Source organism: Qipengyuania citrea (genome assembly GCF_024171405.1).
In the GTDB taxonomy this organism is placed as follows: Bacteria; Pseudomonadota; Alphaproteobacteria; order Sphingomonadales; family Sphingomonadaceae; genus Qipengyuania; species Qipengyuania profunda.
Window position 1 is genome coordinate 2,423,145 of sequence record NZ_JALJZT010000002.1, and the last position, 55,023, is coordinate 2,478,167.

Below are 55,023 nucleotides of genomic sequence, written 5' to 3' on the forward strand. Positions count from 1 at the left end.
GTTCCTCCGCCGATCTACACCACCTCGGAAGAGATGGCGGCTAACCTCGGTATCGAAGTTCTGCGCTATGCCTCTACGGTCCACATGGGCGGGGCGAGCCCTACCACGGCACTCCAGAACGCCGCGATGGCAATTGCCAGCGGCTTATGCGACCATGTGCTGGTGACGCTCGGGTGGAACGGTTATTCCGCCTTGCGGCCCAAGCCTGGCGCACCGCCGACGCGGCCGATGAACATGAACACCCTGACGAATACGATCCAAGGCTATTACATTCCGTATGGCGTGTTCCTGCCGGTGCAGATGTATGCCTGGCTCGCCACCCGGCACTCCCGAATTTACGATATCGGCCCGGAAGCGATGGCGGCCGTTGCACTGGCGTGCCGTCGCCATGCGCAGATGAATCCGCAGGCCTTCACTTATGGCCGGGAACTGGATGCCGAAACCTACCATTCCACGCGCTGGATATCCGAACCCTTTCGCCTCTACGATTGCTGTCTGGAGACTGACGGGGCATGCGCAGTCGTGGTTTCGCGAATAGACCGCGCCAGGGACATGCCGCATGTTCCCGTGAGCATCGCCGGTGCGGCTGAAGGGCATCCTTACCCCGCCGACGATATCCCTTCGCGTCCCGACCCCTTCAAGATCGGCCTGAGCTACGCCGCGCCGCGCGCGTTCGAAATGGCGGGGGTCGATCGCGAAGACATGGATTTTCTGCAGATCTACGACTGCTTCACCTACGTGGTTCTCCTTCAGCTGGAGGCCCTGGGCTATTGCGAACCAGGTGGACAGGCAGAGTTCGTCGCGAATGGCCAGATCGAGCTGGGCGGGCGCTATCCCGTCAACACCCATGGCGGCCTGCTGAGCGAGGCCCATGTTTGGGGACTGAACCATGTCGTCGAGGCGGTGCGTCAGTTGCGCCACGATTGTGGGGAGCGGCAGGTCGAAGGCGCCCAGACCGGCCTGGTGACCGGCTGGGGCGATCTGGGTGACGGCAGTATAGCGATTTTGAGGAGGTTTGCGTGAGCGACGAGAAAGATCTGCCGCCCAAGATGCGCCCCTCGGCGCAGGCCGCACCAGCCAAGCCAAAGCCGCGCCCGCAGGATCCGGTGGAGCAGGAATTCTGGAACCGGTGTCAGGACGGCAACCTTTACTTCCAGCAGTGCGAAGGATGCGGCAGTTTTCGGCATTTGCCGCGCTATATGTGCGCCCGATGCGGTTCTCCTGAATGGTCGTGGGAGCGTAGCACCGGCAATGGCACGCTGTTTTCCTGGACGGTGACCCATCAGGCACTGCATCCCGCCTTCGCCGGCGAGATTCCCTTCATCGCTGCGGTGGTGGAACTGGAGGAGGGAGTGCGCATGGCAACCCGGCTGGTCGATTGCGCGCTCGACGAGCTTGAGCTCGATCTGCCGGTCACGCTGGATTTCGAGCCGATCTCCGAAGATTTTCGCCTGCCAGTATTCCGACCCGTCGCGATCGCGCGCGCAGAAGGATAGACCAAGATGGATCTCGACTACGGACCCCAGTATGACGCGTTTCGCGAGGAAGTGCGCCAGTTCCTGCAAACCCACGGTCACCGCGCACCCGATGGCCAAGGCCGTGCCGCGCGCCCTTCCCCCGAAGCCGTCGAATGGCAAAAGCTGTTGATCCTGCATGGTTACACGGCGCGTACGATTCCCAAGGAATACGGCGGATACGGAGCCGAGCCGGACATCCTGAAATCGCGGATCATTGCCGAGGAATTTTCGCGCGCTGGCATCCCCGCAGGCCTTGCGAACCAGGGCATTTCCATGCTCGTTCCCACGCTGCTGGAACTCGGAACCGAAGCCCAGAAACGGCAATGGATCGAGCCGACCCTAAATGGCGAGATAGTCTGGTGTCAGGGATATTCGGAACCTGGAGCGGGATCGGACCTCGCCGCGCTCAAGACCAGCGCCCGCGTCGAAAATGGCGACTTTGTCATCAACGGACAGAAGATCTGGACCAGCACGGCCAAGCAGGCGGACATGATCTTTTGCCTTGTTCGGACCGAACCGGACGCGCCCAAGCACGGCGGCATCTCCTACTTGATCTTCTCGATGGACACACCAGGGATCGAGGTCCGACCACTCAAGACCATGACCGGTCATGCCGAGTTCAATGAAACGTTCTTTACCGACGTGCGGGTTCCCCTGGATCAGATCGTCGGGCAGCGCGGGCAGGGGTGGTACGTGGCCAATGCCACACTGGGCCATGAACGTGGCATGCTGGGCGACCCCGATGCACTGGAAAACCGGCTCCAGGCGCTGGTCAGGCTGATGCAAAAAGAACGCATCGGCCAGGGTTGCGCAATGGACAACGCCGTTCTGCGTGACCGGCTGGTTGCATTGCAAGCCGAAGTCGCGGCGATGAAATTCAACGGCATGCGCATCCTGTCGAACAGCCTTAGGGGGGATGCCGGCGGCATGGCGAAACTTGTCGTGAAGCTGCAGAGCTGTGAGCTCGCCCATCAGATTTCCGCGCTCGCGATCGACGCAATGGGCGAGATGGGCATACTCTATCACGGAAGCGAGCGCGAGCGCGAAGACGGTGCCTGGCAGTGGAACTACATGTTCCAGCTTGGTCTGATCATCGGTGGAGGCACCGCCCAGATCCAGAAGAACATCATCGCCGAACGCGGGCTGGAAATGCCGCGCGAACCCAAGTTCGCAACGCCTCCCGCCGTCGAACAGGCGACGGCCGTTGCAAGCGGGCAGAATAAGGGAGCCGCCTGATGGATTTCGGACTTTCGCAAGACCAAGAGATGCTCTGCGACGCGATCAGCCGCACTCTTGCTGATACTTGTCCGCTCGATCATGTGCGCGAATGCGCGGAGGGCTCGGTTCCCTTCAGCGACAACGTGCGTTCGGCGCTGGGCGAAATCGGCATTTGGGGAATGATGGTTCCCGAGCAACATGACGGGCTCGGGATGACAATGCTCGATGCCGCCGCTGTGGCCGAGCAGCTCGGCTATGCCGTCGCGCCGGTGCCTTTTATCGGTGCCCATGTACTGGCACCCCTTGCGCTGGCACAGGGCGGTAGCGAGGAGTTGAAGGCGCACTGGCTGCCGAGGATAGCGAAGGGCGAGGCGCAAATCGCCGTCGCGATCGCGGAAACGGTGGAGATCCGGGACCGGGCAGGCGTGGACTTCGACGGCGCAAAGCTCGACGGAACGGCTTTGTTCGCGCTCGACTTCCTGGAAGCCGACGCGTTTCTGGTAGCCGATACCGCCGGTCGTATGCACTTCGTAGCTGGCGATGCTGCGGGTCTGGAGAAGGTTGCTCTCAAAACGATCGACCGCACCCGGAGCGTAGGGGAGCTGCGGTTTTCTGGCGTAGCGGGCGAGGCTCTCGCGGACGATGGTGGGGCCACAGTCAGGCGCCTGCGGGACGCCGGCCGGGTGCTCCTGGCCGCCGATAGCCTCGGTGCGGGCCAGGCTATGATCGAAAAAGCGGTCGACTATGCCGGGCAGCGCGAACAGTTCGGACGAGTGATCGGCAGCTTCCAGGCGGTCAAGCATATGTGCGCGGAAATGGCTGCCCGCCATGAACCATGCCGTTCGCTGGTCTGGTATGCCGCCCATGCGTTCGATGCGACGCCCGACGAGGCTTCGCTGGTGGCATGCCATGCCAAATCACATACGGGCGAAGTCCACCGTTTTGTCGCCCGAACCTCAACCGAGGTGCATGGGGGGATGGGTTTTACCGATCTCCTAGGTCTGCATTTCTGGTTCAAGCGAATCGGTTTCGACCGCCAGGTTCTGGGAAGTCCCGAAGCGGTCCGGGCCGAAGCAGCGGCCTTGCAGGGGTGGACGCAGGTCGCATGAGACGATGAATTAGGCGCACGCTACCGACAAAATCGTGGCCACCAAGGAGAGAGGAATTAATACGTGATCGACTGGAACCTTGGCGACATCCTTGATGCAATCGAACCTGCGGTCCCGGAAGATGCTCCGGCGCTGATTCACGGCGACCGGATCATTAGCTGGCCCGAAATGTCGAAGCGTTCGAACAATTTGGCGCGCAATCTGCGCGCGCAAGGTGCAGGCGACGGGGCGAAGATAGCCTTCTACATGCGCAACCGTTCCGAATACGGGGAATTGATGGCCGCGTGCTTCAAGGGCCGCCTCACGCACGTGAACATCAATTATCGTTACCGTCCCGAGGAGGTTTTCTACATCTTCGACGATTCCGATAGCGAGGTAATTGTTTACAGTTCCGAGTTCCGCGACTGCATTCTTGAACTGAAGGAACGGTTGACCAAGGTTCATACATTTGTAGAAATCGGCGATGCTTCGCAGATCGCTTCCTTCGCGCTTCCTTACGAAAAACTTGTAGAAGGTAACGGCGCGCCTCTCGATATCGAGCGTTCTCCCGATGACCTGCTGTTCATATATACAGGCGGTACCACCGGCATGCCCAAGGGCGTGATGTGGCGACACGATGATATGCGCAAGGCTCAGCTCGACGCGCAAAAGCTGCTGGGTCCGGTTCCCCAGACCATGGAGGAAATGGTGGCCCTGGTGAAGCAGGGCGAGCTTGCGCGCATCACTTTGCCGGCGTGCCCGCTGATGCATGGAACCGGGTTCATTACTGCTATTGGCACGCTCATGTCGGGCGGGGCCATCGTCACGCTGTCCGATCCATCCTTCGACGCGGAAGAATTGTGGGATGCGGTGGACCAGCACAAGGTGCAGAGCATCGCCATTGTCGGTGACGCTTTTGCCAAACCCATGCTGCAGGCGCTGGACGCCCACCCGAAGCGCTGGGACACGAGCAGCCTGATTTCGATCATCTCGTCCGGCGTCATGTGGAGTAAACAGGTAAAGGCGGGCCTGTGCAAACATATCCCCCAGGTCATCCTCATGGACAGTTTTGGCGCTTCGGAAGGGCTGGGCTACGGCTTGTCGGTGACGACCGCACAGGGCGGCACCAACACCGCGAAATTCGGGATCGGGGAATTTTGCGACGTATTCGACGAGAACGACCGGAAGGTCGAGGCGGGGAGCGGCGTGCCCGGCTTTATTGCCCGCAAGGGCGCAATCCCCACAGGATACTACAAGGACCCGGAAAAGTCGGCCAAGACTTTCAGGACGATCGATGGCGTGCGTTACTCCATCCCGGGCGACTGGTGCCGGGTGGAATCCGATGGAAGCCTGACCTTGCTGGGCCGCGGCAGCGTCTGCATCAACACCGCAGGTGAAAAGGTTTACCCCGAGGAGGTGGAGGAAGTGCTCAAAACCCATCCCGCCATTGCCGACGCGCTTGTCGTCGGGGTGCCTGACGAAAAATGGGGCGAAGCGGTGACCGCTGTGGTGCATTTGACCCAGGATGCGGACTTCGACGCGCAAGCGATCAAGGATCACGTGCGCCAGCAACTGGCAGGTTACAAAACGCCCAAGGCGATTTGCCCAACGCAAACCGCCTTGCGCGCGTCAAACGGCAAGGCGGATTATACTACGGCTAAAGACATCGCGAAAGCGGGTGCCGGGGCCTCGTGAGCCATTCGCCCCCTCCTGACTATGATGTCGTAATCGTCGGGGCCGGGTTCAGCGGAATATACCTGCTTTACAAGCTGCGTCAGGCGGGGTTCGATGTTCTGCTGGTAGACGCAGCGGAGCAGCCGGGCGGAATCTGGTACTGGAACCGCTATCCGGGAGCACGGGTCGATTCCCAGGTTCCACTTTACGAATTTTCCATTGCGGAAGTATGGAAAAGCTGGACGTGGAGCGAACGATTTCCAGGCTGGGAAGAACTGCGCGCCTATTTCCTCCACGTCTGCGATACGCTCGACCTCTGGCCGGCAATGCGAATGAAAACACGGGTCGAAAGCGCGCCGTTCGATGAAGACACCGCCTGCTGGCGATTGAAGCTCGACGATGGCGGAAAAGTAAGCGCGCGTTTCCTCTTGCCGGCCCTGGGGTTCGCCTCGAAACCCTACATTCCCGATATCCTGGGCCTTAGCGATTTCGAAGGCGAATGGTGCCATACCGCCCGCTGGCCGCAGGAAGGCATCGACCTTTCCGGCCGCCGGATCGCCCTGATCGGCACGGGTGCCAGCGGCGTACAGGTGGCGCAGGAGGCGGCAAGCTGCGCGGAGCAGCTGACGCTTTTTCAGCGAACCCCGATTCTCGCCCTTCCCATGCGGCAGGAAAAACTGGACGCTGATCGTCAGCTTCGCGAAAAATCCGAATATCCCGCTGTCTTCCACAAAAGGCTTACGACAAGTGGCGGTTTCGAATGCCAATCGCTGGACATCTCGGCCCTGGCTGTGACCGAGGAAGAGCGGACTACGCATTTCGAGGATTTGTGGCAGCGAGGAGGGTTGCGCTTCTGGTATCATAATTTCGCTGACATACTGACGAACGAGGACGCCAATCGCCACGCCTACGAGTTCTGGTGTGACAAGGTGCGCGAGCGGATCTGCGACCCGACCATTGCCGAGAAGCTCGCTCCCGATGAGCCGCCACATCCCTTCGGGACCAAGCGACCATCGCTCGAACAGAATTATTACGAGATCTTCGCACAAGACAATGTTACGCTGGTCGATCTGAACGACACCGCGATCACTCGCGTCACCGAGGCCGGGATAGAAACAGCCACTGGCATGATCCCGTGCGATCTCATTGTCTTCGCGACCGGCTTCGATGCCGGTCGTGGCGGGCTCATCGACATGAACATCACCGGCCGCGGTCGGCTGGCGCTGGCAGAAGCATGGAAGAGTGAGATCAAAGCCTATCTGGGCATGGCCGTCGCCCAATTTCCGAACATGCTGTTCGCCTACGGCCCGCTCAGCCCTTCAGGCTTTTCCAACGGTCCGACAAGCGCCGAAATCCAGGGTGACTGGATCTGCGATTTCCGGATCTGGCTGCGCGATAACAGGATCGGCCTTTTCGAAGCCGATGCGCTGGCCGAGCGAAGCTGGACCGATATGGTCGCCCAAGTAGGGTCGATGACGCTCTTCCCCAAGGCTGAATCGTGGTACATGGGCGCCAATATTCCCGGCAAACCCCGACAACTGATCAATTTCCCCAGCGTATCTGGTTACGCCGATCTATGCCACGATGTCGCACGGCACGATTATCGTGGTTTTATCAGGAATACACTATCCGGTATGGAGACTGCGCCGAAATGAATGAAATGAAACCAATCCACGACGGGTCAACAGATATTGATCCCGTATGGGCCGGCGACGGGGCGGATATACCCGAATGGTTCGCCTGGGCGCTGAGCGTGCCCCGTGAGGAAGGCTTCGTAGAGGTTGGTGGCGCGCGGGTGCATTATCTTCGCTGGGGCAGGCGTGACCGGCCCAAATTGCTCATGACTCACGGTTTTCTCGCCCATGCCCGCTGCTTTGCCTTCATCGCACCGTACCTTGCCGAAGACTACGACGTGGTGGCGTTCGATCTGGCCGGTATGGGCGATAGCGAGATGCGCGGCGTGGCCGATATAGCTGCGCGGGGAAAGGAATTTGTCGAGATCAGCGAAGCGCTCGATTTGTTTGCGGATGGAAGCAGACCGACGATCATCGCCCATAGTTTCGGCTCGGGTGCAGCGCTGACCGCCGTTTCCCAATCGCCGGATGCCTTCGCCGGCGTTATTGTCTGCGATCTCATGGTGATGCGGCCCGAAAAGCTGGAGAAATACTGGACCATGGGCAGATCGAGCCCCGGGTCGGGTAATCCTGACAAACCGGTGCGACGCTACCCGACCTACGAAGCGGCGCGCGAGAGGTATATCCTGTCGCCGCCGCAGGCAGTTGGTGAGCCGTTCCTGATGGATTACATGGCCTATCACTCTCTCCGCCGCGATGGCGAGGAGTGGACATGGAAGTTTTCTCCCGAAGTGTTCCGGCGCAGCAACAAGCCCGACGAATGGCTGACAGTAGGCCAGAGGCTGGTCGATGCGCCCGGGCGCAAAGCGATTGTGTACGGCGAGAAAAGTCAGCTCTTTGATCGCGATTCCGCCCGTTATATCCGGGAACTGGGAGGGGGAAAGATACCAATTGTTGCAGTGCCCGATGCACGCCATCATCTCATGCTGGATCAGCCGCTCGCGTTCGTCGCTGCGCTTCGGGCGGTACTGGCCTTTTGGAGCCTCTGAGATCCCCCATACTAAGAGGCTGGTTCCTGGTCAGAGGCCAGCGAGATGGGGGCAAAGGGCGTCCATATTCATCTTGTACTATATCCGAACTATTGTCGCCGTCGGCACGGCGAACGCTTCGTTGGTCTCGATGCCAGCTGGGGCAAAAGCTTTATCGGGAGCAACTCGCTTAGCGCGCCAACCATTGCTGATCTTTAGCAAACGTTCACTCCGCGTGCGATCTGGATCGTGGCCCATGGGGTCAAAAGATAAGGCGCTTTACTAATATCACGCGGATGTATATGCCCATGGACGGGGATTGGGCTAATTCTCTCCCTCTCCTCTCCACAGACTAAGGGGCGACCCTCGAGGTCGCCCCATTTTGCAGTAAGCGGCGGAGCCAATTATCGTCGCACTGAAGAGATGGGAAGGGATGCTATATGACACTGAGAGCGATGGTGCTCGCCACTTCGGCCATCTTGGCTTGGCCGCAGATGGCTTTAGCGCAGGATCCCACAACTGATGAGGCGGAACCCCAAGGATCCGTAATCATCGTTACGGCCCAACGCCAATCTCAAAGTCTGCAAGAGGTGCCGATCGCGGTCAGTGCCTTCGATGCTACGGCTCTCGAAAGCCAGCAGATCGAAAACGCTGCTGACCTTCAATTGACGCTCCCGAACGTCTCATTTTCGAAGGGCAACTTCACCGGGTCGTCCTTCACCATCCGTGGTATCGGCGATCTTTGTGTTGGTGTGACGTGTGACGCAGCGACGGCTATCCATATCAATGGTTCCCCTCTTTTTGGTACCCGGCTGTTCGAAACAGAATATTTTGACCTTGAGCGAATTGAGGTCCTACGGGGGCCGCAGGGCACCCTCTTCGGCCGCAACGCTACCTCGGGTGTTGTCAACCTTGTGACAGCCAAGCCTGACCTCGGTTCTTTCGGCGCGGCCGGAGAGTTCGAGTATGGGAATTACAACAGCATCAAGGCCGAAGGGATGGTCAATGTCCCGATCGGCGATTCTATCGGCGTTCGGGTAGCCGGATTCTTTCTGAATCGCGACGGTTACACCACAAACCTTTTCGACAATTCGGATGTCGACGACCGAGACATGTACGCTGTTCGTGGTTCTCTTCGTTTTGAACCCGGTGCCGATACCACTCTCGACTTCATGGCATATTATTTCAGGGAAGATGACACCCGTTTACGTAATCAAAAGCAGGCCTGCCAGCGTGACCCGCTCGGCGTGCTGGGTTGTCTGAACAATCGCCGCGACTTTGACATCACCAATGCCAATTCCACAGTCGGCGCAACGCTCAGTTCGCAAGAGTTCTTCGCTATTCAGGGAATTCCCTCAGTACTGGGATTGGGAAGCCTGTACGGCCCCGACGCATTTGCAGGATTCGATAAGCCCGACGATGTGCGCACGGTAAACACGGCGTATACTCCATTCTATTTTGCCGATGAAGTGCAGCTACAGGCCCGTCTCGAGCAGCGCATCGGAGCTATGACACTGACTGCAACCGGTCTTTATCAGGACACCGAAGTCGATTCCCGGCAGGACTACTTTCTGGGCATTCAGGATCGTACCGGCTTTGCTACGGCCTTGAACGTGTTGTCCGGCTTCGCGGCCAACGGTTTGCCTACCGGCCTCCCCGCACCTGCACCGGCGTTCGTGCCAGGTTCGTCGGCGTATTTTACCCCGATTGTGGAGGCTCTCATCCCCAATGGCCCAGGGGGCGTATTGTGCACCTCCGATAACGATGATGGGAACAGGGGCGCGTTCGAAGGTAATGTATTGTGCGGCGAAACGCCGCTATCCTTCGACAGGTCTTCAGAGCAACGCGAATCCTGGAGCGGCGAAATCCTCCTTTCCAGTGATTTCGACGGAGCATTCAATTTCCTGCTCGGAGGGATCTATGCAAAGTCCAAGACTACCGACAACAGTTACTATGTAAACTCATTCGCGCTTGACTACGCCAGTGCCATTCTGGGATCGTTTGGTACTTTGGCAGGCGGTGCACCGCCATCCTACTTCGCAACATCCATGTACCGCAACAATTCTCTCGAGGCTAATCTTGAGAGCTTCGGTGTGTTCGGGGAGATCTACGTCGACCTGACCGAGCGTCTGACCTTCACCGGAGGTTTGCGGTATAACGACGACAAGAAAGACGTGACTGCGCGCACGACCTTGATTAGCTTCCTCAATCCTTACGCGAATGACGGGGAGCCGTTCGACAGCCCGATCACTCCCTTAACCGGTCCCTCTGGTCTTTTTGATGCCGATCCTGGTACGCCAGGTGAGCAGCTAACGCAATTTAGAGAAGTAGGTTTCGATGAAATAACCGGGCGTGCGGTGCTCGACTACGAAGTTACGCCTGACAATTCGATTTACGCATCTTATGCCAGGGGCTATAAATCCGGGGGTATCAACCCGCCCCTTTCGCCCGTTTTCGATGTGGCTGAAAGCTTCGGATCAGAAACCATCGACGCATTTGAAATCGGATCGAAAAATACCTTTGCGAATGGCGCACTGCAATTAAACGCTACTGCATTCTACTATAAGTATAGCGGGTTGCAGCTTAGCCGCATCGTCGCCCGTACCTCAGTTAATGATACTATCGATGCCGATATCTGGGGTGTGGAACTAGAGTCCGTTATCCGGCCCGATCCCGATTGGCTTGTCAACTTGACGTTCAGTTATCTCAACGCGGAAGTTGCCGGCGACCAGTTCTTCTCCAATCCGCGCGACCCGGGTGGCGGCGATCCTGATGCCGTCATCATCAAGGATATTAGCAACGGTGCTAATTGTGCCGTAACCGGGCCAGCCCCCGGCGCGGCCGACGCATTCGTGGCCGGAGTGAACGCAGCTCTGGGTCTTCGTGGTCCCGAAGAATTTCCTAATGACGGCAATCTTGCGTCAAGCGGCGCATTCAGCATTTGCGATGTCTTGGCCGGAGCCGTTCCGGCGGGCAGCGGCCTTGCGGTATTAAGCCCTGGCGTAGAGGTCAACATAAAAGGGAACAAGTTGCCGCAGGCCCCCGAAATGAAGGTTTCGATGGGTGTGCAGTACACCGCCACTTTCGACAATGGCATGACTCTGGTTCCTCGCGTGGACGTAGCGCTGACTGGTGAGCAATACGGCAATATCTTTAACGGCAGGGTCAACCGGATCGAGCCATTCGTGCAAGCCAACGCGATCGTGCAGTTGAACAGTGCGGATGAGCGTTGGTTCGTGCGCGGATTTGTTCAGAACATTTTCGACAGCAGCTCGGTGACAGGATTGTACTTGACCGACGCATCCTCGGGGAATTTTACCAATATCTACACTTTGGATCCTCGTAGATATGGTGTTGCTTTGGGGTTCAGTTTCTAACAGGTCCAGATCGTGTTGGCGGGGAGATCGGTGGTCCTCCCAACGACCCGAACGGACAGTGCCAGCTAGTTCGTATTTCGACCCATGACTTTATAGCTTTTCCAGAGCGGCGTAATGCTCGATGACCGCCTCGTAAGCCTACCGACGAGGCGGTCATCGAACCGGCCAAATGCGAGCTGCACTCGAAATGCCTGTACGATCGCTCGTTGATGTCGCTACGAGATGCTCGCGGAAAGCTTAAGGCCTTACATAGAAACGACAATGAAGAGTCACCGAATAGTGCAATCGGGATATCCGATGGTGATACTGGCAAACGCACTCTGCGAAAGGCGGAAACATGCTGACCCCTATGATCCAAGATTGGGTCGTAGTGCACGAGGTGCTGACGCGTTAGGAAAAGTTGGAAGGGGCTGCGGGGCAGACTTCTGAGAAAACTTATCCTAACTCTGTTCAGGTTTCATAACTGATTTTCGATCGACCGGAGCTGGCTCAACCGACGTGCGATTGTCGCGAGACAATTCGACCCATCCCAACCCAAGCGACTTCTGGATCGCGATCCAGCCATTTGTCATGGCGGCGATCGCCCGATCGAGATTTGCTCTGGCCTGTTCGCGCTTGCGGATCGAAGTGTTGAGTTCGCCTTGCGAGATTACCCCCGCGGCGCGGCGTTGCTCGTTAAGCTCCGCAGCCGTGTCGGCCTGCCGACTGATCTGCGCCAGCGCGGCTACGTTGGCTCTTTGTTGCCCGAACCGAGCAAGCGATTGTTCGGCGTCGCGTAGTGCGCCCAGGACCACTTCAAGATAGCGCGCTTCGGCCTCGTCGCGCGCACTCTCGGCCTGATCGATCGATGCTGCCGTGCGGCCGAAATCAAGCAGGTTCCACTGCAGCCGCGGCAAAGCGATTGCCGATAAGTTGCCCGGGTCCAGGATGTCGTCGGGCTCCGATCCGCCCAAACCGAGAATCCCCATGAAGGAAATCTTGGGGAAGCGAGCAGCCTCTGCCACGCCAATGCGCGCATTCGCCGCGGCCAGCATGCGTTCGGCGGCTCGAACATCCGGCCGCCGCGCTATTAGCGCTGCGGGATCGCCCACCGCGACCCGTTCGGGGGGAAGCGGAATTTCGGCCTGAGCCGCCAGGAGCCCGTCGAGTGCGCCGGGCGCTTCGCCCGTCAGCACCGCGAGCGTGTCTTTGAATACATCGATGTCCGCTTGAGCTTCCGCGATCTGCGACTTGAGCAGTTCGAGCTCGGCGTTCGCGTTACCGACCGGGAACAGCGCGAGAGCGCCCTGTGTATAGCGCTGATAGGTCAGTTCGAGAATTTGCTGCTGCAAGTCGCGCTCTCGCTGGACAAGCTCGAGCCGCCCTTGCGCTTCTCGCAGGCTCACATACGCCCGCGCGATTTCGGCGGCGAGCTGGACTTTCGCATCCTCGGCGTTCGCCACCGAGGCCGCAGCCTGAGCGTTAATGGCCTCGACACGCCGTGCCTGCCCCCCAGCGAAATCGATCTCCCAGTTTGCATTGAGCCCGACGTTGTAGACGCTGAGGCTGTCCTGCTCTTCGGTGTCTGCAGGAGCGCCGGGCGATCCCGGGGGCGGGCCACTGCCGATATCTAGCCCTGGGATATTCGCCTGGACCGCAGTCGCCTGCGCAGCCACGGCGGGTAGCCGGTTGGCGCGCTCCTGGCGGACAGAAGCCCTTGCCTGTTCGATGCGAGCGCGCGCCGCGGCCACGCCCGGATTGCCGACCAGCGCGCGCGCCTCCAGTTCATTGAGAACCGGATCGCCGAGCAGCGTCCACCAGTCGCCGGCAATCGGCGCAAACGGATCGATTTCGGGGCCGGCGCGTACGAACGCATTGCCTGCGGCGGTCGCAAGTTGCGGGGGACCGGCATAGTCGGGACCGGACATGCAACCCGCGAGGAGCGCCATGGGAGCGAGGAGGGTTAGGGTCTTGCGCATAGAGTTCTCAGTGCATCGAAAGGGATAAGTTCTTCGGGAGAGGCTTGAGGAACAGTACCAGCGGCACCGTGACCAGGGTAATCGCGCCCATGGCGAAAAAGACATCGTTGTAGGTCATCACGAACGCATCGCGCTGAATGATGCCGGAAAGCATCTCCAGCGCGGCCTGTGGGCTGCCCAGCGACGCCGTCATGCCGTCCAGGTATTCCTGTAGCCGGGGGCTGTTAGCGTTGAGGGTTTCTTCCATGCGTCGACTATGATGCCACTGGCGCTGATCCTGGAACGAGGCAAGCCCCGCGAGCGCGAACGAGCCCCCGAGGTTTCGCGCCGCGTTGAAGATGCCCGAAGCATCGCCGGCATCCTCCTTGGCAACCGAAGCTACCGTCGCCTGGTTGAGGAACATCATCGTGAGGATCATGCCGATGCCACGCAGGAACTGGCTTTCGGTGAACACTCCACCTCCCGATTCCGCTGTCAGATTTATGCTGACGAAACAGCTTAGCGCCATGATGAACATGCCCGCGCCGACCGCAATGCGGATGTGAATCCTGCGGATCATGAACGGGAGAACGGGCATCAACAGGAAAGCCGGAACGCCCATCCAGAAGATCACAAGTCCGGTCTGCAAGGCATTATAATCGGAAATTATCGCGAGAAATTGCGGGATCACGTAGGTCGAGCCATACATGACCATGCCAAGCGCCAGTGCCATCACCACGACGCTGGCAAACTGCCTGCTGAGCATCAGGCGCAATTTGAGCACGGGTTTGCGCGCGTAAAGCTGTCCGTAGGTCAGAAGTGCAAAACCCACGACCGTCATCAGTGTGAGCTGGACGATCAGCGTGGAATCGAACCACTCCTCGCGGTGGCCTTCTTCCAGAACGATGGTCAGCCCACCCAACCCAAGGATCATACCAGCTATTCCCGCCCAATCAGCCTCGCGCAGGTAAACCCAGTCGGGCTTTTCATGGGGTAGCCCGATGAATAGTAAAGCAAGGAGCAACGCGCAGACGGGCACGTTGACGAAGAAGGCGTAGTGCCAGCTCAGGTTCTCGGTAAGCCAGCCCCCCACCAACGGGCCCATTACCGGCCCAAGAACCACGGTCATTCCGAAGAGCGCCATGCCGATCGGCTGTTGCGATGGAGGCAGTCGCTTTGCGACGATGGTCATAGCGGTTGGAATAAGCGCGCCGCCCATGAACCCTTGACCGGTGCGACCGATGATCATCGTCGTCAGATCGGTGGCAATGCCGCACAACACCGAAAAGGCCGTGAAGGCAGAAACCGCGACGATGAGCAGCGTGCGAAGGCCGAGCAGTCTTTCCAGCCACGCGCTCAGAGGGATGATGATGATCTCGGCAACAAGGAAGGCTGTCGCGATCCAGGTGCCTTCGGTTCCGGTCGCGCCGATTTCCCCCTGGATCGTCGGCAGCGCCGAATTGACGATCGAGATGTCAAGCGTTGCCAGCATCGCCCCCAGCGCACCGGCGGCTACGGCGATCCAGGCCGTAGCATCGGCCTTTTCGACCGGCGGCGAAACCGCTGCAGCGGCGCCTGCCATCGGTCAGTCTCCGGCCGCGTTGCGGATCGAATCGAGTTGGTCTCTAGCGGCGCGCGTATCGACACTCGCGACAACAGACATGCCCGGCACCAGCAGACGCAGGATCTCGGGCGAAGCCTGAATGGATATGCGCACCGGGACGCGCTGAACGATCTTGGTGAAATTACCCGTCGCGTTTTGCGGAGGTAGGATCGAGAATTCTGCCCCGGTCCCGGGGGCGATGCTTTCCACTCTTCCTAATAGCTCGAGGTCCGGCAGCGCGTCGATTTCCAAGGTGACGGGTTGCCCCGGGCGGACAAGTCCGAGCTGCGTTTCCTTGAAATTTGCTGTCACGTAGAGGCGGTCGGTCGGTACGAGGCTCATAAGGCGTTGGCCAGGCTGGACAAATTGTCCAGGTCGGACCGTGAGGTCACCCACCCGCCCGGAAATACTGGCCTGGAGCGTGGTCGATGACAGGTTCAGACGGGCGGCCTCGAGTTGCGCACGAGCGGCGTTGGCTTGCGAATTGGCCTGGTCTATCTGCTCGCTAAGCGTGTTCTGTCGGCGCTGTGCCGCCGTGAGCGCGGCGCGCGCTGCCGCGACTTGAGCCTGCGCTTCTCTGGCCTGGGCCTCCAGCTGATCGAGCCTCTCGCGCGGCTCCGCTCCCGAAGCGGCAAGGGGGCGGTACCGGACAACCTGCTCAGCAGCGAGACCAGCCTGTGCAGATGCTGCTGCGAGCTGTGCACGGGCCTGGGCAATTGCCGCGTCCTGCTCTTGTTGCTGGGCGCGTACCGTATCTGCTCCGGCGAGCGACGCGGCGATCTGGGCTTCGACCTGGTTCGTTTGGGCACGATAATCTCGCACGTCCAGCTGGACAAGTGCATCGCCCGACGCGACCGTTTGATTCTCCGTCACTAATACGCGCTCGACGTAGCCCGCAATTTTGGGGGAGATGATGACGCTGTCGGCGGCAATATAAGCGTTGTCGGTGGACTGCTGGAATCTGCCGTACGTCTGATGATTGTAATACCAGTAGCTCCCGGCGAGCAGGACCAGAATGCCGGCGATCAGCAGACCCAGCCGGACCCGCGGACTGGACAACCCCGTCGGACGTGCGCCTTCATCGCTAGCCCCTGCTGTCTCGTCCGCCATGATTATTTCGCTCCTCGCCATCGTTTGAGCCGCTGCGCGAGCGATATAGCGGCCAAAACAAAATGCGAAAGTCCTTTACTATTTTTCTCCGATCGATAGGAATGTCTCATGCCAGAAGATGAGGGCACTCTCGCACTCGACAATGTCATTACCCACGATGATCGAGCGATCTTCATGATGGACCAGATCAGCCGCGCCGCGCGCAAGGCATTCGATGACCGAGCACAGCCGCTGAGCCTCAATCGTACGCAGTGGCGTGTGTTGGCGCAGCTCATCAGAGCTCCTGCCCTGAACCAGACGGACATCGCCAGGAGACTTGAAATCACATCCTCCAGCAGCGGCCTGGAAGACATGACGCCTTCGCGCTTGAGTGACCGGACGCGGCTTGCGCAAGTCATAGCAATATTCGGTCGCCACGGGCGGGGCGGCATCACGCCCGTGTTGGGACTAGGCCGATCTCAAACCAAAACACATTCGACGCGCCCGGATGCCCCGCTCGTGGCGATTGCGCCAGGGGACGAACCTCGGTCATGTTCTATAGCGGACAACCGAATGGAGCATGCGGGACGCGAACTTTCATTGCACCGGCCCTCTGCCGGACGAACAAACCGCTGGCGGCGTGCTAGATGGAAACTAACGCAAACTTCTCCCTAGTGGCGTGGATCGTTGGCATTCTGATGCTTACGACCATCGCTTTCGCGATGTGGCTAATCGATCCCAGACCAAATCAGGAAACATATCAGATCAAGTTTGATCGCTCCGTGGAAGGCCTTCAGTCGGGATCGACTGTAACACTATCGGGAGTCCCTGTGGGACAGGTAACATCGGTCCGTCTGGCGGAAAATGAACCGGAAAACGTGGTCGTTGTTCTGACTCTCGATCCTTCTGCGGCGAAAGTCCACGGCCTTGAAGCGACAATCAGCACGGATCTGATAACTGGAGAGGCTGCGCTCGTGCTCGAGGGCCGACGGGGTCGTCAGGGCATTTACACCGACAAGTCAGGAAAAAAGATCATTCCCGCCGCGGACGAAACCGGACTATTGGGGAGGGATGCGACCGCCACTGTAGAGACCGTGGCAAATAGCATTCGCGCTCTGAACGAAGGACTGGAGCCAGAAAAGCAACGGGTGATCACCTCCGATCTTGTCCGGCTTCGAGTCACGACGGCCGCACTCGCATCGGACGCCGAAGGTTGGGACGAACGATTGGCCTCAACAAAAGGAAGATTGTTAGACTTAGGGCAAAGGGTTGGTGGATGGGGAAATAATCTTCGAGATGCAGATCGGCGGATCTCAGGGCGGAGCGCTTCTGCTATCGCGCAACGACGCCTTCGCCAATTCAGGGAGGGGGTGCAGAACGCTGAAAACAAACTTTCCCAGATAAGGAGTGGCATTCCGGCGGTCGAAGATTCTTTGGTTGAAGGTGAAACGGACCTTCGCGAGCTTAGTCGCGAACTTGCTCCTCTCAGTGAAAAAATCGAAGATATTCAGGTTGAGGGAATTACATCAAATCCTCCCCTCCCAGACTATCGGCCAAAAAGAAGAGAAGCTGGAACGAATATCGATGATTTAAAGTAAACCGAACGGATGACTGCTTCCGGGCAGAGCGCGCAGCCCGTAGAATAGCGGAGATTGGAGCGCAAAGCGGATAACGACCTACTCCGCGGTCAAGTTTGAAATTGAAATTCCGAGTCCTAAAAAAGGCATCGAACCAATACATTAGAGGGATTTTGCGGGCCTTTTGCGGGCTTTTCAGCTTGACCGAAATATCTAAACATCAGAAATTAAACGGAAAAGAAGTTCGAATGTGATGCCTCTTCTGGGTCTCGAACCTACAGACACTGAAAACAAACACGAAAATGACGAACCGATCGAGGACTCGAACCAGCAGCCACTGCTCGGTCCTCTTCTGGGCACCACTGCTTTTCTCCCGACATAGATGCACCGCGCAATCGCGCCACACAGGTCGGCCCAGTCGCGCCCTCTCGCACACTCCAATACCGCACCCTTGTCGTTCTCATCCTTGCGCGACATGATGGATGGGTTGCGAATCGAGACTGGCGCGGCGGGGAGAGGGACATGGCTACGGCCCATAAGGACGGCACGATCGATAAGGAGGCGCTGCGGCGCCGGTATGCGGCGGAGCGCGACAAGCGGCTGCGGACCGACGGGGCCGCGCAATACAAGCGGCTCGAGAGCGAGTTCACCGACCTTGCCACTGATCCCTATACCCCGCGCGAGGAACGCGATCCGGTCAGCGATCATGTCACCTTTGCCTTTATCGGCGGCGGGTTTGCCGGGCTGGTCGTCGGCGCGCGGCTGAAGGAAGCGGGGATTGCCGATTATCGCATCGTCGAGAAGGGCGGCGACTTCGGCGGGACCTGGTACTGGAACCGCTATCCCGGCGCGCAATGCGACACCGCGAGCATGATCTACATGCCGCTGCTCGAGGAAACCGGGCACATGCCGAGCGAGAAATACGCGCATGCCCCCGAGATCCGCGACCACTGCAGCGCCATCGGCCGGCAATACGGCCTCTACGACAACGCGCTGTTCCACACGCAGGTCACCGATCTCGAATGGGACGAGACACGCCAATTGTGGATCGTGCGCACCGATCGCGGCGACGAATTCACCGCCAAATATGTCGGCATGGGCACCGGTCCGCTGCATGTCGCCAAGCTGCCCGGCCTGCCCGGGATCGAGCTGTTCGAAGGCAAGAGCTTCCACACCAGCCGCTGGGACTATGGCTATACCGGCGGCACGCCCGAGGGCGAGCCGATGACCGGGCTGTCTGACAGACGCGTGGCGGTGATCGGCACCGGCGCGACCGCGGTCCAGGTGGTGCCCAATGTCGCGCGCGATGCCAAGGAACTGCTGGTGTTCCAGCGCACGCCGTCGAGCGTGGACGAGCGCAACAACCGCCCGCTCACCCGCGACTGGTTCGACGAGGTTGCCGAGCCCGGCTGGCAGAAGAAATGGCAGGAGAACTTCGTCGCCAATCTCGGCATCGGCTTCCCCGCCGAGGATCTGGTCGACGATGGCTGGACCGATCTCGGCAAGCGCATCCGGGCACAGGTGATCGACATGCCGCCCGAGCAGCGCACGCCCGAAGGCATCATGGCCGCTTTCGAGGATGCCGATAACCAGAAGATGAGCGAGATCCGTGCGCGCGCCGAGAACATCGTCGGCGGCGAGGCGGGCGAGAAGCTGCAGGCGTGGTATCGCCAGCTGTGCAAGCGTCCGTGCTTCCACGACGAATATCTCCAGGCCTTCACGCGTGAGAACACCCAGCTGGTCGATACCGACGGCAAGGGCGTCGAGCGGATCACCGCCAAGGGCGTGGTCGCCAATGGGCAGGAGTACGAAGTCGATTGCATCGTCTATGCCTCGGGGTTCGAGGTCGGCACGGATTTCACCGAACGTGCGGGATATGACGTGACCGGGCGCGGCGGGCGGCTGCTGTCGGACTATTGGGCGGGCGGCATGCGCAGCTTTCACGGGCTGCACGTCAACGGCTTCCCCAACCTGTTCTTCGTCCAGCAGAACCAGGCCGCGGCCTTCATTGCCAACTACCCGCACAACCTCGTCGATCATGCCGAAACGGTGGCGGCGGTGGTCGCCCATGCCGAGGCGCAGGGGCATGCCGCCGTCGAACCCAGCGCCGAGGCCGAACAGCAATGGCTCGACTTCCTGCTGACGGGCCCCGCCGCGCGGCTGGGCAGCACCGAATGCACGCCCGGCTATTACAACAATGAAGGGCAGGGTTACGGCGAGCAGGAACGTTTCGCGCTGGGCCATCCGGCGGGCGCGCTGGGATTCTTCAACCATATCGACCAATGGCGGCGTTCGGGTGCGTTCGAAGGGCTCGAGTTTGCCTGAACACCGTTCGCGGGGTGTGGGAAAACGCTTTGTCGAAGGGGCTTTGCGGCAATTGCCCGCACGGCTAGCGTCGCGCTACGATCTCAGGGGAGACTGCACATCATGACTACCACTTTCGCGCGCCTCGCATCGGCGCTGGCCATTGCCTGCGCCACCGTGTCCGCACCCGCCGTGCTGGCGCATTCGCATCAGGCCGAAGCGCATGCGGCGGAGGCCGCCAAGCTCGCCGCCCTGTTCGAACGCAGCGAAGCGGACATGCTCGACCGCAATCCGATCGCGGCGTTCTTCCGCGGCGATTTTTCCGATGCCGACCAGCTGGGCGATTATTCGCCCGCCAGCTATGCCGCGGACCGCGCGGCGGCGCAGGCCCATCTGGCCGAACTGGCGACGATCGACCGCACCGCTCTGGGGGAGACCGACCGCATCGCCTACGACGTGTTCGAATATACGCAGCAGCGCACGCTGGCGCAGACCGCGCCCGATGTGCTGCCCACCGTGCTCGCTTTGCCGATCGACCATTTCCGCGGGCTGCATGTCTTCTACCCGCGCTTTTCCGCGCCCGGCGCGCTGATGCCCTATGACACGGTGCAGGATTACGAGAACAATTTCAGCCGCCACCGCGCGATGGCGGAGATCATCGACCAGGCAATCGCGCGCTTCCGCATCGGCGCGGCGCAGGGCATCACGCTGCCGCGCATGTCGGTCGAACTGATGATCGAACAGCTCGATCTGCAGATCGGCGCGCCGATCGAGCAGAGCCCCTATTGGGCGCCGGTCGCCAATTTCCCCGACAGCTTCTCCGCCTCCGAGCGCGAGCGCCTGATCGGCGAGCATCGCGCGGCGCTGACCGGCACGCTGATGCCCGCGCTCGCCAAGCTGCGCGAGTTCCTCGCGGAGGAATATCTCGAGCAGGCACGGCCTAGCATCGCCGCGACCGACAATCCCGGCGGCGAGGCCTATTATGCTTACCGGATCGAGGAGAACACCACGCTGCCGCTGACCGCGCAGCAGGTCCACGAGACCGGGCTGGCCGAAGTCGCGCGGATCAACGCCGCGATCGATGCCGCCGAAGCGGAAGCCGGTGGCCGCACCGGCGCCACCTACACCAGCAAGGCCGACCTGCAGGCCGCGTGGTACGAAGTCGCCGAGCAGGTCGATCCGCTGATGGACGAAGTGTTCCTGCGCCAGCCCGAAACCGAACTGCGGATCGAGCCCTACGAACCCTATCGCGAGAAATTCAGCCTCGCCGCCAGCTACATGGCGGGCAAGGCCGACGGGTCGCGTCCGGGCACCTTCTACTTCAGCGGCTACAATGTCGCCGAACGCGAGCTGGGCACCTCGATCTCGCTCTACATGCACGAAGGCAATCCGGGGCATCACTTCCAGTCGATGTTCGCGATCGAGAACGAGGACCTGCCCGAATTCATGCGCTACGGCGGGTTCACCGCCTTCAGCGAAGGCTGGGGTCTGTATGCCGAGAGCCTCGGCTACGAACTCGGTCTCTATGACGATCCGGTCGAACGGCTGAAAGCGCTCGAGGGCGGTGAAATGCTGCGCGCGGTGCGGCTGGTGGTCGACACCGGCATGCATGCGCTGGGCTGGTCCAGAGAGCAGGCGATCGAATATATGGTCGCCAATGGCGCAGCGCGCGATTTCGCCGAAAGCGAGAGCGCGCGGTATATCGTGATGCCCGCGCAGGCGCTGGCCTACAAGACCGGCGAATTGAAGATCAAGCAGCTGCGCGCGCGCGCCGAGGCCGCGCTGGGCGAGGATTTCGACGTCCGCGCCTTCCACGAACAGGTGCTCAACACGGGCGATATCCCGCTGCCGGTGCTGGAAGCCAAGATCGATGCCTGGATCGCGGGCGGGGGGCAGTAAGGGTATGGCCATGAAACACAGGGTCCTGCAGGTCGCCTCGGCGCTGGCGATGGCCGGCGCCGCGCTGGCGGCCCCCGCAGCGCAGGCCTGCGACCGGGTCGCGGCCGCGCAGAGCGACAGCCAGCGTCTGCGCGCGCTGATGGCCGAAAGCGACGCCGCCTTCCTCGACCGCAACCCGCGCGCGGCGTTCTATCGCGGCGACTTTTCCGATGCGGGCAGCCTCGGCGACTTCTCGCCCGCGGCCTATGAGACCGAACGCGCGGCGGCGATGTGCGACATCGCCGCGCTCGCGACGATCGACCGCGCGGCGCTCACCGCGAGCGAGCGGATCGCCTACGATACCTTCCGCTATTCGCAGGAACGCACGCTGGCCGCGACCGAGCCCGAGGTGCTCAAGACCATCCTCGCGCTGCCGATCGACCACTTCCAGGGTATCCAGGGCTCCTATCCGGGCCTGTCGGCACCCGATGGCGTGATGCCGTTCGCGGCGGTTGAAGACTATGCCGACAATGTCGCACGGCACGGTGCCTATGCGCAGATGGTCGACGATGTCATCGCGCGCTTCGACACGGGGCTGGAGCAGGGCATCACGCTCCCGCGGCTGACGGTGGAGCTGATGATCGAGCAACTCGACACGCAGCTGGGCGCGCCGGAGGGCAGCAATCCCTATTACGCACCGCTGCGCCAGCTGCCCGAAAGCTTCACCGAAGCGCAGAAGGGGCAGGCACGCGCCGCGCTGATATCGGCGGTCGAAGGCACGCTCTATCCCGCGATGCGCAAGCTGCGCGCCTATCTGGCCGACAGCTACCTGCCGCAGGCACGCACCAGCATCGGCGCCACCGCAACACCCGGCGGCGATGCCTATTACGCCTACCGGATCGCCGAGATGACCACGCTGCCGCTGACCGCGGAAGAGGTGCACCGGCTGGGCCTGTCCGAAGTCGCGCGGATCAACGAGGCGCGCCAGCAGGCGATCGCCGAGCGCGGCGACCGCCGCCCGCCGGTCTACAAGACCAAGGAATCACTGCAGGAAGCATGGTACGAAGTCGGCGGGAAGGTCGATGCGAAGATCGGCCCGCTGTTCCTGCGCCAGCCCGAAACCGAGCTGCGGATCGAGCCGTACGAGCCCTATCGCGAGCAGTTCTTCCTCGCCGCGTCCTACCAGCCGGGCAAGGCCGACGGCTCGCACCCCGGCACCTTCTATTTCAGCGGGTGGAACGCGGCCGAGCGCGAACTGAGCCCGTCTGTCCGGCTCTACATGCACGAAGGCAATCCCGGCCATCACTTTCAGGTGATGTTCGCGGTCGAGGACGAGAGCCTGCCCGACCTGCTGCGGCACGGCTGGTTCACTGCCTATGGCGAGGGCTGGGCGCTTTATGCCGAAAGCCTCGGCTACGAACTCGGCCTGTATGACGACCCGGTCGACCGGCTGCAGGCGCTCGAGGATGGCGAATTGAAGCGCGCGGTGCGGCTGGTGGTCGATACCGGCATCCATGCGCTCGGCTGGACCCGCGAACAGGCGGTCGAATACATGGTCGAGAACGGCAATCCGCGCGATTATTCGGAAAACGAGGTCGCGCGCTATATCGCCATGCCGGGGCAGGCGCTGGGCTACAAGATCGGCGAATTGAAGATCAAGGAACTGCGCGCGCGCGCCGAAACCGCGCTGGGCGAGGATTTCGACATCCGCCACTTCCACGAACAGGTGCTCGACAGCGGCAATATCCCGCTCACCGTGCTCGAAGCCAAGATCGACGACTGGATCGCCCCCGGCGGCAAATAGCCCAGCGCAAAAAAAACAGGGGCCGCGCGGTGGCATGCCGCGCGGCCCCTTTTTCATGCCCGTTCGGGGCGATCAGTCGTCGCTGGAAACCCCGGTGGTGCCTGCCGGAAGCACGGGGCGCTCGGCCGGCAGCGGCGCATCGCGGTCACCCGTCTTCAGATAGGTGTCGAACCAGCGCATCATGCGCAAATTGTAATCGTAGCGCGCGGCGGCCTTCTGGTTGCCGTGACCTTCGCCGGGATAGAACACCAGCCGCACGGGCACGTCGGGCTTGCGGATTTTCATCGCCCGGTACAGCTCGAGGCTCTGGCCCGGATCGACGCGCGTGTCTTCCTCGCCATGCATGATCAGCAGCGGCGTGCTGGCCTTGTCGACATGGAAGATCGGCGAGACTTCGAGCATCGCCATCCAGTCGTCCCACGGCCACTTGCCGCTGTGCACATTGTACATCTCGTAAGGGATGTCGCCCGTGCCGAACTTGCTGACCTGGTTCGAAATGCCGACGAACATCACGCCCGCGGCGAATTCCTCGCTCCAGCGGGTGGAGGACCATGCCGTGGCATAGCCGCCATAGGAACCGCCGGTCACGCCGGTGCGGTCGGCATCGGCGATCCCGGCTGCGACCAGCGCGCGCTTGGCATCGACCAGATCGGTAAACTCGGGATCGGTGTAATTGCCCGTGTGCTGCTTGGAAAACGCGGTGCCATAGCCGGTCGAACCGCGATAGTTGGGCAGGAACACGGCATAGCCCTGGCCTGCGGCCACCTGGCCGGGCTTGGAATAGGCGGTCTGCCAGCCATTGCTGTCATGCGCTTCGGGGCCGCCGTGGACGTTGAGGATCAGCGGAGCGCCGCCGCGCGGTGCGCCGCCGACAGGTTCGATCAGCACGCCTTCGACTTCCTGCCCGTCGCGCGCGGTGTAGGTGAAGGCGCGCTGCTCGCCGAAGTCGATTTCGGACAGCCAGGCATTGTGCTGCGTCCAGCGCTGGAAGGCGCCGTCGTTCCAGACGAACAGCTCGCCCGGGTGGCGCGGGCTGTTGGCCTCGACCGCCAGCGTGCCGCCCCCCGCCTCGACGCTGGTGAGGATCAGCGCGCCGCCGTCATGCTCTTCGGCCACCGAGCCATCACCATTGTAGATCCGCAGCGCGCTCTGCGCGCCCTTGTGGATCACCGCGGCGAGGCGTCCGTCGGCAAGCCATTCGGCATCGACCGCTGCCTCGGGCGCACCTGCATTGAGCGCGCGATAGGCACCGGTCGCGACATCGACCAGATGCAGCGTCGTCGCCGCCGGGTCGTTCATATCGACCCCTGCGATCATCGACAGCTGCGCACCATCGGGCGAGACCTCGATATCGCCCAGCTTGCCCGGCGTTTCGACAATGCGCACCACCTTGCCATTGGTCAGGTCGAGCACATGCGCGCGCTTGGCGGTATAGGCATCGTCGATCTGCGGGGTGGGCGCGCTGTCGACCACCGCGTGGCGGCCATCGGGCGCGACCTTGAAGGCGCTGACATAGCCGGGAATCGCGACCGGCTTGGGCTCGGCGTCGATCTCGGCACCGACCCGCGCGGAGAACAGCCGCGTCAGCTTTGCCTCTTCCTCGTAGACCACCGAATTGAACCCGGCCTTGGCCTGCTTCGTGCGCGCCTTGTCTTCCTCGGCCCCGGCCAGCATCCAGATCGTGCTGCCGTCGGGCGACCAGGCGTAGGAGCGCACCGCCGCGCCCTCGACCGCGGCCAGCTTGCGCTGCGCCCCGCCATCGACGGGGATGCCCCAGACCGCGGTCTTCTCGTCCTCGTCGGCCCAGGTGAAGCTAACCATGCGGCCATCGGGCGAGAAGGTGACGCCGGAGACACTGATGTCGTCGGGCAGGAAGTCGCGGGCGTTGCTCGGACCATAGGCCAGCTTGAGCTGCTGCTGCGTGGTGCCGTTTTCCTCGCCCTCGGTTACATCGGGTAGGCTGGCGGTGGTGTAGGCGATCCGGCTGCCATCGGGCGAAACGGCGATGGTGCCCACGCTTTCGAGCTGGGCAACGTCTTCCGGCGTCATCGGACGGGCCTGCGCCTGCGCGGCGAGCGAGGCGGTGGCGAGCAGGGCGGCGGCGGTAAGCGGCGCGCGTAGGGTCATGGTTGGCAATCCTCTCCTGGGAAATGGTGAGGGCCGCTATACCGATGCTGCGCTAGGGGGCAAATCCGCGTGTGGGGGCGAGCGCCCCGCGCTGCCCCGCTTGGCGCGAACGCAGGATCGCCCCGCCCACTATGGCGAGCGTTACCAGCCAGAATATCGCGGCGAAGGGCGCCCCATTGCCCAGGGTCAGCCGGGCCAGCAGCGTGGCGAGGATCGCAACCGGCACACCGATCGTCACGCCCCACCAGCCCGCGCGGATCACGGGACGCGGGCGGCCCTTGCGCGCCTGCTTGTTGAGCCAGATGAAGGTCCCCGTCGTCACCACCACGCTGAGCGCGATGCCGAAGACGATATAGGCGATCTTCACCGGCAGGCCGCCGTAATTGCCGAAATGCAGCTTGTAGATCGACGCGGCGAATTGCTGGCCGGTCGCGCCATCGGCAAGCCCGGCGGTGCCCTTGAAGCTGCCATCCGCCGCGAAGGCGTAATATTCGCCGAAGATCAGCCGCCGCTCATGCTCGCCGACCACCTGGACATGCTGGCCGCGCGTCCCGGGATCGTGGAGGATCAGATAGGACACGCGCACCCCGGGATATTCGCGGTCCATATAGTCCAGCACGGGTGCGACACGGGGGAGCGGGGCGGGGGCAGGGTTGCCCTCGGGTTCGGAGCCGAACACCGGCGCCAGCGCTGCATCGCCGTCGCCGTCATAAGCGGTTTCGGCAAGGCTGGCACCCGAGACGTAGAACAGGCCGATCATCGCCCCGGTCAGCGCGATCACCAGCGCGAAGGGCAGCGTCCACACCGCCAGCCGGTTGTGCCAATCGAGCGTGGCGACATCGTCCTTGCGGCGGGCGCGCAAGCGGAAGGCGTCGCGGAAGATGCGCGGATGCGCGACAATGCCCGACACGGCGAGCGCGACGATCATCGCGCCGAACATGCCGACCAAAGTCATCCCCAGCACCGGGGGCAGGTTGAGCGTGTAATGCAGCCCGAGCAGGAATTCGGCCCAGGCGTTTTCCTCGGGCGCAGCGATGGCGCCTTGCGCATCGACATGCACCGCCTGCGTATCGGTGGTGACCGTCGTGCGTGGCAGCGCTTCGGTGGGCATGTGGACGTAGAGATGCGTGGTCGGCGTCTGTCCGGCTTCGGTGGCCGCCACATTGGCAATGGCGCGCTCGACCGCCTGCGGCGCGATGCTCTCCATCTCGGGCGCGCTTGGCTGTTCGAGCCGCTGCCATTCCTCGTACAGCACGATCGCCGTGCCGCTGACGCAGATGAGGTAAAGCAGCGCGCAGCAGACCAGCCCGATCGCCGAATGCGCCGCGATTCCCCGGCGGACGGTATCTTTCGAAAACAGCGCGGTCATGGCCGGCTCCCCATGGCAAGCAGTGGCAGCGATGCGGCGATCAGCGGCACGAGCAGCATCGCGATTTGCGGGCGCCGGCTTTCGGCCATCAGCATGGCGAAGGCGAGCAGCGGCCAGAGCAGCGGGACCAGCGCCAGCACCATGACATTGGCATCCGCTTCCGCCACCGGCCAGTCGAGCGCCACGACGCGGATGCCCAGCGCGAGCACGACCGCCACTGCCAGCGCGAGCGGTCCGGTCAGCGCAAAGGTGATCACGCCCCGGTGCCAGTCACTCGGCGCAGATGCGGCGGCCGCGCTTTCGGGCTCGGCGGCGCGGCGCGGCGTGCGCGGTCGCTCGAATGCCGCATGGGTCAGCAATAGGCAGGCAATCGCGGTGGCGACCAGCGCGGCGATGGCCACACCCCAGGCGCCGCTTGCCATACCCGCCGCGATGCAGCCCGCGGCAAGCGCCGTCCAGCCGAGCGCGCTAAGCGCGGGCGATTTGCCCCTGCGCCCCCAGGACAGGCGCAATCCGGCCACGCCCGCCGCAGCAAGCACGCAGCCGAGCCAGAGTGCGCCGTCCCCTCCCATCAGAAACTACCCCGCAGCGTCAGCGTGTAATTGCGCGGCGCGGCGTAATAGGCCTGCTCCCAATAGAGGCTGGTGAGGTATTTCTCGTCCGCGACATTGGCGATATTCGCCTGCAGCTCGAGATTGTCGGTCAGCTGGTAGCCGGCCTGCAATTGCAGCGTGGCATAGGCATCCTGCTCGATCCGGCCCAGCGCGGTGTCGAGATAGACATCGTCCTGCCAGCCCAGCACCGCGCCCAGCGACAGCCGTGTGGTCGGCTGCCAGCGCAGCGCGATATCGGCGGTGGTGCGCGGGACATAGGTGCGCACCTTGCCGTCATTGCCATCCTCGAGCGAGAGATGCGTCAGGCCCGCCTGCAGCAGCAGCCCTTCGGCCAGACGTCCGGTGATTTCGAACTCGACGCCTTCGCTGACCACGTCGATGCCATTGTAGAGCGTCTGGCCGGTGGCCGGATCGAGCCCGGCGGATTCGGCGAGGTTCGACTGCTCGGCACGGAACAGCGCCACAGTGCCGAGCAGCGCTCCGTCGGCGGTCTGCGCCTTGAGGCCGATTTCCATGCTTTCGCCCTTGGCCGCGCCCAGCGGGGCATAGTCGGTCCCGGTTTCGTGCTGGGGCAGGAAGATGTCCGAATAGCTGGCGTAGAGATTGACCCCGTCGATCGCCTCGAAGGTCACGCCCGCGAACGGGCTCAGCGCGCTTTCGCTGCGGCCGAAGTCGACTCCGTAGCTGACCCCCTCGGATTCGACATCGATGTAATTGGCACCGCCGATCACGCTCAGCCGGTCGGTGAGTTCGAGCCGCGCCGCGGCAAAGGCGCGCCACATGCGGTAATCGAAATCGGCATCGACCTGCGCCGCGCCATAGGCGGGACGGCCGACTTCCTCGCCACTCCAGTCGGGCAGCGCGGGCAGCGGGCCCCAGGCGGGATCGGTGAACGGGGCCTGGCGCCCGAGATAGCCGAAGCTGGTGTCGCTATATTGCACGCCCACGGTCACATCGTGCTCGCGCCCGAAGGCACCGAAGCGGCCGCTCAGCTCGGTATCCGAAACCCAGCCGCCGGTGTCGTACTGGTAGGCGCCGGGATAGCCGAGCAGCCCCAGCCCGGTGTCGCGATCGGGGGTGCCATAGACATAGAACAGTTCCGAATCGCTCGAGGTGTCCTGCCGCGTCAGCACCGTCCTGAGCGTCCAGTCCTGCGCGAGGTTCCACGCCACTTCGGCGAAGCCGCGGGTGTTGGTGGTGTCCCAATAGGTCCAGTCCTGCGTGGTCGAGGTGCCGGCGGGATAATCGGTCGGCGTGCCATCGGTGAACAGCAGCGGCAGCGCGCCCCACAGCACGTTGTCGGCATTGTTCTGCTGGTGCGAATAGCCCATCGCGAGCGACAGCGTCGGGGTGATCTCGCCCGCCAGGACCAGCTGCCCGGCATAACGGTCCGAGGTATAGTCGCGCAGGTGCGAATCGCCCGTCGTGATCGCCCCGGTGGCGCGCAGGCCCCAGCTGCCGGTTTCATCCAGCGCGATGTCGAGGTCGGCCTCGCCGCGGATCGTGTCCCATGACCCATAGCTGAGCGCGGCCGACCCGCCGGTTTCGCCGGTCGGGCGGCGGCGGACGAAATTGATCGTGCCCGCCGGATTGCCGATCCCCGACAGCAGCGCATTGGCGCCGCGCACGACTTCGACCCGCTGGTAGAACACCGTGTCGAGCGCGCCGCTGGTGGGGCCGTAGACATTGGGCGTCGCCAGCCCGTCGACCATCAGCCAGCTGATGTCGAAGCCGCGCGCGGTGTAATAGGTGCGATCGGTTTCGACCTGCTCGACATTGATCCCCGGGACCACTGCCAGCGCGTCGTTGATCTCGTCGAAGCCGAAGTCCTCGATCAGGTCCTGGCCGATGACCGAGACCGATTGCGGCGTGTCGATCACTTCCAGCGGCAGCTTGGTCGCGCTGCGCGGCGGGTCCTCATCGCGTTCGCCCAGTACGACGATGCCGGGTGCGGCAGCGGCGCTGTCCATGGCCTCGTCGGCGAGCGCGGGCGCGGCGGCGAACAGGCAGGGAGCAAGCGCGGTGCAGGCGAGCAGACGCGCGGCGGGGGAAGCGGTGGGCATGAATGATTTCCTCATCTGAACTTTCCGCGCCGCTATTGCGAATTAATCGCAGGAGTCAAGGCTAGTGAGAATCATTTGCAAATAAAGTGCGGGATGCGGTGTTTTTCCCTCGCTGGACGCGGCGCGCGAACACGCCTACAACGGTGCCATCCCCGGGGAGCCTGCTCAGGCTGAGAGGGGCGCGTAGCACCGCCCGACCCGTCGAACCTGAACCGATTAGCATCGGCGGAGGGAGTGGGCGGTACCCGTGCAGGGCCCTGCTCTCCATCCGTCGCGAGGAGAGATTTCGCATGGCCGACGGTATCGATATTCCCGCCTGGATCGCCCTGTTCATCGGGTTCTATTCCGCCAGCGCCGCGATCGGCGAACTCCGTCATCCGGGCGGCTGGGTCGGGATGGTCGCGCATTTCGAACGCGACCTGGGCCTGCGCTTTCTCACCGGCATCGTCTGTCTCGGCCTTGGCGCCGCGATCTACCTCGTCTCGCCCTGGCGGCCGGGCGACTGGCTCGCGGTGCTGGTCACCGTCATTGGCGGGGGGATGGTCGTCGAGGGCGCGCTGATCCTCGCCTTTGGCGACAATTTCCTCGCTTTCGCGCGGCGCCTGATGGGCGCTGCCAACCGGCTCTGGGCCGGTCTCTCGCTCCTGCTCGGCGCGGCGCTCATCGTCGTCGCGCTGCTGCGCCTCTAACACTTCCCGCTCTTTTCCAAGGAAGGTCCATTTCATGGCCGACATCAACAGCAAATTCGACATCGGCGTCACCACCGGCCCGATCCGCGGCAGCCGCAAGGTCCAGATCGGCGCGAAAAGCGGCAGCGGCGTGCGCGTCGCCATGCGCGAGATCGGCCTCGAGGGCGGCGAGCCCAGCGTGCGCGTCTACGACACCTCCGGCCCCTATACCGACCCCGCTGTCACGATCGACATCCGCGCCGGTCTCGAACAGAAACGCCGCGAATGGATCATGGCGCGCGGCGATGTCGAGGAATACACCGCGCGCGAGGTAAAGCCCGAGGATAACGGCCAGCTTGGCCCCGACCGTTCGGGCGGCGTCCCCGCCTTCCCCAATGTCGCCAAGAAAGTGCTGCGCGCCAAGCCGGGCATGAACGTCAGCCAGATGCATTACGCGAGGCAGGGCATCATCACGCCCGAGATGGAATATGTCGCCGAGCGCGAGAACCTGGGCCGCGAACAGGTCCGCCGCGAGCTCGACGGCAATTCATGGGGCGCCGAGATCCCCGAATATGTCACCCCCGAATTCGTCCGCGACGAGATCGCCCGCGGCCGCGCGATCATCCCCAATAACATCAACCACCCCGAAACCGAACCGATGGCGATCGGGCGCAACTTCCTCGTCAAGATCAACGCCAATATCGGCAATTCTGCCGTCGCATCGGATGTCGCGGCGGAAGTCGACAAGATGGTCTGGTCGATCCGCTGGGGCGCCGACACCGTTATGGACCTCTCGACGGGGCGCAACATCCACGACACGCGCGAATGGATCATCCGCAACAGCCCCGTCCCCATCGGCACCGTGCCGATCTACCAGGCGCTCGAAAAGGTCGGCGGCATTGCCGAGGACCTCACCTGGGAAGTCTTCCGCGACACGCTGATCGAACAGGCCGAACAGGGCGTCGACTATTTCACCATCCACGCGGGCGTGCGCCTGCCCTATGTCCCGATGACCGCCAAGCGCGTCACCGGCATCGTGTCGCGCGGCGGCTCGATCATGGCGAAATGGTGCCTCGCGCATCACAAGGAGAGCTTCCTCTACGAGCGCTTCGACGAGATCACCGAGATCATGAAGGCCTACGACATCGCCTACAGCCTCGGCGACGGCCTGCGCCCCGGCTCGATCGCCGACGCGAATGACGAAGCCCAGTTTGCCGAGCTCTACACGCTGGGCGAACTCACCAAGCGCGCCTGGGAACAGGACGTGCAGGTGATGATCGAGGGCCCCGGCCATGTGCCGATGCACAAGATCAAGGAGAACATGGACAAGCAGCTCGAGGCCTGCGGCGAAGCGCCCTTCTACACATTGGGCCCGCTCGTTACCGATATCGCGCCCGGCTACGACCACATCACCAGCGGCATCGGCGCCGCGCAGATCGGCTGGTACGGCACCGCCATGCTCTGCTACGTCACGCCCAAGGAACACCTCGGCCTGCCCGACCGCGACGATGTGAAGGTCGGCGTGGTGACCTACAAGCTCGCCGCGCACGCCGCCGACCTTGCCAAGGGCCACCCCGCCGCCAAGGTCCGCGACGACGCGCTCTCCAAGGCGCGCTTCGACTTCCGCTGGCGCGACCAGTTCAACCTCAGCCTCGATCCCGACACGGCCGAGCAATACCACGACCAGACGCTCCCCGCAGAAGGCGCCAAGACCGCGCATTTCTGCTCGATGTGCGGTCCCAAGTTCTGCAGCATGAAGATCACGCAGGAAGTGCGCGAATTCGCAGCGAAGCAGAACTCGGACAGCTACCTTGCGAGCGAGAACATCAAGCGCGAGACAAGCGCTGAAGAGGCCGCGGAAGCGCGCGCGGGCATGGAGAAGATGAGCGAAGTGTACCGCGAGAAGGGCGAGCAGCTCTACCTTCCCGAAGACGAAGTGGACGGGGTGGGCCCGGCGCAATAGGCTGCCGCACGAGCCGCCCCACGGGGGCCACACAGAGGGGAGCGCCATGGCCGAAGTCGATACCGATGCGATATTGGACGACCGGCGCGAACGCCGCCGCCTGCCGCTGGTCGGGCTGCTCCTCTCGGCGCTCTATGTCGGCGGCGTGGCGCTCTACCTGTTCGTGCAGGGCCAGAACCCCGCCGATCTCCGGCTCAACGAGTTGGGCGATTTCCTCGGCGGCGTGTCCAGCCCGCTCGCCTTCCTGTGGCTGGTGCTCGGCTTCTTCCAGCAAAGCCGCGAAATCCGCCTGAGCGGCAAGGCGCTCCAGCTGCAAGCCAGCGAAATGCGCCGCAGCGTCGACGAACATCGGCGGCTTGCGTGCGGGGAACGCGCGGAATGAAAGTGGCGTGAGAAGCGTGTGAGGACACGGAAAAGATTAGCAAGGTGTGCCGCGAGAAGGGCGAGCGGTTGTATTTGCCGGAGGGGTAAGTATCCCTAATCGATGAGTTGGATTGCAGTTCGCGTTACTCTCATCTAAAGTCTTTTGGATCTTGGATCGAGGAAACCCCCATGGAAAAATTGCCGCCTTTTATAAATTCCACGGGCTTAGTGACTAAGATATTTGATAAGATTCAGGAGGCTAAAGAGCCGGACGACCGCTACACGCAAAACTTTCAAGCCGCAGTTCTTGGCTATGGAAGCGGAAACGCAAAGGCTTTTATCCCATTCCTAAAGCGCATGGGATTCTTAGAAAGCGATGGTCGTCCCACGCAACTTTATAGGCAGTTTAGAAATCCCGATGCTGCGGCCGCTGCGATGGCCGAGGCAATGAGGGTCGGATACTCAGATGTCTTTGCTCGCAATGAGTATGCGCATGACCTTAGCGATGAAAAGTTCCGCAACCTTCTTGTGGAAATGACTGGTAAGGACAAAAACGCTTCATCTATCAATAAGATCGTTGCGACTTGGAAGGCCTGCAAATCTTATGCTGACTTCGATGCGAACCTCACAGATACGAGCGCATCAGATGTTTCTGACAACAGCGAAACGATGACTGACAGCCCGACCACCGGTGTTAGACCAAGATTACCCTCTGAATTTACAGAAATACCAAAATCGGTGGGCATGTCGTTCGGCTATAATATCAACTTGAACTTGCCTGCTACAACCGATGCGAAGGTTTACAACGCGATTTTCTCAGCGTTGCAGCAGACCCTCCTGAAGGACTGATCCGTTGAAGCCAGTTGATCAGGTAAAGAGGTTCGCTACGAACAACTTGTTGATCGAAGCAGCCTTAGATCAGGCGCAGGCCGATCTAGGTATGCGCGTGTCCGAAGACCCGAGCATCGAAGCGGAGATTGATGAGACCTATTACCCACAGTTTGACGAAAAATACCGCGCGGAAGCTGCGGATATGGCGGTCAATTTTAGAATTTTTTACTGCTTGGAAAACTCGATCAGAGAGCTGATCCTAGATGCTCTCAGCGAGGAGTTCAGCGACGAATGGTGGGTTGAAGGTATTCCGGAGCCTATTCGTCTGGCGGCTGAAAAACTAAGGCAAAAAGAAATCGATACAGGCGGCGTTCCTCGATCTGACAATCTGCTAGACTATACGACGTTTGGTGAACTGGCCCAGATTATCGAACAGCGACAACAGGCCTTTGAGGGAAAGTTCACGAGCCTTAAGGCGGTAAACAAAGTTCTTTGGCAATTGAACATGCTGAGAGGGCCGATTGCGCATTGCAAGCCGTTGGCTGAGGATGAAGTGCTTCGGCTTCATCTCTCTCTTCGTGACTGGTTCAGAGCACAAGGCGAATAGCTCTAATTTCGTGAAGGCGCAAATATCGGCGGCAGTGTGCTTAACCTGCCGGTACCAACCGGTCCACCAACGCCCTGAGTTCGCTCGGCGTCGTGTGCCCCGCGACCACCTCGTGATAGCCGATGCCTGCCTTGCGCAGCGCTTCCTTCTTCACCGCGTCGCGCGCGGCGGCGCTGGCGCCGGTGTGGTGGCCCGAGCCTTGGTATTCGAGCGCGTGGACCACCCGGCAGTGCTCGTCCATTAGCGCGAAATCGACGCGTTTGGAATTGACCGCGAAGAAGGCGTCCTTGTCGGGGCTGGCGAGGAATTCGCCGAGGCTCACCTGTGCCATCACCTGCCATTTCGGATTGCGCGCAATCACCGCCTTGTCGAGCGCCTCGAACACCTTGGCCTCCGATTTGTTGAGCAGCGAGCGCGAGGTGAACTTGGCCCGGCTGACGATCTTCAACTGGTCCGCCGCCATATCGGACCGGATCGCCTGTCCCCGCTCCGCCGCCTCGATCTTGCGCAGCCCTGCGCTCTTTTTACCGAACCGCTGCGCATTGCGCCCCTGCCAATACGCCTTGCGCTTCGCCGCATCGGCGCTGGCGACTGCCCGCTCGAAAGCGACGCCGATCAGCGCGCCGACAAGCAGCACGATCAGCAACGCAACGGGGCGATCCAGCAGGAAATTGACGGTTTCCCTGACGCATATGACTAGCAGCTTTTGGTTGCGACATGGCTAACGGCGCATTGTAGCGCCCGTATGAACACACCGCGCAATATCCTGCGGGCGCTGGCGAAGTGGCCCATATCCGTCATCCAGCGAAAGCTGGGATCGCCGTCGTTTCGCGCGACCGAGCCAGATCCCAGCTTTCGCTGGGATGACGGGATGATCGACCTCCCCGGGGCCGAACTCGCCCACTGGTTCCGCCGGCACCTCACCTGAGGGCTTTCCTACTCCGCGCAAACCTGTCTTGCTGCGGGCCATGTACGCGCTCCGTCCCCTCGCGAACCACTTCCGCCAAGCCCCCGCGCGCACGCCGGGACTTTTTTCGCAATGGACCGTGGTCCATGCGGTCCATGTGATGGGAGTGGCAGGGGGCAAATCCTCCACATGTCCTACACGCCGCCTGGCCGCGCGCGCGCTTCACCGGCACGCGGGCCAGCGCCTGCAGCCATTCCGCAATTCCGGGGTCGGCACACTTGGCCTCACGCCCCCTAGCCACCGGTCCCCAACACGCCCATATGCGCGGGCATGGCCGATCTCTATCTCAAGAACCTCGAATCCGAACGCCGCCAGCTGTGGGCGACCTGCCGTCTCAAGGGGCTGGCCAAGGGCACGCCCGAGCGGCAGCGGATCGTCGCGATCGACGAGGCGATTGCCGCGCATAAGGCGAAGAAGGCCTAGCGCGCGCCGCTTTGCGGCAGCGCCCGTGCGGGCCGGCGGGGGGCCGGCTGGCGCCCGCCGCCCGCTCGCATCCGCTAGCTGTTCTTCATGTTCTCCAGGCCCCTGATCGCGCCGGGCTTTTGCGACGGCTGCGAGGCGTTGGTCTTGACCTTTTCCTTCTTGGGCTTGCGGGCTTCGCGGTTCGATTTCTGTCCCTTGGACATGCGTGGTTCCAATCGGGGCGGAATGCCCCGGCCATGCTCCTACGCCTGCGCGCCGGACAAAGCGCGTTTATTCGCGCGGGCGGCCGCCGCGCGCTAGCGGCGCAGTTCGACCATTACCCGGTCGAGCGCCTGGAGGAAGTTGGAGCGGTCGGCCTTGCTGAAGGGCGGGGGGCCGCCTTGGGCACCGTCCATCCCCGCACGCAGGTCTTCCATGATCGCGCGGGTGGCCACCGCGCTGCCGATGCTGGCGGCGTCGAAGGCGCGCCCGTCATGCTTGAGCACGCGCGCGCCCGCCTTCAGGCAGCGCTCGGCGAGCAAGATGTCGGCGGTGATCACCACGCTGCGGGCGTCCGCATGCTCCGCGATCCAGTCGTCGGCGGCATCGAACCCGTCGCTTACCACCACGCGCTTGACCCGCGCGCTCACCGGTACGCGGAAGGGGCTGTTGCTGACCACGCGCACCTCGGCGCCAAAGCGTTCGGCGACGCGGTAGATCTCCTCCTTCACCGGACAGGCGTCGGCATCGACCAGGATCGTGACGGGGGCGGCTGTGGGGCTGGGGCTGGGCATCGCGCCTGCCTAGCCATCGGTGCGCGCGTGAACCAGCCCCGCGATCGGCGGGTGCGTCAGTAGGCCCAGCGCTCGGTGAGCATTTCGGCCTTGCCGTCCGCGAGCTTCACCTCGGCGGCGGGCTCGCCCGGCTGGCCCTCGCGGAACAGCTCGTAGATCACCGCGCCGTCCTCCTGCACGCTCTCGATCACGCGCACGGGAGCGAACATGTCGGGCGCGGCCTCGGCCACTGCACGCGCGGGAGCGGGGACATCGGCCCAAGCGAGATCGCGCTGGATCTCGACCACGCGGAACACGCCGTCCTCGACCAGCATGTCGAGTTCGACCTCGCTGCCGTCGGCGCGTGTGCCCTCGACGTCGTAGAACACCATGCCGTCGCGCTCCTTGCGCTCGGCCCCGGCGAATTGCATGCCCGGCACCGCCTCGAGCGCGGCGGCGCGGGCGCCCTCGGGGATATCGTCGGCGGCCAGTTCGGTAATAACCGCCTCGGGACCATCGGCGAGGATCGCGGTGTCGCTGGCCGCGGCCTCATCCGCTTCACCGGCGGGCGCGGGCGAACAGGCGGCAAGGCTTGCGGCAAATGCCAGCGCGGCGGAAGTCTGACACCAAAGAGCGATACGCATGATCTTGTCCCCAAACAGCGCCCCGGACGGGCTATGACACCGGTGTACCGTTTGCGGGGCGGATTGGCAATTGCGGGCCTGGCGGCGGCGTGCGCGGGCAGGGTGATCGCTTTGCGGGCCGGGTCATCCAATTGCAGCACCGCGTTCCGCCCGTTCCATCAAACCGCTGGAAACACGCGCGCCAATCCCCATCTCGAGATCAGGCAAGACAACAATGAGAGGAGCCTTCCACTATGCAGGTCCAGTTCAATTCCGACTCTTCGGTCATGGGTACCGAGAACGTCGCCGAACGTATCGAGGCGAGCGTGCGCGAGAAGCTGGCGCGGTTCGAGGAACGGCTCACGCGGATCGAGATCCACGTGCGCGACGAAAACGGTGCGAAGGGCGGGGCGGACGACAAGGCCTGCACGATCGAGGCGCGCCCGCGCGGCGGCAAGGCGATCGGCGTGACCGAACACGCGGCCAAGGTCGATGATGCCGCGCGCAAGGCGGCGGCGACGCTCAGCCAGCGGCTCGAACGGCACTTTGGCAAGGAATCCAAGCACAGCCACGACCCGCGGCCCGACAAGGTGTTGTAAGCGGTAGCGCGGGCGCGCTCCGCCCGGGCTGCGCGTGTCAGCCGGGGACGGAGCGTTCCTCCGCCCCGTGGCGGTGCAGCATGACATCGAGCAGCGCGGGGCGGTCCTTCTGCTCCCAGGCGCGTTCGTGGAAGAAGAACACCACCGCGTTGACCAGCGGCTCGACCAGCGCGATCCCACCCGCAAGCATCACCGACCCGGTGAACAGGTAGGCGACTGTGAACCCGACCAGCAGGTGGAGGACGAGGAAGCTCAGCGTCTTGGACAGGTTGCGTTTCATCCACCGCAGATAGGAGTGTCGTTTAATCGATTGAAGCGATGAATGACGCATAGAGTAATCGCTTTTCGCTCCTGTCGCGGGTTCCAAGACGCATTCGTCGCACTTTGACACGCCATTGCTCGCGCAACCCAGCCGCTTTGCCTTATTTTTGCCCGAGTTCGAAACATCCGGACCGGTGCAGCGTTCGTATCTTGAAGCAGCAGCCGGAAACCGTCGGCTGTGACAATGCTCACGACTACCGAATAAAGGGAATGGATATGAACAAGCTTACCATCGCGCTCGCCTCGGCCGCATCGCTGGCTATCGCCGCCTGCGCCGAAGAACCGGCCGAAACCGCTGCCTATGAAGACACCGCCACTGCCGATCAGATGGCCAATGCAGAAGCCGAAGCCGGCACTGTGGTCGAAGTCGCACAGGACGACGAGACTTTCTCGACGCTCGTCAGCGCGGTGACTGCCGCCGGACTGGGCGAAACGCTGTCGGGTGACGGCCCGTTCACCGTCTTCGCGCCGACCAACGATGCCTTCGCCAAGATCCCCGAGGCGACGCTGACCGAGCTCACCACCAATGACACCGAAACGCTCGGCAACATCCTCACCTACCACGTGGTCGAAGGCAATGTGGATGCAGCCACGCTGACGCAGGCGATCACCGATGCAGGCGATGCGGGCTACACCATCACCACCGTCAATGGCGGCACGCTGACCGCGACCGTGGTCGACGGCAATGTCGTGCTGACCGATGCCGCCGGCGGCACCGCCACCGTCACCGCAACCGACGTCGCCGCCTCGAACGGCGTGATCCACGTCATCGATACCGTGCTGATGCCGCAGTAAGGCAATCGCACTGTTACTCGCGAAAGGCGGCTCCTTTACGGGGCCGCCTTTTTCGTGGGCGCTTTTCTACAGCGTCGCCGACGAGAGCCATGCCAAGCAGCATATCGGCACGTGCCCTGCTTCGAAGCTTGCACCTGCGGCGCGGCGCGCTAGCGTCTTGCCCGGGCGAGAGGAGAACAGCGATGGGCGTAGCCGCCGAGAAGCCGGTTTACAGCGTACCCTTTGTCGAGCGCACCGGGATGCGCCGGATCGAGGAGCGGCGTGGGTATTCCAAACTGCTGATGCCGCTCGATGGCAATGCCAACCATGTCGACGTTATGTATCTCGGCGCCTTCTGTGTGCTCGCCGAAGCGATCGCGGCAGGGCCGGGGATCTCGATCCTCGACACCGCGCGCCATTTCCCAATCATCAAGGACATCGCGGTGGACTTTCACCGCATGGCGGCCAGCGATGTCACCGGCGAATACGAACTCACCGAGTGCCATATTGCCGCGCTGGAGGCCGATCTCGAGCGCAAGGGCAGCGCGGGCTACACCGCCGAAGTCCCGATGCACGATGCCGAGGGCGCGCTGGTCGCCACGGGCCGCGTCACGGTCAAGCTGCTTACCCACGACTGGTCCGGTCGGGCCTGAAGGAAAGATTCATATGACCAGTATTCGCGCCCGCCTCGTCAAACTCGCGCTGCCGCTGCTCGGCATCAAGCGGTTCTTCTCGCAGCCCGACAAGTTCGACGAACGGATCGCCAAGCTCCGTGCGGCCAAGCCGGTTCGCCCGCGTGCGAAATGGAACAAGCGCTTCGATATTCGCGAGTATGGCAGTCGCGGGTTTCCGGTCGTCACGCTCGAACCCAAGGGCGGGGCCCAGCCCGGCGCGCCGCATCTGCTGTATCTCCATGGCGGCGGCTATGTGATGGATATCGCCGCGGTGCATTGGGACGCGGTGGCTGATCTGTGCGAGCGGCTGGGCGCCTCGGCGACCGTACCGCTTTACCCGCTGGCGCCCGAACACAAGGCGGACGAGACGCTCGAGGCGATGCGCTCGCTCTATCTCGAATTGGCCGAGCGCTATGGCGCGGACCATGTCACCGTGATGGGCGACAGCGCGGGCGGCGGCATGACGTTGGCGCTGGCGCAGATGCTCAAGGCCGCGGATCAGCCGCTGCCCGGCAGCCTGGTGCTTTATTCGCCCTGGCTCGATGCGACGGCCACTGCCGAAGGGCAGCGCGAAATCGAACCGCGCGACGGGATGCTGGCGGTCAGCGGGCTCAAGGCCTGCGGCGACATGTATCGCGGCGATTTGGCAATCGACGATCCGCGCGTCAGCCCGCTGTTCGGACCGCTGGAGGGATTGCCCCCGATGGCGATCTTCTCTGGCACCGCCGACATCCTGCTCGTCGACGGGCGCCGCCTTGCCGGGAAGCTGGCGCAAGTGGGCATGCCCGACCACCTTTATCGCGAGTATGAGGATATGTTTCACGTCTGGATGTTGCTGCATGTCCCCGAAGGCAAGCGCGCACGCGCCGAAACCGCGAATTTCATCCGCCAGCACGGGAAGACCGTATGACCACCCGCATCCTGTTCGCCGCCTTGCCAGCATTGCTCCTGGCCGCCTGCAACACCGGCTCGGGCGATGTGCCCGAGGGCCTCGCCACCGGCACTTTTGCGGGCATCGGTGCGGGCGAAGTGGTTCATTACATTGGTACCGAACCTTTCTGGAACGGCGCGGCGGGCGGCGGCCTCGCGCTCTATGCCACGCCCGAGAACCCGGACGGCAGCGAGTTCGCGGTCGAGCGGTTCGCGGGCAATAACGGGCTGGGTATCAGCGGACGGCTCGAGGGGGCGGCGTTCGACCTGATGATCACGCCGGGCGAATGTTCGGACGGGATGAGCGACCGGACTTACCCCTATACTGCGACCTTGCTTGTGGGCGGCGAACAGCGCCAGGGATGCGCCTGGACCGACAGCCAGCCCTACGACGAGCCGGAACTGCCCTGATGGACACTGCCCCCGCCTTGCCGCGCTGGCTTGGCCGCGCCGGCCTGCTGCCGCAACTGGCCTGCGTCGGGGTGCTTTATGCGGGTCCGGCGGAATGGCGCGAACCCGCGCAGGCGCTGGCTTTCGCCTATGCCGCGCTGATCCTGTCGTTCCTCGGCGGGATGTGGTGGGGGATCGCGGCGGCGGCCCCCGCAGCGCAGCGACGCAACACGCTCGGCTGGGTATGGATGGCGGCGGTGCTGCCAAGCCTCGTGGCGCTGGCCGGTTTCGTGCCATGGGCGCTTGGTTGGCAGTGGCCCGAACCTTCGCTGGCCATGCTCAGCGGGGCGCTGCTGGTCAGCCTGGGTGTCGATGCCAGACTGGGTCCGCTGGTTCCGCGCTGGTGGATGCCGCTGCGGGTGCCGCTGTCCTTCGGCCTCGGACTGATGACGATGGCGGTAGCGGTTGCCTAGCGCTTGGTGACGCCTGCACTCTCGAGTTCGGGGCCGAGCCTGCCGGTCAGCCACATCCACCACATGCGGAAATCGGCGCGCAGGCTCCACAGCGGATAGGTGAAGGTCGCCGGGCGGTTCTTCTCATGCCCGAAATGCGCGATCCAGGCGAAGAAATACCCGGCCAGCGGCATGCCGAGCAATAGCAGCCACTTTCCCGTCGCCAGCGCTGTCACGCCCAGCGCGACGACCAGCGAGGTGCCGATGTAATGCAGCGCGCGGGTTCCCGGGCGCGCATGTTCGCGCAGGTAGAACGGCCAGAAGGCAGCGAAGGTGGTGTAGCGCCGCTCGGTCATTGCAGCCCCGGGATTTCGATCTGCGCGGGCGAGGGCGTCTGCGGCATGACCAGTTCGCGCTTGGCGGGTGCTGCCCGGCTTTCGGCGATATCTTCCGCCGCCGCGCCGATCGCGGTGCAACTGCGCCCGGCGAGGAAATCGAGCGCGGTGGCGATCGAGGCTTCGCCCGGGTCGCCCAGCGGGGTGAGGATATCGTCGTCCGCGCGGCAGGTTTGCGGCATCACGCTGGCGAGGCCCGAATAGTAATCGCCCCCGTCATCGGCATTGACCGAGCGGAAGGCGACCACCCGCAGCCGGTCGTCGCAGGCCGACCGGTCGCGGGCGATCTGTCCGACCGGCTTGCCGTAGGTATCGGTGCCGATCAGCGCGATATTGTCGCCCAGGATGGGAATGAAGGCATTGGCCACCAATTCGCTGGCAGACGCGGTCCCCATGGTGCCGATCACCGCGATCCTGGTTGCTGCAATAGCCTGCGGTGCGGCGGCGAAGCGGGCGATTTCGTTGAAGTCGCTTTTGGAATCGCGAAAGGTCGTCTTGCTGAAAACCTGTCCGGTCCGGTCCGCCGCGAGCAGGTCGCCAAGCAGTTCCGCGACCGATACAAGCCCGCCGCCATTGTAGCGGAAGTCGAGGATGATCTGCGTCACGCCCTCGGCGCGGAAGACGGTGAAGGCATCGCGCAACTGGGCCTTGGCATCGTCGATGATGAAGGTGCGCAGATTGATATAGCCGACCTTGGTCCCGCCATTGTCGAGGATCTTCGCACCATAGCGATCCGAGATCGGGTCGAGTGCATATTCGGTCTTGGTCACGCCGACCGTAACCTCGCCGCCACCGGGCTGGCGGATACGCAATTGGCGGGTCACCCCCGGATCGCTTGGGCCGAGCGCATTGACCACCGCCTGCGCACCGCCCTCGGCCATCAGTGCGGCGACGGTCTGCCCGCCAATGGCGATGATTTCGCTGCCGCGGTCGATGCCTTGCGCGAAGGCGGGGGCATTTTCGAAAGCCTCGACCACGAACACCCGGCGGGCGGCGGTATCATAGCCCAGGCGCACCCCGAAACCGGCGTTGGATCCGCTGCTGATCAGCGCGTTCTCTTCGGCGATCGAGGTGATGTAGGTGAAGTAGCGATCGCGGTCCTGCGCCCGGGCAGGCGCGACCAGCGCATCGATATAACCCTGGACCGAGCTGAAATTCCCCGCGTTCACGGTCCGGTCGAGCAGGTCGGGGAACAGATACCATTCTTCCATCTGCCCCAGCGTCCAGTCCTGCCGGCTGGCGAGCGTGCAATTGTCGGAGGAACCGCCACCACCGCCGCCGACCGCGCCGCCTCCGGAGCCGCTGCCGCCTCCGCTCGAGCTGCCTCCACCGCCGCATGCGGCGAGCGAAAATGCCAGTGTTGCAGTGAAAATGGTGCGACCCAGACCCATGCGCTTCCTCTCCTGAATCCCTCCCTCGGTCCCCCCGAAGGCATCGTTCACGATCAATGACGGCTAAATCGGGGGCGAGCAAGGGCGCGAATGGTCTCTGGCAAGCCCCGGTTTCCCTCAAAAACGGTGCAAATTTCGGATCGCGGGATGGTTTGTCGCCCGCAGCTATGCCTTAAAGGTCGACCGGAATACGCCGCAGTGGCGCAAATACAGGAGTTTTCATGGCTAGCGGCGTTGCGCCCTGGGTTCAGAATGCGATTGGCGGAGGTGCCATCGGGCATACGCTCACGCTGGAGAAGGTTGCCGACGAGCGCGTGCTCGGCCGGGGCGGCTTTACCCTGACCAGTGCAGCATTCCGTCACGAGGGCGAACTCGATCCTTCCTTTACCGCGGTCGAGGAAGATGCCGTCGCGCCGCCGCTCGAATGGACCGCGCCGCCGCCGGGCGCGCACGAGCTGGTGCTGGTCGTCGAGGATGCCGACAAGGGGCACGTCCATTGGACCGTCTGGGGCCTTGCGCCGCAGAAGGGAAAGCTGATGGAAGGCGAAACCCCGCCGCGCACCGGCAAGAATTCCCACGGCAATTCGGAATGGCTGCTGCCCGATCCGCCGCTGGGCGAAGAGCATCGCTATATCTTTCAGCTTTTTGCAGTCGACCTCCCGCTCACGCTGATGCCGGGGGCGACGCTCGAAGAACTCGTCCGTAATCTTGACGGGCATGTAACCGCCGCCGCGGTCCTGACAGCCCGGTTCGAAGGCCATGAGGTCGAGGAACTGGATGTCGAGGATCTTGGCGACGTCGATTGAAGCATAGCCAAGGAAAGGAACTGTCATGGCTGGCAAGAACAACGCACTGCAGAAGCCGGTGAATCTTTCGCCGGAACTGGAAACCGTGGTTGGCAAGGGTCCGATGACCCGCGCCCAGGTCACCTCCAAGGTGTGGGATCACATCAAGGCGAACGACCTGCAGGATTCCAAGGATCGGCGCATGATCAACCCCGACGACAAGCTCGGCGCGGTGATCGGCAAGGAACAGATCTCGATGTTCAAGATGACGGGCGCCGTCTCGAAGCACATGAGCTAAGGTGTTACCGGCGGCGCAGCGGCCAGTCCGTTACGCCGCCGGTCCACAACGCCAGCCACACGACCAGTGGCTGCGCGATCATTCTCGGCGCATGATAGCCGAGCCCGAGCCCGCCATCCGGGCGCGCCAGATCGAGCGCGAAGTGATGGATGTTCGCAGGAAAAACGCACACTGCGTAAAGCGCCAGTCCGATGGCCCCTACGCGGCGCAGCGGCAGGCTGGTCCATTGCGCCAGCGCCGCCGCACCCAGCAGTTCGGCGATCCCGGTCCATAACACCACCGCCTCGGGCGCGGGCACCCATGTCGGCATGATCGACAGGAACGGGGCCGGGTTGGCGAGGTGCACATATCCGGCGAAGGCATAGAAGGCCGCGAGCAACCAGCGCAGAGTGTGCCGGATCACGCGCGCGGACCTCTGGCAATCGCCCGAAGTGTGCTCACAGTTCGACCACCTCGACGCCTTTCCAGAAGGCGATCCGGTCCCTGATCGCGGCGGCGGCTTCCAGCGGTTCGGGATAGTAGAAGGCAGCGTCGGTATTGATCGCGCCGCCCGCATTGATCGAATAATAGTTCGCCGTGCCCTTCCACCCGCAATGGCTGGTGGTCTCGCTCGGTACGAGCACGCCGCGCATGACATCGCCCGCGGGGAAATAGTGATTGCCTTCGACAACGAGCGTGTCGTCGCTGCGGGCCAGCGTTTCGCCTTTCCAGCGGGCGGTGATGGTCATGATTGGGGCCTTTCCTTGCCGCGCCTCTTTGCTAGGACGGGGCATACTACATCAAGGGGTTCCTGTTCATGCGCCATTTCCTGCTCGCTTCCGCCGCTGCCGCTCTCTCCTTCGGAACCCCGGCGCTGGCGCAGGACAAGGCCGAACGCACCGCCGCTGCCGCGCTCGAAGCGGCACCGGTCTGGGACGGGCACAACGACGTACCCATCCAGCTGCGTTCGCGGCTGGGCAATGTGATCAATAGCTTCGATTTTCGCGATACGCTCGATACCGCGCGCGATGGCCGCGAAGCGATGCATTCGGACCTCGCACGGCTGCGCCTGGGCGAGGTCGGGGCGCAGTGGTGGTCGGTCTATGTCAGCGCCAACCTGCCCGAAGCCGAAGCGGTGCAGGCCACCGTCGAGCAGATCGACGTGACCAAGCGGCTGATTGCGCGTTATCCCGATGCGCTGCAACTCGCGCTGACCGCCGATGATGTCGAGGAAGCGATGGCGGCGGGGCGGATTGCCTCGCTGCTCGGCATGGAAGGCGGCCATTCGATCGGTTCGAGCCTCGCCGTGCTGCGCCAGATGTACGATATGGGCGCGCGCTACATGACGCTGACGCATGGCAAGACGCTGGGCTGGGCCGACAGCGCGACCGATGCGCCGCAACATGATGGGCTCAACGCCTTCGGCATGGATGTGGTGCGCGAAATGAACCGCATCGGCATGCTGGTCGATCTGAGCCATGTGAGCGATGCGGCGATGACCGATGCACTCGACGCCGCGCAGGCCCCGGTGATCTTCAGCCATTCGGGCGCGCGCGCAATCAACGGCCACGCGCGCAATGTGCCCGACGGCGTGCTTGCCCGCCTGCCCGAGAATGGCGGGATCGTGATGGTGGTGGCGCTGCCGTGGTATGTCACCGAGGAACTGCGCACCCATGCGGCCGATCGCGCCGGTGAAGAAGCGCGGCTGAAAGCGCTTTATCCCGGCCTGCCCGACACGGTCGAAGCGCAGCTGGCCAAATGGGACGCGCAGAACCGCGCGCCAGTTTCGACCATCTCGGACATGGCCGACCATATCGACCATATCCGCGCGGTGGCGGGGATCGACCATATCGGCATCGGCGGGGACTATGACGGCATGCCTACCGGGCCGATCGGGATGGAGGATGTCACCGGCTATCCGGCGCTGTTCGTCGAACTCGCGCGGCGCGGCTATACGCAGGACGAGCTCGAGAAGATCGCCTCGCGCAATATGATGCGCGTCATGCGCGCGGCGGAAGCCTATGCAGCGAGTGCGGCTGACCTGCCGCCGTATGAATATCCGGCGGGCGAACCGCGCGACGGGGCAGAATAGGCCCCCGCCAGCGCGCGGTTTACAGTTTCGCCAGCGTCAGTGGATCGCGCTCGCCGCCGAAGAACTGGTCGAGCGCGTGCGCAAAAACCTGGGTATCCTCGTCGTCGCAGGCCGCTTCGAACAGCGTCATCGAACTGCGGAACTTCATCGCATCGACCGCGCCGAGGATATCCCTGGCGTCCATCGTGCCGGCCCAGTCGAGCATTGCTTCGGTCGCTTCGAACAGCCGCGGACCCAGATCCTCGTGGCGGCAATAGGCGCGTGCTGCGTGGCGGTCGGCAAGCGCGAATTTGTGCGCGGTGGCGCTTTTGCCGAGCCCGGCAATCTGCGGGAAGACGAACCACATCCAGTGGCTGGTCTTCGCCCCGGCACGGATTTCATCGAGCGCCCGCTCGAAGACCCCGCCGTCCTGCGCGGTCAGGAAATGCGCGAAGCCCGCAGGCTCAATCGTCGTCGTCGTCGACATGCTCGGGCAGGCCGTCAAGATCGGTCGAGGCGTAATCCTCCAGTTCCTCTTCGGTCATGGAATCGTACATGTCCTTCGATGCGCCCCTGAGGTCGCCGACCTTGGTGTCACCGCGCTTGGCGGAAAGCGCCGCTCCGGCGGCACGCTGTTGGGCTTTGGATTGTGCAGGCATCAGTCTTGCTCCGACAGCTCGGAACCGCGTTTCAGCACTTCGTCGCCGTCTTCCTGTTTGATGAGATAGGCGGGATTTTCGGCATCGCCGTCCTTGGTGACTTCGGTTCCCTGCAGGGTGCGGGTGACCTCGCGTTCGAAACGCTCCTCCACTTGGCCCTTACCCTTGCCGTTACCCCAGTTCCATTCGACATATTGGTCGGTCTGGAAGCTGTTCGGATTGCTCATGCGACCTCTCTTTCGCCAGCGCTCAGTTCTCGACGATTTCGAGGCCGTCTTCGGTGGTGGCCTGGTCATCGGGTGTAGCGATCTGGTCGTCGCCCAGATCGGTGATGATGCTGTCGGTGGTGTCGCCGTCATCTTCCGTGGAGGAGATCTGGCCGCTGACCGTGCCTTCCTCCTCGACATCGCCCGTGCTCAGCGCAGGCACGATCCAGGTGATCGAGAGCAACAGGATCGCCAGCAGCAGGCCGCCAGCCAGCACCCAGCGCACAACGCCTTCCTTGGAACCACCGCTTGCTTCGGTGTCGGTGACGTGGATTTCTTCGCCTTGCTTGTGCATGAAACTGTACTCCCTCGATGGACGCGATCCCGCGTGTGTCAGGGAGATTTACGTTTCTGCGCGGCGAATGTTCCGTATTGTCAGTCGCGCAGCAGCTCGTTGATGCCGGTCTTTTCGCGGGTTTGCGCGTCCACCGTCTTGACGATCACCGCGCAGGCGAGGCCGGGGCCGCCATCCTTGCCGGGCATGGTGCCGGGCACGACGACCGAAAAAGGCGGGATATGCCCGCGGATGACCTCGCCGGTGTCGCGGTAGACGATCTTGGTCGACTGGGTAATGAAGACCCCCATCGCCACGACGCTGCCTTCGCCGACGATCACGCCTTCGACGATTTCGCTGCGCGCGCCGATGAAGCAATTGTCGCCGATGATCGTCGGATTGGCCTGCATCGGTTCGAGCACGCCGCCGATCCCTGCGCCTGCCGAGATATGGCAGTTCTCACCGATCTGCGCGCAGCTGCCGATGCTGGCCCAGGTATCGACCATCGTGCCCTTGCCGACATAGGCGCCGATGTTGACGAAGCTGGGCATCAGCACGCAGCCGGGGGCGATATAAGCGCCTTCGCGCGCGACCGCGCCGGGGACCACGCGGAAGCCTGCTGCGCGGAAAGCCGCATCGTCCCAACCGGCGAACTTGCTCGGCACCTTGTCGAACGCCGGATGACCCGCGCTGCCGCCATCCATCACGCGGTTGTCATTGAGCCGGAAGCTCAGCAGCACTGCCTTCTTGAGCCACTGGTTGACCGTCCAGCCGCCCTTGCCATCAGGCTCGGCGACACGGCCGGTGCCGCTGTCGAGCATGCCCAGCGCCGCTTCCACCGCCTCGCGCACGTCCGCGCTTTGCGGCGTGACATTGGCGCGGTCTTCCCACGCAGCTTCGATGCGGCTTTCGAGGTCGGCGCTCATGCTGGTCTCCGTTTGCAATTCCGGAGCGTTCGTTAGCAGCGTCGGCGCGCTAGTCCATCCCCGCAGCCTGTGCGAACTGGTACGCGCGCTCGACCAGCGGCGCGACGCGTTCGGACATCGACTTGGCATGCGCGCTCGAGGCGGTGCCGTCGATCACGCGCTTCTTGATGCCCTGCATGATCCCCGCCAGCCGGAAGAGGTTATAGGCGAAATACCAGTCCATCGGCGGGACGGGATAGCCGGTGCGCGCAACGTAGCGTTCGACCGCTTCATCTTTGGTGGGAATGCCCAGTGCCTCGAGGTCGAGCCCCTCCAGCCCCGCGCGGCCATCGTGCGGGTTGTGCCAGTTGAGCATGAGATAGCTGAAGTCGGCAATCGGGTCGCCCAGCGTCGATAGCTCCCAGTCGAGCACCGCGATCACGCGGTTCTCGGTCTTGTGGAAGATCATGTTGTCGAGCCGGTAGTCGCCGTGGACCACGCTGGATTCGTGCTGCGGCGGGATCGTCTGGGGGAGCCATTCGATCAGCCGTTCCATCTGCGGCATGTGCTCGGTCTCGGACAGCTTGTACTGTTTCGACCAGCGGCTGATCTGCCGCGCGCAGTAATCGGTCGGCTTGCCGTAATCGCCCAGTCCGATCGCCTCGGGATCCTTCAGGTGTAGATCGGCAAAGGTGTCGATCATCGCATTGTAGATCGCGCGGCGTTCCTCGGGCGTGTTGTTGGGCAGCGAGCCGTTCCACAAGGACCGCCCGTCGGCGAGGCCCATGACGAAGAACTTGCTACCGATGACCCCGGGATCCTCGCACAGGCCATAGGTCTTGGGCACGGGGAAGCCGGTCGGGCCGAGCGCGTGCATCGCCTTGTATTCGCGGTCGACCGCATGTGCGCTGGGCAGCAGCTTGCCGAACGGCTGGCGGCGCAGCACGTAGCTGCGGTCCGGCGTGTCGATGCGATAGGTCGGGTTCGACTGCCCACCCTTGAACTTGGTGTAGCTGATAGGCCCGGAAAAGCCGTCGACATTGGCCTCGAACCACGCGGTCAGCGCGGCGAGGTCGAGCTGGTCGGCCTCGGGCACTGCGACCGTGCCGACCATCTCCTTGTCGAAATCGATGGGCTGGTCTTCCGCCATCAGTCGAACACCACCACGCTGCGGGCCGAGGTGCCCTGTTTCATCTTCTCGAAGCCTTCGTTGATCTTTTCGAGCGGGATGCGTTCGGCGATGATCGTGTCGAGATCGAGCAGGCCGCGCATGTAGAAATCGACCAGCCGCGGCAGGTCGACGGGGAAGTGGTTCATCCCCATGATCGCGCCCTGCAGCTTCTTGCCCGACAGCAGATCCATCGCGCCCAGTCCGACCTTGCAGTCGAGCGGCATCATGCCGAGGATCGTGGCGGTGCCGCCGCGGCGCAGCACCTTCACCGCGAGGTCGGCGGATGCCTGCCGGCCGACCGCCTCGATCGCGTGGTGCACGCCGCCGCCGGTGATCTTCATCACCTGTTCGACCGCATCGTCGGCCATGGCGTCGACCGTATGCGTCGCGCCCAGCACTTCGGCCAGCTGGCGCTTTTCCGCCAGCGGGTCGATCGCGATGACCTTGCCCGCACCGGCGATCTTGGCGGCATTGATCGTCGCCAGCCCCACGCCGCCGCAGCCGATGACCGCTACGGTTTCGCCGGGAACGACCGAACAGGCGTTGAAGATCGCGCCTGCCCCGGTGGTCACCGCGCAGCCGATAATGGCCGCGCGGTCGAGCGGCATGTCCTTGTCGATCGCGACGCAGGCATGTTCGTGGATCAGCATCTGCTCGGCAAACGCCGACAGGTTGAGCATTTGCGCAACGGGCTCGCCGCCATTGCGCGTGATGCGCGGCGCGGCGGTCTGCGCCCGGCGGGTATCGCCGCCGAGGCACAGGGCCATCCGCCCGGTCACGCAGAACTCGCAATGCCCGCAGAAGGCGGACAGGCAGGAGACCACATGGTCGCCCGGCTTGACCGTTTTCACCTCGCTGCCGACTGCGCGGACCACGCCCGCTGCCTCATGGCCCGGAATGGCCGGCAGCGGGTGCGGATAGGCGCCGTCGATGAAATGCAGGTCCGAATGACACAGACCGCAGGCCTTGGTGTCGATCAGCACTTCGTGCGGTGCGGGATCGGCCAGCTCGACCTCACCGATGGTGAGGCCGCCGACCTGCTCGAGGATTGCCGCCTTCGCCATCAGCGCGTCGCTCCCATGTCGCCCGAGCTGAAATTGGCATTGCCCGCATTGGGGATTTTGCCGTCGCGCAGCGCATTGGCGCTGGGGCCTTCCTCGGGCAGATGCTTGGCAAACTCCATCCGCGCGATCGAGCGGGCGTGGACTTCGTCGGGGCCATCGGCCAGCCGCAGCGTACGCTGGTGGGCATAGGCATTGGCGAGACCGTAATCGTCTGACACACCGCCGCCGCCATGCGCCTGGATCGCATTGTCGATGATGCGCAGCGCCATGTTCGGCGCCTGCACCTTGATCATGGCGATTTCCTGCTTGGCGGCCTTGTTGCCGACCGTATCCATCATGTCCGCGGCCTTGAGGCACAGCAGGCGGGTCATGTCGATATCGATCCGCGCCTGCGCCACGCGCTCTTCCCAGACCGAGTGCTTGTAGATCGGCTTGCCGAAGGCTTCGCGTTCCTGGAGGCGCTTGCACATCTTGTGCAGCGCTTCCTCGGCCACGCCGATGGTGCGCATGCAGTGGTGGATGCGGCCCGGTCCGAGGCGGCCCTGCGCGATCTCGAAGCCGCGGCCTTCGCCCAGCAGCATGTTGGTGGCGGGCACGCGCACGTCCTTGAGCTCGACTTCCATATGGCCATGCGGCGCATCGTCATAGCCGAACACGGGCAGGTGGCGCAGTACGGTGACGCCCTCGGCATCGGTCGGCATCAGCAGCATCGACTGCGCGGCATGGCGGCCGGCCGAGAAATCGGTCTTGCCCATTACGATGGCGACCTTGCAGCGCGGATCGCCCAGGCCCGAAGACCACCACTTGCGGCCGTTGATAACGTATTCGTCGCCGTCCCGCTCGATCCGGGTTTCGATGTTGGTGGCGTCGGAAGATGCGGTGAAGGGCTCGGTCATGAGGAAGGCGGAACGGATCTCGCCATTCATGATCGGGGTGAGCCATTTGTCCTTCTGTTCGCGCGTGCCGTAGCGGTGGAACACCTCCATGTTCCCGGTATCGGGCGCGGAGCAGTTGAACACTTCCGACGCAAAGCCGATGCGGCCCATTTCCTCGGCGCACAGCGCATATTCGAGATTGGTCAGGCCCGGCCCTTCGAATTCGAAGCTTTCCTCGACATGATGGTGGCCGTCATTGCGGGGCGGCATGAAGAGGTTCCAGATGCCTTCCTTCTTGGCCTTGGCTTTCAGTTCCTCGACCACGGGAATGACCTTCCAGCGATCGCCTTCGGCGTCCTGCTGCTTGTAGGTCGGTACGGCGGGACGGACGTGATCTTCGATGAAGTTCTTCACCCGGTCGCGCCAGTATGCTTGCCGTTCTGTCGGTTGGAAATCCATCGTCTGATCCTCTTCTCTCTCAAATCGGTTGCGCCATGAAACTGGCAGAAGGTTGTGGCCAAGCCAAGTCCCGGCTCGGCGGTCAGGGGGTTATCGTGTGTCCATCAGGGTCGGCGCGGGCTGCCTCGTCCAGCGGGTCACGCTCCGCCGCATCGGGATCGCGCGACCGGCGCGCCGCCACCCGCGCTTCGTGCTGCTCGCGTGAAATCGGGAAGCGCGACAGCCAGAACGCCGCCACCAGCGCCAGCGCAGTGGCTACCAGCATGAACAGCCATACGAGCCGGGTCACGGTTTCGGGCGCAACCTCGGCCTGCGGCGTGCCGGGCGCCAGATCGATCGACTGCACGATCAGGCTGGTCAGCAGGATGCCGCCGCCAGTCGCGCATTTCTGCACCAGCCAGTTGCCCGCGTAGAACGTACCTTCGGCGCGCTGCCCGGTGCGTTCCTCGAACGCCTCGACGATTTCCGCGACCATCGAGGTGGCCGAGATGATCGACACCACGCTGGCGGTATTGGCGCAGACCAGGAAGCCATAAAGTAGCGCGGTCGATGCGGTGGTGCCCGGCGTCGGCCAGGCCCCTGCGAGATAGAGCGCATAGGGGCCGCAATAGAAGACCAGCCCGACCAGCGCGCCGATTGCCGCCGATTTGGGCTTGCCCCAGCGCCGGTGCAGCGGGCCGACGATGACGAACATCAGCACCACCGAAAGGAACAGGGCGACCGGGTAAAGCTGGAAGGCGAGCTCGGAAAACTGCCATACGTAGAGATTCACATATTGCGTGATCGAAAAGGTCATGCCCTGCAGCACATAGGCCGCCAGCCCGCCCAGCGCGAAGATGACGAACGCCTTCTCGCGGAAGGCATCGAAAATCTCGGCAAAGGCCCCGCGGATCGAAAAGGGCGGCGGGCGGCGCGCGGGGAGCTGCGCCACGATATGGTGCTGCGCCGCTGCCGAGCCGATCACCGCCAGTGCCATCAGCGCCGCGCCGAACATGCCGTAGCTGGCATAGCCTTCGGGCTGGAGCTGCGAAGCGGGCGTGGGCAGGAAGACGGTGAACGCCAGCACCATCATCAGCAGTCCGCCGAGCCAGCCCGAGAGGAAGCGATAACGGAACAGCGTGGTACGATCGTCATAGTCGTCGGTGATTTCGGGGACGAGACTGACCGAGGGGACTTCGCAGGCTGACAGCAGCAGCCGTACGCCCACCGCCAGCGCCACGATCTCCCAGAAGCCCGGGGTTCCGGTAAAGGGCGGCGACCACAGCACTGTCCACAATAGCGCGAGCGGCCACGGCGCCAGATAGAGCCACGGCAGCCGCCTGCCCCAGCGCGTATAGGTGCGGTCGGACAAATTGCCGATCAGCGGATCGACGATCGCATCGATCAGCAGCGCCGTCGCCAGCGCGGCGCCGACCGTGCTGGCATCGACCCCCAGTACAAGGTTGTAGAACGGCAGCAGGAAGAAGCTGAAACCGCTGTCCTTGACCCCGAAGGCCACCGCACCGAAGCCGTGGACCAGCTTGAGGCGCTGGGGGAGGGGGCCGGTAACGAAAGGCATCAGGCGGCGGGCTGCGCCGCCTTCTTCGCCTGTTCTTCCATGGCTTCCAGCGCCGCGAACAGCCGGGGTTCCTCGGGATCCCAGCTATGCCGGGGGCCGAGCGTGATCCCGCCATCGACGATCAGCGATGCGCCGGTCATGAAACCGGCTTCCTCGCTGGCGAGGAAGGCCACCGCATTGGCGATATCGATCGCCTGGCCGCCGCGCGCCACCGGCTGCGCATTCGAAGACATCTGCGCGATCGCCGCCTTGGCCATGCTCTTCATCTCGCCGGTCATCTCGAGGCTCGAGGTGAAGATATTGGTGTTGATGAAGCCGGGCTGGACCGCATTCACGCGGATGCCGTGCTGCGCCAGGTCGGTGGCGGCACATTTGGTCAGGTGCAGCACACCCGCCTTGGCCACTGCATAGGTGGTCGGCGAATAGCCCGGGCCGACTGCGGCCACGCTGGAGACATTGACGATGCTGGCGCCCTTGCGGTGTTTCATATGCGGCACCGCATAGCGGATGCCCATCGCCACCGAGCGCAGCAGCAGGTCCATCGTCCGGTCCCACGCGTCGGGCTCGACCTCGTCGATCCCCTCGCGCGCACCGCCTGCACCGGCATTGTTGAACAGCGTGTCGATCCCGCCGGTTTCGTCCGCCGCACGGTCCATCAGCGCCTTGATCGCCGCCGGATCGCACACGTCGCATTCGACGAAGCGGACGTCGCCCTCGCTATCGGCTGCGAGCTGCTGGCCGCCCGCGACATCGATATCGCTGGCGAAAACCACCGCGCCTTCGCCCGCGAACAACGCAGTTGCCGCCGCGCCGATACCCGATGCCGCGCCGGTCACGACGACGGTCTTTCCCGAGAATCGCATCCCTACTCTCTCCCCGAATTTCTCCGCGTGCAGCTTAGGGCAGCGGCGCATCGCGTCAACGAATTCCGGCTGACGTTACGGAAATGCAGGCGGCTGCGACTGGCCTTGCATAGGCGGGGCGAATCACCCTAACGTAAGCGTCAACATACCGCTGTTTTGAAAAGAGAGGATTCGGCCAATGTCCGACAGCGCCCTTGAAGCCTTCCGCGCGGAAACGCGCGCATGGCTCGAAGCGAATTGCCCGCCCGAAATGCGCGAACCCGTCCGCGACGAGGACGATGTCTATTGGGGTGGCCGCAACGCAACCTTCAAGAACGATGCGCAGAAAGCCTGGTTCGAGGTCTGCCGCGACAAGGGCTATACCGTTCCCGCTTGGCCCAAGGATTATGGCGGCGCCGGGCTGTCGCCTGCCGAAGCCAAGGTATTGCGCGAGGAAATGACCCGCATCGGCGCGCGCCCGCCGCTGTCCAGCTTCGGCATCTGGATGCTCGGCCCCGCGCTGCTGCATTTCGGTACCGAAGGCCAGAAACAGCGCTTCCTCAATGAAATCGCCCGCGGCGAAATTCGCTGGTGCCAGGGCTATTCGGAACCCGGTTCGGGATCGGACCTGGTCTCGCTGCAGACCTATGGCGAGGACAAGGGCGATCACTGGGTGGTCAACGGCCAGAAGGTGTGGACCTCCTATGCCGACAAGGCCGACTGGATCTTCTGCCTCGTCCGCACCGACAAGGACAACAAGTACCAGGGCATCACCTTCATGCTCTACGACATGGCGAGCGAAGGCGTGGCGACCAAGCCGATCCTGCTGATCAGCGGCAACAGCCCGTTCTGC

56 protein-coding genes and 1 riboswitch (2 of these 57 running past the window's edge) are annotated in these 55,023 nt (G+C 63.1%); of the genes, 30 read left to right on the forward strand and 26 right to left on the reverse strand.

All coding sequences use genetic code 11. The annotated features are described in order from the left end of the window. The 8 genes from J2S32_RS12710 to J2S32_RS12745 all read left to right on the forward strand — a co-directional run. On the forward strand, positions 1-1,023 hold the 3' portion of the coding sequence (locus tag J2S32_RS12710; RefSeq protein ID WP_253521911.1) for a thiolase C-terminal domain-containing protein. 150 nt of this gene lie to the left of the window's left edge; 1,023 of the gene's 1,173 nt are visible here — the last part of the coding sequence; the start codon falls outside the window, past its left edge; the stop codon is at positions 1,021-1,023. Next, positions 1,020-1,496, forward strand: a complete 477-nt coding sequence (locus J2S32_RS12715) for a Zn-ribbon domain-containing OB-fold protein (protein WP_006834185.1) — start codon at positions 1,020-1,022, stop codon at positions 1,494-1,496. The genes J2S32_RS12710 and J2S32_RS12715 overlap by 4 nt, the downstream gene beginning before the upstream one ends. Positions 1,497-1,502: 6 nt before the next feature. Further along, a complete protein-coding gene (locus J2S32_RS12720; protein ID WP_063506922.1) occupies positions 1,503-2,753 on the forward strand; it encodes an acyl-CoA dehydrogenase family protein in 1,251 nt (416 codons plus the stop codon). Then, complete coding sequence (locus J2S32_RS12725) at positions 2,753-3,844, forward strand: acyl-CoA dehydrogenase family protein (protein ID WP_050599567.1); 1,092 nt, start codon at positions 2,753-2,755, stop codon at positions 3,842-3,844. Before J2S32_RS12720 ends, J2S32_RS12725 begins: the two co-directional genes overlap by 1 nt. 63 nt (positions 3,845-3,907) lie before the next feature. Further along, positions 3,908-5,518, forward strand: coding sequence for an acyl-CoA synthetase (locus J2S32_RS12730; RefSeq protein ID WP_006834182.1), 1,611 nt, complete (start codon positions 3,908-3,910; stop codon positions 5,516-5,518). Next, on the forward strand, positions 5,515-7,152 hold the full coding sequence (locus J2S32_RS12735) for a flavin-containing monooxygenase (protein WP_063506924.1): 1,638 nt from the start codon (positions 5,515-5,517) through the stop codon (positions 7,150-7,152). The genes J2S32_RS12730 and J2S32_RS12735 overlap by 4 nt, the downstream gene beginning before the upstream one ends. Beyond that, entirely contained in the window at positions 7,149-8,120 is a 972-nt protein-coding gene (locus J2S32_RS12740) for an alpha/beta fold hydrolase (protein ID WP_050599570.1), read from the forward strand. Before J2S32_RS12735 ends, J2S32_RS12740 begins: the two co-directional genes overlap by 4 nt. Positions 8,121-8,539: 419 nt before the next feature. Next, entirely contained in the window at positions 8,540-11,476 is a 2,937-nt protein-coding gene (locus tag J2S32_RS12745; RefSeq protein WP_006834179.1) for a TonB-dependent receptor, read from the forward strand. 440 nt (positions 11,477-11,916) lie between these two features. Here J2S32_RS12745 and J2S32_RS12750 read toward each other — a convergent pair whose 3' ends face one another. The 3 genes from J2S32_RS12750 to J2S32_RS12760 are packed head-to-tail and all read right to left on the reverse strand — an operon-like array spanning position 11,917 to position 16,126. Next, positions 11,917-13,404 (reverse strand): efflux transporter outer membrane subunit, encoded by a 1,488-nt coding sequence (locus J2S32_RS12750; RefSeq protein WP_006834178.1) that lies wholly within the window; start codon positions 13,402-13,404, stop codon positions 11,917-11,919. Positions 13,405-13,441: 37 nt separating this feature from the next. Then, positions 13,442-14,995 carry a DHA2 family efflux MFS transporter permease subunit gene (locus tag J2S32_RS12755; protein ID WP_006834177.1) on the reverse strand — a complete coding sequence of 518 codons (1,554 nt, stop codon included), beginning with the start codon at positions 14,993-14,995 and terminating at the stop codon, positions 13,442-13,444. Positions 14,996-14,998: 3 nt separating this feature from the next. After that, entirely contained in the window at positions 14,999-16,126 is a 1,128-nt protein-coding gene (locus J2S32_RS12760; RefSeq protein ID WP_063511170.1) for an HlyD family secretion protein, read from the reverse strand. Between the two features lie 177 nt (positions 16,127-16,303). On the opposite strand from J2S32_RS12760, the gene J2S32_RS15860 reads away from it, so the two are divergent. The 5 genes from J2S32_RS15860 (at position 16,304) to J2S32_RS12785 (ending at position 23,668) form a co-directional block, all read left to right on the forward strand. After that, positions 16,304-16,780, forward strand: coding sequence for a MarR family transcriptional regulator (locus J2S32_RS15860; protein WP_225082872.1), 477 nt, complete (start codon positions 16,304-16,306; stop codon positions 16,778-16,780). Between the two features lie 23 nt (positions 16,781-16,803). Further along, entirely contained in the window at positions 16,804-17,703 is a 900-nt protein-coding gene (locus J2S32_RS12770) for an MlaD family protein (RefSeq protein WP_082850750.1), read from the forward strand. A gap of 501 nt (positions 17,704-18,204) precedes the next feature. Then, positions 18,205-20,007 (forward strand): flavin-containing monooxygenase, encoded by a 1,803-nt coding sequence (locus J2S32_RS12775; RefSeq protein ID WP_253521917.1) that lies wholly within the window; start codon positions 18,205-18,207, stop codon positions 20,005-20,007. A 102-nt stretch (positions 20,008-20,109) separates the two neighbouring features. Then, a complete protein-coding gene (locus tag J2S32_RS12780; RefSeq protein WP_253521919.1) occupies positions 20,110-21,885 on the forward strand; it encodes a DUF885 domain-containing protein in 1,776 nt (591 codons plus the stop codon). A gap of 10 nt (positions 21,886-21,895) precedes the next feature. Beyond that, the gene (locus tag J2S32_RS12785) at positions 21,896-23,668 is read left to right on the forward strand and encodes a DUF885 domain-containing protein (RefSeq protein ID WP_253521921.1); all 1,773 of its coding nucleotides are present in this window, start codon (positions 21,896-21,898) and stop codon (positions 23,666-23,668) included. Positions 23,669-23,740: 72 nt separating this feature from the next. Here the strand turns inward: J2S32_RS12785 and J2S32_RS12790 are convergent, their stop codons facing one another. Genes J2S32_RS12790 through J2S32_RS12805 form a run of 4 tightly spaced genes read right to left on the reverse strand, consistent with a single transcriptional unit; the run spans position 23,741 to position 29,841 of the window. Then, a complete protein-coding gene (locus J2S32_RS12790; RefSeq protein WP_253521923.1) occupies positions 23,741-25,795 on the reverse strand; it encodes a S9 family peptidase in 2,055 nt (684 codons plus the stop codon). Between the two features lie 52 nt (positions 25,796-25,847). Further along, positions 25,848-27,164, reverse strand: coding sequence for a PepSY-associated TM helix domain-containing protein (locus J2S32_RS12795; protein WP_253521925.1), 1,317 nt, complete (start codon positions 27,162-27,164; stop codon positions 25,848-25,850). Continuing rightward, a complete protein-coding gene (locus tag J2S32_RS12800) occupies positions 27,161-27,736 on the reverse strand; it encodes a hypothetical protein (RefSeq protein ID WP_253521927.1) in 576 nt (191 codons plus the stop codon). The genes J2S32_RS12795 and J2S32_RS12800 overlap by 4 nt, the downstream gene beginning before the upstream one ends. Further along, complete coding sequence (locus J2S32_RS12805) at positions 27,736-29,841, reverse strand: TonB-dependent siderophore receptor (protein ID WP_253521929.1); 2,106 nt, start codon at positions 29,839-29,841, stop codon at positions 27,736-27,738. The genes J2S32_RS12800 and J2S32_RS12805 overlap by 1 nt, the downstream gene beginning before the upstream one ends. A 143-nt stretch (positions 29,842-29,984) precedes the next feature. Next, a riboswitch (TPP riboswitch) is annotated at positions 29,985-30,093 on the forward strand. 38 nt (positions 30,094-30,131) lie between these two features. Between J2S32_RS12805 and J2S32_RS12810 the strand changes: the two genes are divergently transcribed. The 5 genes from J2S32_RS12810 (at position 30,132) to J2S32_RS12830 (ending at position 34,273) form a co-directional block, all read left to right on the forward strand. Next, positions 30,132-30,530, forward strand: coding sequence for a hypothetical protein (locus tag J2S32_RS12810; protein ID WP_253521933.1), 399 nt, complete (start codon positions 30,132-30,134; stop codon positions 30,528-30,530). Between the two features lie 34 nt (positions 30,531-30,564). After that, positions 30,565-32,472 carry a phosphomethylpyrimidine synthase ThiC gene (gene thiC / locus J2S32_RS12815; protein ID WP_253521937.1) on the forward strand — a complete coding sequence of 636 codons (1,908 nt, stop codon included), beginning with the start codon at positions 30,565-30,567 and terminating at the stop codon, positions 32,470-32,472. 46 nt (positions 32,473-32,518) lie between these two features. Continuing rightward, positions 32,519-32,854 (forward strand): hypothetical protein, encoded by a 336-nt coding sequence (locus J2S32_RS12820; protein WP_253521940.1) that lies wholly within the window; start codon positions 32,519-32,521, stop codon positions 32,852-32,854. A 170-nt stretch (positions 32,855-33,024) separates the two neighbouring features. Then, positions 33,025-33,684, forward strand: coding sequence for a DUF5343 domain-containing protein (locus J2S32_RS12825; RefSeq protein ID WP_253521944.1), 660 nt, complete (start codon positions 33,025-33,027; stop codon positions 33,682-33,684). 49 nt (positions 33,685-33,733) lie between these two features. Next, the gene (locus tag J2S32_RS12830; RefSeq protein ID WP_253521946.1) at positions 33,734-34,273 is read left to right on the forward strand and encodes a Swt1 family HEPN domain-containing protein; all 540 of its coding nucleotides are present in this window, start codon (positions 33,734-33,736) and stop codon (positions 34,271-34,273) included. A gap of 40 nt (positions 34,274-34,313) precedes the next feature. On the opposite strand, the gene J2S32_RS12835 is transcribed toward J2S32_RS12830, so the two are convergent. Next, the gene (locus tag J2S32_RS12835) at positions 34,314-34,910 is read right to left on the reverse strand and encodes a DUF2726 domain-containing protein (RefSeq protein WP_253521949.1); all 597 of its coding nucleotides are present in this window, start codon (positions 34,908-34,910) and stop codon (positions 34,314-34,316) included. Positions 34,911-35,018: 108 nt separating this feature from the next. Between J2S32_RS12835 and J2S32_RS12840 the strand changes: the two genes are divergently transcribed. Beyond that, entirely contained in the window at positions 35,019-35,201 is a 183-nt protein-coding gene (locus tag J2S32_RS12840) for a hypothetical protein (RefSeq protein WP_253521951.1), read from the forward strand. A gap of 309 nt (positions 35,202-35,510) precedes the next feature. After that, a complete protein-coding gene (locus tag J2S32_RS12845) occupies positions 35,511-35,663 on the forward strand; it encodes a hypothetical protein (protein WP_197458160.1) in 153 nt (50 codons plus the stop codon). Positions 35,664-35,737: 74 nt separating this feature from the next. Here the strand turns inward: J2S32_RS12845 and J2S32_RS15765 are convergent, their stop codons facing one another. The 3 genes from J2S32_RS15765 to J2S32_RS12855 all read right to left on the reverse strand — a co-directional run bounded on the left by J2S32_RS15765 (position 35,738) and on the right by J2S32_RS12855 (position 37,059). Continuing rightward, positions 35,738-35,866 carry a hypothetical protein gene (locus J2S32_RS15765; protein WP_255358288.1) on the reverse strand — a complete coding sequence of 43 codons (129 nt, stop codon included), beginning with the start codon at positions 35,864-35,866 and terminating at the stop codon, positions 35,738-35,740. Positions 35,867-35,959: 93 nt separating this feature from the next. Then, positions 35,960-36,436 (reverse strand): YaiI/YqxD family protein, encoded by a 477-nt coding sequence (locus J2S32_RS12850; RefSeq protein WP_253521953.1) that lies wholly within the window; start codon positions 36,434-36,436, stop codon positions 35,960-35,962. Between the two features lie 56 nt (positions 36,437-36,492). Next, entirely contained in the window at positions 36,493-37,059 is a 567-nt protein-coding gene (locus tag J2S32_RS12855; RefSeq protein ID WP_253521955.1) for a hypothetical protein, read from the reverse strand. A 233-nt stretch (positions 37,060-37,292) separates the two neighbouring features. Here J2S32_RS12855 and J2S32_RS12860 point away from each other — a divergent pair, with 233 nt between their 5' ends. Beyond that, a complete protein-coding gene (locus J2S32_RS12860) occupies positions 37,293-37,637 on the forward strand; it encodes an HPF/RaiA family ribosome-associated protein (RefSeq protein ID WP_253521957.1) in 345 nt (114 codons plus the stop codon). 37 nt (positions 37,638-37,674) lie between these two features. Here J2S32_RS12860 and J2S32_RS12865 read toward each other — a convergent pair whose 3' ends face one another. Beyond that, on the reverse strand, positions 37,675-37,917 hold the full coding sequence (locus tag J2S32_RS12865; protein WP_253521959.1) for a DUF2061 domain-containing protein: 243 nt from the start codon (positions 37,915-37,917) through the stop codon (positions 37,675-37,677). Positions 37,918-38,174: 257 nt separating this feature from the next. On the opposite strand from J2S32_RS12865, the gene J2S32_RS12870 reads away from it, so the two are divergent. From J2S32_RS12870 to J2S32_RS12890, 5 genes are all read left to right on the forward strand, one after another. Continuing rightward, positions 38,175-38,753 (forward strand): fasciclin domain-containing protein, encoded by a 579-nt coding sequence (locus J2S32_RS12870; protein ID WP_253521962.1) that lies wholly within the window; start codon positions 38,175-38,177, stop codon positions 38,751-38,753. Between the two features lie 182 nt (positions 38,754-38,935). Further along, positions 38,936-39,385, forward strand: coding sequence for a PaaI family thioesterase (locus J2S32_RS12875; protein ID WP_253521966.1), 450 nt, complete (start codon positions 38,936-38,938; stop codon positions 39,383-39,385). Between the two features lie 13 nt (positions 39,386-39,398). Next, positions 39,399-40,316 (forward strand): alpha/beta hydrolase, encoded by a 918-nt coding sequence (locus J2S32_RS12880; RefSeq protein WP_253521968.1) that lies wholly within the window; start codon positions 39,399-39,401, stop codon positions 40,314-40,316. Then, entirely contained in the window at positions 40,313-40,747 is a 435-nt protein-coding gene (locus J2S32_RS12885) for a COG3650 family protein (RefSeq protein ID WP_253521970.1), read from the forward strand. Before J2S32_RS12880 ends, J2S32_RS12885 begins: the two co-directional genes overlap by 4 nt. Beyond that, positions 40,747-41,199 (forward strand): DUF3429 domain-containing protein, encoded by a 453-nt coding sequence (locus J2S32_RS12890; RefSeq protein WP_253521972.1) that lies wholly within the window; start codon positions 40,747-40,749, stop codon positions 41,197-41,199. The genes J2S32_RS12885 and J2S32_RS12890 overlap by 1 nt, the downstream gene beginning before the upstream one ends. Here the strand turns inward: J2S32_RS12890 and J2S32_RS12895 are convergent. Both J2S32_RS12895 and J2S32_RS12900 read right to left on the reverse strand, forming a co-directional pair. Further along, positions 41,196-41,534, reverse strand: coding sequence for a DUF962 domain-containing protein (locus J2S32_RS12895; RefSeq protein WP_253521974.1), 339 nt, complete (start codon positions 41,532-41,534; stop codon positions 41,196-41,198). The two genes, J2S32_RS12890 and J2S32_RS12895, sit on opposite strands and share 4 nt — an antisense overlap. After that, positions 41,531-42,964: a S41 family peptidase gene (locus J2S32_RS12900; protein ID WP_253521977.1), complete on the reverse strand. Its 1,434-nt coding sequence runs from the start codon at positions 42,962-42,964 to the stop codon at positions 41,531-41,533. The genes J2S32_RS12895 and J2S32_RS12900 overlap by 4 nt, the downstream gene beginning before the upstream one ends. Positions 42,965-43,185: 221 nt before the next feature. On the opposite strand from J2S32_RS12900, the gene J2S32_RS12905 reads away from it, so the two are divergent. Next, on the forward strand, positions 43,186-43,770 hold the full coding sequence (locus J2S32_RS12905) for a YbhB/YbcL family Raf kinase inhibitor-like protein (protein ID WP_253521979.1): 585 nt from the start codon (positions 43,186-43,188) through the stop codon (positions 43,768-43,770). Between the two features lie 25 nt (positions 43,771-43,795). Then, complete coding sequence (locus tag J2S32_RS12910; RefSeq protein ID WP_253521981.1) at positions 43,796-44,047, forward strand: SWIB/MDM2 domain-containing protein; 252 nt, start codon at positions 43,796-43,798, stop codon at positions 44,045-44,047. Between the two features lie 4 nt (positions 44,048-44,051). Here the strand turns inward: J2S32_RS12910 and J2S32_RS12915 are convergent, their stop codons facing one another. Both J2S32_RS12915 and J2S32_RS12920 read right to left on the reverse strand, forming a co-directional pair. Further along, positions 44,052-44,450 carry a DoxX family protein gene (locus J2S32_RS12915; RefSeq protein WP_253521984.1) on the reverse strand — a complete coding sequence of 133 codons (399 nt, stop codon included), beginning with the start codon at positions 44,448-44,450 and terminating at the stop codon, positions 44,052-44,054. Positions 44,451-44,484: 34 nt separating this feature from the next. Next, on the reverse strand, positions 44,485-44,775 hold the full coding sequence (locus tag J2S32_RS12920) for a DUF427 domain-containing protein (RefSeq protein WP_253521987.1): 291 nt from the start codon (positions 44,773-44,775) through the stop codon (positions 44,485-44,487). A gap of 68 nt (positions 44,776-44,843) precedes the next feature. Between J2S32_RS12920 and J2S32_RS12925 the strand changes: the two genes are divergently transcribed. Next, positions 44,844-46,118, forward strand: a complete 1,275-nt coding sequence (locus tag J2S32_RS12925; protein WP_253521990.1) for a dipeptidase — start codon at positions 44,844-44,846, stop codon at positions 46,116-46,118. Positions 46,119-46,137: 19 nt separating this feature from the next. On the opposite strand, the gene J2S32_RS12930 is transcribed toward J2S32_RS12925, so the two are convergent. From J2S32_RS12930 to J2S32_RS12975, 10 genes are all read right to left on the reverse strand, one after another. Continuing rightward, positions 46,138-46,584, reverse strand: a complete 447-nt coding sequence (locus J2S32_RS12930; RefSeq protein WP_253521993.1) for a DUF1810 domain-containing protein — start codon at positions 46,582-46,584, stop codon at positions 46,138-46,140. Further along, positions 46,562-46,756 carry a DUF3008 family protein gene (locus tag J2S32_RS12935; protein WP_253521995.1) on the reverse strand — a complete coding sequence of 65 codons (195 nt, stop codon included), beginning with the start codon at positions 46,754-46,756 and terminating at the stop codon, positions 46,562-46,564. The genes J2S32_RS12930 and J2S32_RS12935 overlap by 23 nt, the downstream gene beginning before the upstream one ends. After that, positions 46,756-46,983, reverse strand: coding sequence for a DUF2945 domain-containing protein (locus J2S32_RS12940; protein WP_253521999.1), 228 nt, complete (start codon positions 46,981-46,983; stop codon positions 46,756-46,758). The genes J2S32_RS12935 and J2S32_RS12940 overlap by 1 nt, the downstream gene beginning before the upstream one ends. Before the next feature lie 22 nt (positions 46,984-47,005). Further along, complete coding sequence (locus J2S32_RS12945) at positions 47,006-47,317, reverse strand: hypothetical protein (protein ID WP_253522002.1); 312 nt, start codon at positions 47,315-47,317, stop codon at positions 47,006-47,008. Between the two features lie 80 nt (positions 47,318-47,397). Further along, positions 47,398-48,222: a 2,3,4,5-tetrahydropyridine-2,6-dicarboxylate N-succinyltransferase gene (gene dapD, locus J2S32_RS12950; RefSeq protein ID WP_253522005.1), complete on the reverse strand. Its 825-nt coding sequence runs from the start codon at positions 48,220-48,222 to the stop codon at positions 47,398-47,400. A gap of 49 nt (positions 48,223-48,271) precedes the next feature. Next, positions 48,272-49,351, reverse strand: coding sequence for a phosphotransferase family protein (locus J2S32_RS12955; RefSeq protein ID WP_253522008.1), 1,080 nt, complete (start codon positions 49,349-49,351; stop codon positions 48,272-48,274). After that, positions 49,351-50,436 (reverse strand): Zn-dependent alcohol dehydrogenase, encoded by a 1,086-nt coding sequence (locus tag J2S32_RS12960; RefSeq protein ID WP_050599626.1) that lies wholly within the window; start codon positions 50,434-50,436, stop codon positions 49,351-49,353. The genes J2S32_RS12955 and J2S32_RS12960 overlap by 1 nt, the downstream gene beginning before the upstream one ends. Then, a complete protein-coding gene (locus tag J2S32_RS12965; protein WP_253522010.1) occupies positions 50,436-51,770 on the reverse strand; it encodes an acyl-CoA dehydrogenase family protein in 1,335 nt (444 codons plus the stop codon). Before J2S32_RS12965 ends, J2S32_RS12960 begins: the two co-directional genes overlap by 1 nt. Positions 51,771-51,852: 82 nt before the next feature. Further along, complete coding sequence (locus J2S32_RS12970) at positions 51,853-53,328, reverse strand: MFS transporter (protein WP_253522013.1); 1,476 nt, start codon at positions 53,326-53,328, stop codon at positions 51,853-51,855. Then, positions 53,328-54,191 (reverse strand): SDR family NAD(P)-dependent oxidoreductase, encoded by an 864-nt coding sequence (locus tag J2S32_RS12975; RefSeq protein ID WP_253522016.1) that lies wholly within the window; start codon positions 54,189-54,191, stop codon positions 53,328-53,330. Before J2S32_RS12975 ends, J2S32_RS12970 begins: the two co-directional genes overlap by 1 nt. Before the next feature lie 178 nt (positions 54,192-54,369). Between J2S32_RS12975 and J2S32_RS12980 the strand changes: the two genes are divergently transcribed. Continuing rightward, positions 54,370-55,023, forward strand: partial view of an acyl-CoA dehydrogenase family protein gene (locus J2S32_RS12980; protein ID WP_253522020.1) — the 5' portion only. 531 nt of this gene lie beyond the right edge of the window; 654 of the gene's 1,185 nt are visible here — the first part of the coding sequence; its start codon is at positions 54,370-54,372; its stop codon lies beyond the right edge, outside the window.

Coding starts and splice junctions, on each gene's coding strand:
- J2S32_RS12910 (WP_253521981.1), top strand. CDS start 43,796: ATGGCTGGCAAGAACAACGCACTGCAGAAGCCGGTGAATCTTTCGCCG.
- thiC (WP_253521937.1), top strand. CDS start 30,565: ATGGCCGACATCAACAGCAAATTCGACATCGGCGTCACCACCGGCCCG.
- J2S32_RS12800 (WP_253521927.1), bottom strand. CDS start 27,736: ATGGGAGGGGACGGCGCACTCTGGCTCGGCTGCGTGCTTGCTGCGGCG.
- J2S32_RS15765 (WP_255358288.1), bottom strand. CDS start 35,866: ATGTCCAAGGGACAGAAATCGAACCGCGAAGCCCGCAAGCCCAAGAAG.
- J2S32_RS12880 (WP_253521968.1), top strand. CDS start 39,399: ATGACCAGTATTCGCGCCCGCCTCGTCAAACTCGCGCTGCCGCTGCTC.
- J2S32_RS12925 (WP_253521990.1), top strand. CDS start 44,844: ATGCGCCATTTCCTGCTCGCTTCCGCCGCTGCCGCTCTCTCCTTCGGA.
- J2S32_RS12955 (WP_253522008.1), bottom strand. CDS start 49,351: ATGGCGGAAGACCAGCCCATCGATTTCGACAAGGAGATGGTCGGCACG.
- J2S32_RS12975 (WP_253522016.1), bottom strand. CDS start 54,191: ATGCGATTCTCGGGAAAGACCGTCGTCGTGACCGGCGCGGCATCGGGT.
- J2S32_RS12935 (WP_253521995.1), bottom strand. CDS start 46,756: ATGCCTGCACAATCCAAAGCCCAACAGCGTGCCGCCGGAGCGGCGCTT.
- J2S32_RS12790 (WP_253521923.1), bottom strand. CDS start 25,795: ATGACCCTACGCGCGCCGCTTACCGCCGCCGCCCTGCTCGCCACCGCC.
- J2S32_RS12940 (WP_253521999.1), bottom strand. CDS start 46,983: ATGAGCAATCCGAACAGCTTCCAGACCGACCAATATGTCGAATGGAAC.
- J2S32_RS12855 (WP_253521955.1), bottom strand. CDS start 37,059: ATGCGTATCGCTCTTTGGTGTCAGACTTCCGCCGCGCTGGCATTTGCC.
- J2S32_RS12850 (WP_253521953.1), bottom strand. CDS start 36,436: ATGCCCAGCCCCAGCCCCACAGCCGCCCCCGTCACGATCCTGGTCGAT.
- J2S32_RS12805 (WP_253521929.1), bottom strand. CDS start 29,841: ATGCCCACCGCTTCCCCCGCCGCGCGTCTGCTCGCCTGCACCGCGCTT.
- J2S32_RS12780 (WP_253521919.1), top strand. CDS start 20,110: ATGACTACCACTTTCGCGCGCCTCGCATCGGCGCTGGCCATTGCCTGC.
- J2S32_RS12795 (WP_253521925.1), bottom strand. CDS start 27,164: ATGACCGCGCTGTTTTCGAAAGATACCGTCCGCCGGGGAATCGCGGCG.
- J2S32_RS12905 (WP_253521979.1), top strand. CDS start 43,186: ATGGCTAGCGGCGTTGCGCCCTGGGTTCAGAATGCGATTGGCGGAGGT.
- J2S32_RS12810 (WP_253521933.1), top strand. CDS start 30,132: ATGGCCGACGGTATCGATATTCCCGCCTGGATCGCCCTGTTCATCGGG.
- J2S32_RS12775 (WP_253521917.1), top strand. CDS start 18,205: ATGGCTACGGCCCATAAGGACGGCACGATCGATAAGGAGGCGCTGCGG.
- J2S32_RS12960 (WP_050599626.1), bottom strand. CDS start 50,436: ATGGCGAAGGCGGCAATCCTCGAGCAGGTCGGCGGCCTCACCATCGGT.
- J2S32_RS12875 (WP_253521966.1), top strand. CDS start 38,936: ATGGGCGTAGCCGCCGAGAAGCCGGTTTACAGCGTACCCTTTGTCGAG.
- J2S32_RS12895 (WP_253521974.1), bottom strand. CDS start 41,534: ATGACCGAGCGGCGCTACACCACCTTCGCTGCCTTCTGGCCGTTCTAC.
- J2S32_RS12885 (WP_253521970.1), top strand. CDS start 40,313: ATGACCACCCGCATCCTGTTCGCCGCCTTGCCAGCATTGCTCCTGGCC.
- J2S32_RS12750 (WP_006834178.1), bottom strand. CDS start 13,404: ATGGCGCTCCTCGCGGGTTGCATGTCCGGTCCCGACTATGCCGGTCCC.
- J2S32_RS12820 (WP_253521940.1), top strand. CDS start 32,519: ATGGCCGAAGTCGATACCGATGCGATATTGGACGACCGGCGCGAACGC.
- J2S32_RS12825 (WP_253521944.1), top strand. CDS start 33,025: ATGGAAAAATTGCCGCCTTTTATAAATTCCACGGGCTTAGTGACTAAG.
- J2S32_RS12745 (WP_006834179.1), top strand. CDS start 8,540: ATGACACTGAGAGCGATGGTGCTCGCCACTTCGGCCATCTTGGCTTGG.
- J2S32_RS12785 (WP_253521921.1), top strand. CDS start 21,896: ATGAAACACAGGGTCCTGCAGGTCGCCTCGGCGCTGGCGATGGCCGGC.
- J2S32_RS12740 (WP_050599570.1), top strand. CDS start 7,149: ATGAATGAAATGAAACCAATCCACGACGGGTCAACAGATATTGATCCC.
- J2S32_RS12720 (WP_063506922.1), top strand. CDS start 1,503: ATGGATCTCGACTACGGACCCCAGTATGACGCGTTTCGCGAGGAAGTG.
- J2S32_RS12890 (WP_253521972.1), top strand. CDS start 40,747: ATGGACACTGCCCCCGCCTTGCCGCGCTGGCTTGGCCGCGCCGGCCTG.
- J2S32_RS12860 (WP_253521957.1), top strand. CDS start 37,293: ATGCAGGTCCAGTTCAATTCCGACTCTTCGGTCATGGGTACCGAGAAC.
- J2S32_RS12760 (WP_063511170.1), bottom strand. CDS start 16,126: ATGGCGGACGAGACAGCAGGGGCTAGCGATGAAGGCGCACGTCCGACG.
- J2S32_RS12930 (WP_253521993.1), bottom strand. CDS start 46,584: ATGTCGACGACGACGACGATTGAGCCTGCGGGCTTCGCGCATTTCCTG.
- J2S32_RS12770 (WP_082850750.1), top strand. CDS start 16,804: ATGCTTACGACCATCGCTTTCGCGATGTGGCTAATCGATCCCAGACCA.
- J2S32_RS12920 (WP_253521987.1), bottom strand. CDS start 44,775: ATGACCATCACCGCCCGCTGGAAAGGCGAAACGCTGGCCCGCAGCGAC.
- J2S32_RS12945 (WP_253522002.1), bottom strand. CDS start 47,317: ATGCACAAGCAAGGCGAAGAAATCCACGTCACCGACACCGAAGCAAGC.
- J2S32_RS15860 (WP_225082872.1), top strand. CDS start 16,304: ATGGACCAGATCAGCCGCGCCGCGCGCAAGGCATTCGATGACCGAGCA.
- J2S32_RS12840 (WP_253521951.1), top strand. CDS start 35,019: ATGAACACACCGCGCAATATCCTGCGGGCGCTGGCGAAGTGGCCCATA.
- J2S32_RS12970 (WP_253522013.1), bottom strand. CDS start 53,328: ATGCCTTTCGTTACCGGCCCCCTCCCCCAGCGCCTCAAGCTGGTCCAC.
- J2S32_RS12870 (WP_253521962.1), top strand. CDS start 38,175: ATGAACAAGCTTACCATCGCGCTCGCCTCGGCCGCATCGCTGGCTATC.
- dapD (WP_253522005.1), bottom strand. CDS start 48,222: ATGAGCGCCGACCTCGAAAGCCGCATCGAAGCTGCGTGGGAAGACCGC.
- J2S32_RS12845 (WP_197458160.1), top strand. CDS start 35,511: ATGGCCGATCTCTATCTCAAGAACCTCGAATCCGAACGCCGCCAGCTG.
- J2S32_RS12755 (WP_006834177.1), bottom strand. CDS start 14,995: ATGGCAGGCGCCGCTGCAGCGGTTTCGCCGCCGGTCGAAAAGGCCGAT.
- J2S32_RS12725 (WP_050599567.1), top strand. CDS start 2,753: ATGGATTTCGGACTTTCGCAAGACCAAGAGATGCTCTGCGACGCGATC.
- J2S32_RS12865 (WP_253521959.1), bottom strand. CDS start 37,917: ATGAAACGCAACCTGTCCAAGACGCTGAGCTTCCTCGTCCTCCACCTG.
- J2S32_RS12965 (WP_253522010.1), bottom strand. CDS start 51,770: ATGGATTTCCAACCGACAGAACGGCAAGCATACTGGCGCGACCGGGTG.
- J2S32_RS12900 (WP_253521977.1), bottom strand. CDS start 42,964: ATGGGTCTGGGTCGCACCATTTTCACTGCAACACTGGCATTTTCGCTC.